48 protein-coding genes, 1 tRNA gene, 2 pseudogenes and 1 riboswitch (2 of these 52 cut by a window edge) are annotated in these 57,671 nt (G+C 39.8%); of the genes and pseudogenes, 29 read left to right on the top strand and 22 right to left on the bottom strand.

Annotated features, from left to right (window positions below; genetic code table 11):
• Both AC1M89_RS07715 and xerD read right to left on the bottom strand, forming a co-directional pair.
• On the bottom strand, positions 1-231 hold the 5' end (the start) of the coding sequence (locus AC1M89_RS07715) for a DsbC family protein (protein WP_481591490.1). Its footprint begins 585 nt before the window's first position; only the first 231 of its 816 coding nucleotides appear in the window; its start codon is at positions 229-231; its stop codon lies off the left edge, out of view.
• Between the two features lie 109 nt (positions 232-340).
• A complete protein-coding gene (gene xerD, locus AC1M89_RS07720; RefSeq protein ID WP_481591489.1) occupies positions 341-1,258 on the bottom strand; it encodes a site-specific tyrosine recombinase XerD in 918 nt (305 codons plus the stop codon).
• Between the two features lie 170 nt (positions 1,259-1,428).
• Here xerD and AC1M89_RS07725 point away from each other — a divergent pair, with 170 nt between their 5' ends.
• From AC1M89_RS07725 to ftsW, 5 genes are all read left to right on the top strand, one after another.
• Positions 1,429-1,680 carry a FeoA family protein gene (locus AC1M89_RS07725; protein WP_481591514.1) on the top strand — a complete coding sequence of 84 codons (252 nt, stop codon included), beginning with the start codon at positions 1,429-1,431 and terminating at the stop codon, positions 1,678-1,680.
• Entirely contained in the window at positions 1,677-3,533 is a 1,857-nt protein-coding gene (gene feoB / locus AC1M89_RS07730; RefSeq protein ID WP_481591488.1) for a ferrous iron transporter B, read from the top strand. The genes AC1M89_RS07725 and feoB overlap by 4 nt, the downstream gene beginning before the upstream one ends.
• A 24-nt stretch (positions 3,534-3,557) precedes the next feature.
• A complete protein-coding gene (locus AC1M89_RS07735; protein WP_481614092.1) occupies positions 3,558-3,806 on the top strand; it encodes a DUF6587 family protein in 249 nt (82 codons plus the stop codon).
• Positions 3,807-3,956: 150 nt separating this feature from the next.
• On the top strand, positions 3,957-5,312 hold the full coding sequence (gene murD / locus AC1M89_RS07740) for a UDP-N-acetylmuramoyl-L-alanine--D-glutamate ligase (RefSeq protein WP_481591487.1): 1,356 nt from the start codon (positions 3,957-3,959) through the stop codon (positions 5,310-5,312).
• Positions 5,313-5,322: 10 nt separating this feature from the next.
• On the top strand, positions 5,323-6,519 hold the full coding sequence (ftsW, locus tag AC1M89_RS07745; protein WP_035263915.1) for a putative lipid II flippase FtsW: 1,197 nt from the start codon (positions 5,323-5,325) through the stop codon (positions 6,517-6,519).
• A 16-nt stretch (positions 6,520-6,535) separates the two neighbouring features.
• Here ftsW and AC1M89_RS07750 read toward each other — a convergent pair whose 3' ends face one another.
• The 7 genes from AC1M89_RS07750 to AC1M89_RS07780 all read right to left on the bottom strand — a co-directional run bounded on the left by AC1M89_RS07750 (position 6,536) and on the right by AC1M89_RS07780 (position 13,226).
• Positions 6,536-6,790, bottom strand: a complete 255-nt coding sequence (locus tag AC1M89_RS07750; protein WP_481589171.1) for a zinc-ribbon domain-containing protein — start codon at positions 6,788-6,790, stop codon at positions 6,536-6,538.
• A gap of 79 nt (positions 6,791-6,869) precedes the next feature.
• On the bottom strand, positions 6,870-7,733 hold the full coding sequence (gene gluQRS, locus AC1M89_RS07755; RefSeq protein ID WP_481591486.1) for a tRNA glutamyl-Q(34) synthetase GluQRS: 864 nt from the start codon (positions 7,731-7,733) through the stop codon (positions 6,870-6,872).
• Positions 7,734-7,792: 59 nt separating this feature from the next.
• Positions 7,793-8,314 carry an RNA polymerase-binding protein DksA gene (dksA, locus tag AC1M89_RS07760; RefSeq protein WP_035263919.1) on the bottom strand — a complete coding sequence of 174 codons (522 nt, stop codon included), beginning with the start codon at positions 8,312-8,314 and terminating at the stop codon, positions 7,793-7,795.
• A 206-nt stretch (positions 8,315-8,520) separates the two neighbouring features.
• The gene (gene cpdA / locus AC1M89_RS07765; protein ID WP_481591485.1) at positions 8,521-9,327 is read right to left on the bottom strand and encodes a 3',5'-cyclic-AMP phosphodiesterase; all 807 of its coding nucleotides are present in this window, start codon (positions 9,325-9,327) and stop codon (positions 8,521-8,523) included.
• A gap of 3 nt (positions 9,328-9,330) precedes the next feature.
• The gene (locus tag AC1M89_RS07770) at positions 9,331-9,957 is read right to left on the bottom strand and encodes an NUDIX domain-containing protein (RefSeq protein ID WP_481591484.1); all 627 of its coding nucleotides are present in this window, start codon (positions 9,955-9,957) and stop codon (positions 9,331-9,333) included.
• A gap of 73 nt (positions 9,958-10,030) precedes the next feature.
• A complete protein-coding gene (thiC, locus tag AC1M89_RS07775) occupies positions 10,031-11,926 on the bottom strand; it encodes a phosphomethylpyrimidine synthase ThiC (RefSeq protein WP_481591483.1) in 1,896 nt (631 codons plus the stop codon).
• Positions 11,927-12,013: 87 nt separating this feature from the next.
• Positions 12,014-12,133, bottom strand: a riboswitch (TPP riboswitch).
• A gap of 40 nt (positions 12,134-12,173) precedes the next feature.
• Entirely contained in the window at positions 12,174-13,226 is a 1,053-nt protein-coding gene (locus AC1M89_RS07780; RefSeq protein WP_481591482.1) for a hypothetical protein, read from the bottom strand.
• A gap of 279 nt (positions 13,227-13,505) precedes the next feature.
• Between AC1M89_RS07780 and abuO the strand changes: the two genes are divergently transcribed.
• A complete protein-coding gene (abuO, locus tag AC1M89_RS07785) occupies positions 13,506-14,846 on the top strand; it encodes a multidrug efflux outer membrane protein AbuO (RefSeq protein WP_481591481.1) in 1,341 nt (446 codons plus the stop codon).
• A gap of 96 nt (positions 14,847-14,942) precedes the next feature.
• Positions 14,943-15,668 carry a phosphate signaling complex protein PhoU gene (gene phoU, locus AC1M89_RS07790; protein ID WP_035263928.1) on the top strand — a complete coding sequence of 242 codons (726 nt, stop codon included), beginning with the start codon at positions 14,943-14,945 and terminating at the stop codon, positions 15,666-15,668.
• A 397-nt stretch (positions 15,669-16,065) separates the two neighbouring features.
• Here the strand turns inward: phoU and AC1M89_RS07795 are convergent, their stop codons facing one another.
• The 3 genes from AC1M89_RS07795 to ompR all read right to left on the bottom strand — a co-directional run bounded on the left by AC1M89_RS07795 (position 16,066) and on the right by ompR (position 20,124).
• Positions 16,066-17,583 (bottom strand): acetyl-CoA hydrolase/transferase family protein, encoded by a 1,518-nt coding sequence (locus AC1M89_RS07795; RefSeq protein ID WP_092767310.1) that lies wholly within the window; start codon positions 17,581-17,583, stop codon positions 16,066-16,068.
• 208 nt (positions 17,584-17,791) lie between these two features.
• A complete protein-coding gene (locus AC1M89_RS07800; RefSeq protein WP_092767308.1) occupies positions 17,792-19,252 on the bottom strand; it encodes an ATP-binding protein in 1,461 nt (486 codons plus the stop codon).
• Between the two features lie 107 nt (positions 19,253-19,359).
• On the bottom strand, positions 19,360-20,124 hold the full coding sequence (ompR, locus tag AC1M89_RS07805; RefSeq protein WP_035263934.1) for an osmolarity response regulator transcription factor OmpR: 765 nt from the start codon (positions 20,122-20,124) through the stop codon (positions 19,360-19,362).
• Between the two features lie 482 nt (positions 20,125-20,606).
• On the opposite strand from ompR, the gene AC1M89_RS07810 reads away from it, so the two are divergent.
• Entirely contained in the window at positions 20,607-22,973 is a 2,367-nt protein-coding gene (locus tag AC1M89_RS07810) for a Tex family protein (protein ID WP_481591479.1), read from the top strand.
• A gap of 198 nt (positions 22,974-23,171) precedes the next feature.
• On the top strand, positions 23,172-25,367 hold the full coding sequence (locus AC1M89_RS07815) for a bifunctional SulP family inorganic anion transporter/carbonic anhydrase (protein ID WP_481614093.1): 2,196 nt from the start codon (positions 23,172-23,174) through the stop codon (positions 25,365-25,367).
• A gap of 58 nt (positions 25,368-25,425) precedes the next feature.
• Here AC1M89_RS07815 and AC1M89_RS07820 read toward each other — a convergent pair whose 3' ends face one another.
• The 4 genes from AC1M89_RS07820 to AC1M89_RS07835 all read right to left on the bottom strand — a co-directional run bounded on the left by AC1M89_RS07820 (position 25,426) and on the right by AC1M89_RS07835 (position 28,679).
• Positions 25,426-25,743, bottom strand: a complete 318-nt coding sequence (locus AC1M89_RS07820; RefSeq protein ID WP_092767300.1) for a hypothetical protein — start codon at positions 25,741-25,743, stop codon at positions 25,426-25,428.
• A gap of 113 nt (positions 25,744-25,856) precedes the next feature.
• Entirely contained in the window at positions 25,857-26,156 is a 300-nt protein-coding gene (locus AC1M89_RS07825; RefSeq protein WP_481614094.1) for a hypothetical protein, read from the bottom strand.
• 116 nt (positions 26,157-26,272) lie between these two features.
• Positions 26,273-27,160: an SDR family NAD(P)-dependent oxidoreductase gene (locus AC1M89_RS07830; protein ID WP_481614095.1), complete on the bottom strand. Its 888-nt coding sequence runs from the start codon at positions 27,158-27,160 to the stop codon at positions 26,273-26,275.
• Positions 27,161-27,401: 241 nt separating this feature from the next.
• Positions 27,402-28,679, bottom strand: a complete 1,278-nt coding sequence (locus tag AC1M89_RS07835) for an O-acetylhomoserine aminocarboxypropyltransferase/cysteine synthase family protein (RefSeq protein WP_481591475.1) — start codon at positions 28,677-28,679, stop codon at positions 27,402-27,404.
• A gap of 298 nt (positions 28,680-28,977) precedes the next feature.
• On the opposite strand from AC1M89_RS07835, the gene ettA reads away from it, so the two are divergent.
• Positions 28,978-30,639 carry an energy-dependent translational throttle protein EttA gene (ettA, locus tag AC1M89_RS07840; RefSeq protein ID WP_035263944.1) on the top strand — a complete coding sequence of 554 codons (1,662 nt, stop codon included), beginning with the start codon at positions 28,978-28,980 and terminating at the stop codon, positions 30,637-30,639.
• 52 nt (positions 30,640-30,691) lie between these two features.
• On the opposite strand, the gene AC1M89_RS07845 is transcribed toward ettA, so the two are convergent.
• The 5 genes from AC1M89_RS07845 to AC1M89_RS07865 all read right to left on the bottom strand — a co-directional run bounded on the left by AC1M89_RS07845 (position 30,692) and on the right by AC1M89_RS07865 (position 33,743).
• Positions 30,692-30,997 carry an SEL1-like repeat protein gene (locus AC1M89_RS07845; protein ID WP_051586493.1) on the bottom strand — a complete coding sequence of 102 codons (306 nt, stop codon included), beginning with the start codon at positions 30,995-30,997 and terminating at the stop codon, positions 30,692-30,694.
• A 158-nt stretch (positions 30,998-31,155) separates the two neighbouring features.
• Positions 31,156-31,497 carry a zinc-ribbon domain-containing protein gene (locus AC1M89_RS07850; protein ID WP_035263946.1) on the bottom strand — a complete coding sequence of 114 codons (342 nt, stop codon included), beginning with the start codon at positions 31,495-31,497 and terminating at the stop codon, positions 31,156-31,158.
• Between the two features lie 105 nt (positions 31,498-31,602).
• Positions 31,603-31,678 (bottom strand) — tRNA-Glu (locus AC1M89_RS07855).
• Positions 31,679-31,792: 114 nt separating this feature from the next.
• The gene (gene gltX / locus AC1M89_RS07860) at positions 31,793-33,301 is read right to left on the bottom strand and encodes a glutamate--tRNA ligase (RefSeq protein ID WP_481589160.1); all 1,509 of its coding nucleotides are present in this window, start codon (positions 33,299-33,301) and stop codon (positions 31,793-31,795) included.
• A gap of 127 nt (positions 33,302-33,428) precedes the next feature.
• The gene (locus tag AC1M89_RS07865; protein ID WP_481591474.1) at positions 33,429-33,743 is read right to left on the bottom strand and encodes a DUF4179 domain-containing protein; all 315 of its coding nucleotides are present in this window, start codon (positions 33,741-33,743) and stop codon (positions 33,429-33,431) included.
• 404 nt (positions 33,744-34,147) lie between these two features.
• Here AC1M89_RS07865 and AC1M89_RS07870 point away from each other — a divergent pair, with 404 nt between their 5' ends.
• The 9 genes from AC1M89_RS07870 to AC1M89_RS07910 all read left to right on the top strand — a co-directional run bounded on the left by AC1M89_RS07870 (position 34,148) and on the right by AC1M89_RS07910 (position 44,583).
• Positions 34,148-35,122 carry a sulfate ABC transporter substrate-binding protein gene (locus tag AC1M89_RS07870; protein ID WP_481591513.1) on the top strand — a complete coding sequence of 325 codons (975 nt, stop codon included), beginning with the start codon at positions 34,148-34,150 and terminating at the stop codon, positions 35,120-35,122.
• A gap of 239 nt (positions 35,123-35,361) precedes the next feature.
• Entirely contained in the window at positions 35,362-36,378 is a 1,017-nt protein-coding gene (locus tag AC1M89_RS07875; RefSeq protein WP_481589159.1) for a sulfate ABC transporter substrate-binding protein, read from the top strand.
• A gap of 184 nt (positions 36,379-36,562) precedes the next feature.
• Complete coding sequence (gene rsmH / locus AC1M89_RS07880; protein ID WP_481591473.1) at positions 36,563-37,486, top strand: 16S rRNA (cytosine(1402)-N(4))-methyltransferase RsmH; 924 nt, start codon at positions 36,563-36,565, stop codon at positions 37,484-37,486.
• Positions 37,486-37,830: a cell division protein FtsL gene (ftsL, locus tag AC1M89_RS07885; protein ID WP_092767285.1), complete on the top strand. Its 345-nt coding sequence runs from the start codon at positions 37,486-37,488 to the stop codon at positions 37,828-37,830. The genes rsmH and ftsL overlap by 1 nt, the downstream gene beginning before the upstream one ends.
• Positions 37,831-37,839: 9 nt before the next feature.
• Positions 37,840-39,669 (top strand): penicillin-binding protein PBP3, encoded by a 1,830-nt coding sequence (gene ftsI, locus AC1M89_RS07890; RefSeq protein WP_035263956.1) that lies wholly within the window; start codon positions 37,840-37,842, stop codon positions 39,667-39,669.
• A gap of 7 nt (positions 39,670-39,676) precedes the next feature.
• Positions 39,677-41,173, top strand: coding sequence for a UDP-N-acetylmuramoyl-L-alanyl-D-glutamate--2,6-diaminopimelate ligase (locus AC1M89_RS07895; RefSeq protein ID WP_481591472.1), 1,497 nt, complete (start codon positions 39,677-39,679; stop codon positions 41,171-41,173).
• A 9-nt stretch (positions 41,174-41,182) separates the two neighbouring features.
• A complete protein-coding gene (locus tag AC1M89_RS07900; RefSeq protein WP_035263958.1) occupies positions 41,183-42,586 on the top strand; it encodes a UDP-N-acetylmuramoyl-tripeptide--D-alanyl-D-alanine ligase in 1,404 nt (467 codons plus the stop codon).
• Positions 42,587-43,705 (top strand): phospho-N-acetylmuramoyl-pentapeptide-transferase, encoded by a 1,119-nt coding sequence (gene mraY, locus AC1M89_RS07905; RefSeq protein ID WP_092767279.1) that lies wholly within the window; start codon positions 42,587-42,589, stop codon positions 43,703-43,705.
• 71 nt (positions 43,706-43,776) lie between these two features.
• A complete protein-coding gene (locus AC1M89_RS07910) occupies positions 43,777-44,583 on the top strand; it encodes a putative RNA methyltransferase (protein WP_180028177.1) in 807 nt (268 codons plus the stop codon).
• 32 nt (positions 44,584-44,615) lie between these two features.
• On the opposite strand, the gene ponA is transcribed toward AC1M89_RS07910, so the two are convergent.
• Positions 44,616-47,141, bottom strand: coding sequence for a penicillin-binding protein PBP1a (gene ponA, locus AC1M89_RS07915; protein ID WP_481591471.1), 2,526 nt, complete (start codon positions 47,139-47,141; stop codon positions 44,616-44,618).
• 168 nt (positions 47,142-47,309) lie between these two features.
• On the opposite strand from ponA, the gene AC1M89_RS07920 reads away from it, so the two are divergent.
• The 10 genes and pseudogenes from AC1M89_RS07920 to gltB form a co-directional block, all read left to right on the top strand.
• Positions 47,310-48,368 carry a pilus assembly protein PilM gene (locus AC1M89_RS07920; RefSeq protein WP_035263966.1) on the top strand — a complete coding sequence of 353 codons (1,059 nt, stop codon included), beginning with the start codon at positions 47,310-47,312 and terminating at the stop codon, positions 48,366-48,368.
• Positions 48,368-48,994: a PilN domain-containing protein gene (locus AC1M89_RS07925; protein ID WP_035263969.1), complete on the top strand. Its 627-nt coding sequence runs from the start codon at positions 48,368-48,370 to the stop codon at positions 48,992-48,994. Before AC1M89_RS07920 ends, AC1M89_RS07925 begins: the two co-directional genes overlap by 1 nt.
• Entirely contained in the window at positions 48,991-49,719 is a 729-nt protein-coding gene (locus tag AC1M89_RS07930) for a type IV pilus inner membrane component PilO (protein WP_481591470.1), read from the top strand. Before AC1M89_RS07925 ends, AC1M89_RS07930 begins: the two co-directional genes overlap by 4 nt.
• Positions 49,719-50,246, top strand: a complete 528-nt coding sequence (locus tag AC1M89_RS07935; RefSeq protein WP_481589152.1) for a pilus assembly protein PilP — start codon at positions 49,719-49,721, stop codon at positions 50,244-50,246. Before AC1M89_RS07930 ends, AC1M89_RS07935 begins: the two co-directional genes overlap by 1 nt.
• 196 nt (positions 50,247-50,442) lie before the next feature.
• Positions 50,443-50,664 (top strand): annotated as a pseudogene (locus tag AC1M89_RS07940) (AMIN domain-containing protein); the annotation flags it as partial.
• 360 nt (positions 50,665-51,024) lie between these two features.
• Positions 51,025-52,755, top strand: a pseudogene (locus AC1M89_RS07945) (type IV pilus secretin PilQ); the annotation flags it as partial.
• Positions 52,756-52,791: 36 nt separating this feature from the next.
• Positions 52,792-53,334 carry a shikimate kinase AroK gene (gene aroK, locus AC1M89_RS07950; protein WP_035263975.1) on the top strand — a complete coding sequence of 181 codons (543 nt, stop codon included), beginning with the start codon at positions 52,792-52,794 and terminating at the stop codon, positions 53,332-53,334.
• Positions 53,335-53,359: 25 nt separating this feature from the next.
• Complete coding sequence (gene aroB, locus AC1M89_RS07955; RefSeq protein WP_481591469.1) at positions 53,360-54,439, top strand: 3-dehydroquinate synthase; 1,080 nt, start codon at positions 53,360-53,362, stop codon at positions 54,437-54,439.
• A 14-nt stretch (positions 54,440-54,453) separates the two neighbouring features.
• A complete protein-coding gene (locus AC1M89_RS07960; protein ID WP_481591468.1) occupies positions 54,454-55,299 on the top strand; it encodes a hypothetical protein in 846 nt (281 codons plus the stop codon).
• Positions 55,300-55,713: 414 nt separating this feature from the next.
• Positions 55,714-57,671 carry the 5' end (the start) of a glutamate synthase large subunit gene (gltB, locus tag AC1M89_RS07965; protein WP_171076729.1) on the top strand. It continues 2,518 nt past the right edge of the window, so 1,958 of the gene's 4,476 nt are visible here — the first part of the coding sequence; the start codon lies at positions 55,714-55,716; its stop codon lies off the right edge, out of view.

A 57,671-nucleotide genomic window follows, 5' to 3' on the forward strand; every position in this document is an offset into this window, starting at 1 on the left:
GTCTATAATTTTGGCATTGATATTTGCGGTTTTAAAATTTTTCTCTAACTTTTGAATCAAGCGTTGTTGCGCATTTCGCTCAGTTAAATTTGATGCTTGGCCGGTTGCTGGAGCAGTTGCCGTTAAAGTACCATCTGATTTTTGTGTGTCTTCAGACTTGGAGCATGCATACATAAAAAGCGTCGTTGCAAGGGTAGAAACGAATAAAATTTTCGAACGGGTAAATAACATAAACAACCCTTTTAAAGTTTTCAGCATTATTTTTACTGCGCTAAGCATAACAAAAAATATTCTCAAATCCTAAATTATAGCTCAGTGCTACAAAATTCAGATCGATGACTTAGCCACGGGGATGATGCTGAGCATGAAGTTGTTGCATGCGAATTTGTGCAACATGCGTATAAATTTGGGTTGTCGATAAATCACTATGCCCTAAGAGCATTTGTACCACTCGGAGATCTGCACCATGATTGAGCAGGTGAGTTGCAAAAGCATGTCTTAATGTATGGGGGGATAGCTCTGTAGGTATACCTGCTTGGAGGGCATAACGTTTGATGGCATACCAAAAGTTTTGACGGCTCATAATCCCGCCATGTTGGGTCAGGAATAAGTAATCTGTAGCACTTTTATGGAGTTGGGGGCGAGCTTCTGCTAAGTATTTTTCAATCCATTCCACAGCAATTTGCCCCAAAGGAACTAAACGCTCTTTATTTCCTTTGCCCAAAATTCGCAAAAAACCCTGATTGAGATTGATGTGATCTATTCTTAAATTAATCAGTTCGCTCACGCGTAAACCACAAGCATAAAGGACTTCAAACATCGTGCGATCACGCAAGCCTAACGCTGTGTTTGTATCTGGTGCTTGAATGAGTGATTCAACATCTTGCTCAGATAAATCTTTAGGTAACGCTCGTCCTAACTTGGGTGTTTTGTGCGCTGCTATAGGATTATCTGTTCTTAAATTTTGCTCTCTTAAAAATTTATAAAAAGACCGAAGTGCCGATAAAGTGCGAGCAATTGATCGAGGACTTTTCCCTTGTTTGGTGAGCTCAATCAGTACATCTGAAATATCATCATGTGACCATAAGGTCATGGGGCTGGTTAACAGAGTACTGCATTGGACTAAATCTGTGAGATAAGCATTTCGGGTGTGCGGACTAACAGACTGAGCGATTAAATAATCCCGAAATCCGTATAAGAACGAAAGTTGTTCTGGAATTTGAATGGGGGTAGGAATTCGAGGTTTCTTATTAATCATATGGATATTCGATTGAGAAATTCGATTGATTTAATTGAGATTATCTAATGTAGTGTAATTTTCTATGCATGTCGATGTGTTATAAGAAGATGCGAATCATTCTTGATGAGAGTGCGGTAATAATTCTCATTTGTATGTATACTGTTCAAAATTTTTTAGGGTTAGGTACGGTGCGTTTATCTGATTTGAAAGTCAAACAATCTGCCATCATTACGCAAGTGCATCGCACTGTAGATGGTACTTCTACAGATATGGTGGCAAGTCGTTTAGAAACGCTAGGATTTGTTGCCGGAACTAAAGTACAAGTCATTACGAAAGGACTGTTTGGTGGCGAACCAATTCTCATTCAAGTGGGTTTTACTCGCTTTGCCTTAAGAAAAAATGAAGCAGAAAAAATTGAAATAGAAGGAGTGTCGGCATGAGCGATGCGTTGCGTGTTGCCCTTGTTGGTAATCCTAACTGTGGTAAAACTTCATTATTCAATCATTTGACTGGAACACGCCAAAAAGTAGGTAACTATGCAGGTGTAACCGTTGAGCGAAAAATTGGTCATTTCACGCTAAACTCAGGTAAAGCGGTTCGTGTTTTAGACTTGCCAGGAACGTATAGTTTAGACGCAACTAGTCCAGATGAAGAAATCACCCGTGATGTTGTTTATGGGAAAATTGCGGAAGAAGGTCGTCAAGATGCATTTTTATGCGTTGTAGATGCAACCAATCTGAAGTTGCACCTTGGTTTAGTTTTGGAGTTGATCCAATTGGGTCGTCCAATGCTACTCGTGCTTAACATGATGGATGAAGCTCGCCGTCGTGGAATGCAAATCAATACTCAGAAGCTTTCTGAGCGCTTAGGCATTCCAGTTGTAGAAACGGTTGCTGTACGTCGCTCAGGTATTGAAAACCTGATGAATGCGCTAGATCATGGCAAATATGCTGTTCCTCAAACTGAGCTGACAGGTTTGAAAGGATCTGATCACGACAAAGTTGAAGCGATTGTCAAAGATGCCGTTCAATTTGTTGAATTTGATGATAAACGTTCAGTTTTTCTCGATAAAATCTTTCTGCACCCTGTATTTGGTCTATTCAGTTTAGCGGTGATGATGTTCGTCATTTTCCAAGCAGTTTTTGCTTGGGCGGCACCCTTCATGGATGGTATTGAGACGTTCTTTGGCTGGTTGGGTGAAGTTGTTGGCGAGAATATTGCCCATCCATTACTCAATAGTTTAGTGGTTGATGGAATTATCGCGGGTGCTGGTGGTGTAGTTGTCTTTTTGCCTCAGATTCTCATCTTATTCTTCTTTATCTTGGTGCTTGAAGAATCAGGTTATTTACCCCGAGCGGCATTCTTACTTGATAATTTGATGTATAAAGCAGGTCTTTCGGGACGTGCGTTTATTCCATTACTGTCGAGTTTTGCGTGTGCAATTCCTGGAATCATGGCATCAAGGACTATTAGTGATCCAAGAGACCGTTTGACCACGATCTTTGTTGCACCATTGATGACTTGTTCAGCTCGTTTACCCGTTTATGCGTTGTTGATTGCAGCTTTTGTGCCTTCTCAAACGGTTTGGGGACTATTTAACCTTCAAGGTTTAGTGCTGTTCGGTCTATATATGGCAGGGATTGTGAGTGCACTGATCGTATCGTTTGTGTTGAAGTTTTTCCAAAAAGATAAATCTCAACATATGCTATTGATGGAACTTCCAAGCTATCGTTTTCCAGATTTGAAAAATGTGTGGATTGGTTTGCTTGATCGAGCAAAAATCTTTTTAAAGCGAGTCGGTGGAATCATCTTTGCGCTTTCTATTTTATTATGGTTCTTGTGCACATTCCCACAACCACCTGAGGGTGCAACATTACCTGCGATTGATTATTCATTTGCGGGGATGTTAGGTCATTTGATGCAACCAATCTTTGCGCCATTAGGCTTTAATTGGCAGATTTGTATTGCCTTAATTCCAGCCATGGCTGCGCGTGAAGTTGTCGTTGCTGCTTTAGGCACGGTGTATGCTTTGTCTGCTGTTGATGAGGATGCGATGTCGGAAGGCTTGGCATCACTGATTAGTAGTGGTGGGGATTTGGGCTGGTCTTTAGCAACAGGATTATCACTTTTGGTCTGGTTCATTTATGCACCACATTGTTTGGCGACATTAGCGACAGTGAGACGCGAAACAGGTTCTTGGAAGACAGTTGGCTTTATGACCGTCTATTTATTTGGTTTAGCGTACTTTATGTCGTTCTTGACCTATCAAGTCGCGACCAGCGTGTTAGCTTAAATCTGAAGAGTTGAGGAGACTGAGATGATTGAAATTCTAATTATTACGGCATTGGTCCTTTGGAGTGCATTGATCGTATTCAAAAAGGTTTTTCCACAGACGTCAAATTCAGTCTTTATGAAACTATCAGATGCCACGGAAAGAAAAGGGTGGAAGGCACTATCAAAGTGGCTTAAACCCAAAATGACTGCTGGATGTGGCGGAAATTGCGCTTGTCCTGTTTCAGACAAGGAAACACCCAAGTTAAACCCTCAAGCTGTGAAATGGAAGTAGTTTACTTCAATAAAAAAACCGCCTAAATTGGCGGTTTTTTTACGCATGGACACAAAATAATGTCAAGATTATGAAATCAAAAAAAGCATTCAAAGCAGCAAAGTGCTAACATTTCGGCAGTTTCTAATTAGACTAAAATATGGGGCAGAAATGTTAATACAGCGTGGTGGATTAAAAGTTGTCGCAGGACTCGGAATTTCGGGTGTTGCTGCGGTAAATTTTCTACATGAAAAAGGCTATCACGTTGCAGTAACAGATTCGAGGACCTCTCCACCTGGACATGATCAAATTCCACCTGAAGTCCAAACTAGCTTTGGGAAATTTGACGAAGAAATGTTGTTGTCTGCTGAGGAAATTATTATCAGTCCAGGGCTTGATCCTAAACTGCCAGTGATTCAAACAGCACTTGCACAAGGCATTCCTGTTGTCAGTGAAATTCAAATTTTACGACGTGCGACTGAAAAGCCTATTGTTGCAATAACAGGTTCTAATGCAAAAAGCACAGTGACCACCTTGATCGGCTTAATGGCGAAATATGCAGGCAAGAAAGTCGCTGTAGGGGGGAATTTAGGACGTCCAGCCTTAGATTTAACCAAAGATGATCCAGAGCTATATATCTTAGAACTATCCAGTTTCCAATTAGAAACTACATCGAACTTAAATGCTGAAGTTGCTGTCGTCTTAAATATGAGCGAAGACCATCTCGATCGTCATGGCGATATGATGGGATATCACACTGCCAAACATCGTATTTTTCAAGGTGTCAAGAAAGTGGTCTTCAATCGGGATGACTCTTTGACACGTCCTTTAGTACCTGATGCAACGCCAATGCAGAGTTTTGGGCTCAATGCACCAGATATGAATCAGTATGGTGTACTCAGAGATACTGATGGCACGATGTGGTTAGCAAGGGGGCGTGAACGTTTATTGAAAAGTTCTGAGATGTATATTCAAGGGACACACAATGTCGCAAATGCACTTGCGTGTTTAGCCTTAGGTGAAGCGATAGGTCTACCATTAGAGGTCATGCTGGAAACTTTGAAAACCTTCAAGGGGTTGGAACATCGCTGCGAATTTGTCAAAGAAGTGCAAGGTGTTCGTTATTATAACGACTCAAAAGGTACAAATATTGGGGCAACCTTAGCAGCATTAGACGGCTTAGGTGCGGCGATCGCAGTACAGAAAGCTAAAGTTGCCATCATTTTAGGTGGTCAAGGTAAAGGGCAAGATTTTACTGCTTTAAGAAAATCATTAACGGAATTTGCAAAACTCGCGGTACTCATTGGTGAAGATGCGCCAGTGATTGAACAAGCAATTCAAGGCACAACCACAATTCTTCACGCTACATCATTAGAAGAAGCAGTAAAATTATGCCAAGCAAATACACAGCAACATGATGTGGTATTGCTTTCGCCGGCATGTGCAAGTTTTGATATGTTTACTGGCTATCCACAACGCGGACATCAATTTGTTGCTTGTGTGAATGCGCTGCACGAAGAACAATAAGGACGAAGATATGGCTGAGTCAGCTCAGACAACGATTGATAAAGTGAATAAAATTTACCAACGTTGGTTACCACGTATTCCAAGTGAAATTACATCAAGGAATGTTCTAATTTTTTGTGTGATTGCACTGCTCTGTATTGGAACGGTGATGGTTGGTTCAGCTTCTATGCCTTACGCAGAAAGATTGCATGAAAATCCATTCCACTATGTCATCCGCCATGCCATATCCATCGTGGTTGCGTTTGTCGCAGCAATTTTGGTTTATCGTGTTTCGTTAAATACCTGGTTTAATAACACATTTCCGTTATGGATGATGACTATGGCATTGCTTGTCGCGGTGTTATTAGTCGGTTCGGAAGTGAACGGTTCGACGCGTTGGATTCGAATCGCAGGATTTACCTTCCAGCCTACTGAAGCTGCGAAAGTGATGATGGCTATTTTTACTGCAGATTATGTTGTCCGTCGGGCAGAAGAAGTGCGGAATAATGTGAAAGGGCTGGCACGGTTAGCAACAGTAATGCTATGTACAGTTGGTTTGATTATTGCTGAACCTGACTTGGGTGCAACGGTAGTGGTTGCCTTAACGATGTTAGGGGTGTTCTTTCTTGCAGGTGCGCCACTAATCCAGTTTGGTATTGCATTGGGTGCCATTATCATGGCATTTGTAGTGCTGGTTGTGTTCGAGCCTTATCGTTTCGAGCGTTTAATGTCTTTTACCAATCCATGGGCAGATCCTTTAGGTTCTGGTTATCAGCTTTCAAATGCGCTTATGGCCTTTGGACGTGGTGAATGGTTAGGGGTAGGCTTAGGCCATAGTATTCAAAAAATGTCTTATCTCCCTGAGGCGCATACGGACTTTATGTTGGCTATTTTGGCAGAAGAGTTCGGTTTCATGGGCATTACGGTTGTTCTCGCACTGTCATTTCTTATGGTGGGTGCGTGTATTCGAATTGGGCATCGTGCCATTCAACATCAATTCTTGAGAGCGGGTTATTTGGCTTACGGGATTAGCATTATTTTTGTTCTGCAAATTATGGTAAATGCTGGCATGAATATGGGGCTGCTCCCAACAAAAGGTTTAACTTTACCATTTATTAGTTATGGTGGTTCATCTCTGATTATGTGTGCTGTCATGGTCAGTTTAATGCTGAAAATTGAAGCAACAACCCAAGAAAAGAATCAGGCTAAGGAAGTATCTAGCTTTTAAAATACACGATTGTATCTTAAGCATTCAAATCTGATGATGGTGGAGTACTATTTTGCTGCAACACCATTGTTGGCATATGTGTGCCACAGTTTAAACAGGTGACTTGACCAGATTTGGGTTTTGATAGTGGAATCAATGGAATAAAAAATAAAGAAAAATAATTGCGTTGTTGTTTAATTTCATAATTGCTATGTGTACGACAGACTGGGCATAGAAATTGCCCCTTTTCCGTTTTGATGGTTTTAGGTCCTACCCCAAAAATAAAAAACATAATGAACTCCTGATTAATCTAGCTAAATGGAATTCAAAAACATTTTCAGCTGAATAACAAGCATGATTGTGTATGGACACTATTCAAAAACACCTTGTATGGTGGTGCCAACTGGAATTTTCTTACGATCCCATTGTTGAATTGCCTGTAGAAGCATGCGATTTGGTTGATCTAGATCAACTGGATCTTGTCCTAATGCGTGAATAGCTTTGTTCAAGAGTTGGGGGGCTTGGGTGAGATCAAGTGCTACAGCTAAATTTTGCTTAGAAAGCTTTGTACCATCTTTATTCATTGCTAGGGGCAAATGCATATACTGAAGTTCAGGGTAGCCCAATAATCGCCCTAACCAAATTTGTCGTTCAGTGTTATCCAGCAAATCAGCACCACGCACAACATGAGTCATTCCTTGTAGATAATCATCCACAACCACGGCGAGCTGATAATTAATAATACCGTCGCGACGTTTAAGAACAAAATCTCCTAATTCATTGGTCAAATTAGAGCAATGCTGACCTTGTAAAAGATCCTCAAAACAAATCAACTCGTCTGATGTTTTAACCCGAATGGCTTGTTGATCGTGTGGTAGTTTTAAATCGCGGCAAGTACCGCTATAGATATGATTAGAGCCTAAGATTTTGCGTGTACATTGGCAGGCATAGGTGAGGTCACGTTGCTGAAGATCATTTAAGACAGATTCATAGATGTTTAAACGGTCTTTTTGAAAGATAATTTCGTCATCAAACTCGAAACCGAAAGCTTCAATACATGACAAGATATGTTCATCACTACCAGGATATATGCGAGGGATGTCTGTATCTTCAATTCGTACAACCCATTTGCCTGCATGAGATCTTGCTTCACAATAGCTTGCAACAGCTGTAATGAGTGATCCAAAATGAAGAGGGCCGGTTGGCGATGGCGCAAACCGACCCACATAAGCCATCCTGTTGTCCCCCTCCTTTATCAAAGGAGGGGTTAGGGAAGGATTATTAAATAACATGATTAACCGTTATTTTGTTTCTCTTTAATTTCAGCTAAAGTTTTGCAATCAATGCAAAGCGTCGCTGTTGGACGAGCCTCTAAACGACGTAAGCCAATTTCGATCCCACAGGTTTCACAGAAACCATAGTCATCATTTTTGATTGCTTCGATAGATTGTTCAATTTTGCGAATTAACTTGCGTTCACGGTCACGAGTACGAAGCTCAATCGCAAACTCTTCTTCTTGCGTTGCACGGTCATTTACATCAGGCAATGCAGTATTTTCATCTTGCATTGTATTTAATGTTCGATCCACTTCTGACATTAACTCGTCTTTCCATGCCAATAAAATTTGACGGAAATGCTCAAGTTGACCTTCAGACATGTATTCTTCATTTTTTTTCGGCTGATAAGGCTCGATGCCAAATAGACTCGCTGTAGTACCGCCTTCGGAAGTCTTTGGCTTGGTCTTACGCACGCGTTTTACTTTTTCAGCAACTACGTTGTTTTCTTCCAAGACTTGATTTTGGTTGTCATTCGCCATAAAGGGCATTCCTCATCATATGCGTGTTTGCGTACGCAAAAAATATGGTGATATGCAAGTGTTTTTATCGCTTCCGATAGATTGTTGCTATCGGGGGCGTCATCATATAGATTTTTTATCAAAGATGAAAGCTATGAATATCTGTTTTGGACTGTTCAGATTCCATTCGGACAGATAACTTAATCCAAAACACTTTAAAAGAAAAGCTAATAACCTGAAATTTCTTTATTAATATTTTGCGCAAAATTTTGTAGGCGATGAACACGTGTTTCAAAGCTACCATCAGCTTTCAATAGCAGGCTGCGATAGCCTGGTGCAAGGTCATCAAAGGCAAAATCTTCAGTCTTTGGTTTAAACTGAACAGAGGTGGAAGGCGTTGATAAAAATTGAATATTTTTCCAGACATTCAACGAATCTTGGTGCACATGTCCAAAGATCACTGCTTGAATCTGTTGATACTCTGCCATGATCTGTGTCAATTGATCTGAATTTTTTAAGATGTGTCGATCAATCCACTTGGAATTCATTTCAAGTGGGTGATGATGACACGCCAAAATGACTGGGTGCTGCTGTGTTTCCTGAAGAATCATTGATAAATGATTCAATTGTTCTGCTTTAATCCAACCATCTACTTTGTGGGGCACAGCACTATTTAATAGGACGATTTTCCACGTTTCGAAAGTTAACACGGCCGGTATAGGATCAGGCGCTGCAAAAGGAAAATATTCGGCATCATCATGATTCCCTGGAATTTGATAAAACGGAATATTCAAATTTTTCATGAAACTCAAATATCGCTGATAAGTTGCCTCATGTGGTACCTGTGCCAAGTCACCTGTATGAATAATCGCATCAATGTCTTGATAGCGATTTAAAATATCATTGATCACTGCATGAAAACTTTGTTCAGGATTTATCTGAACAAACGGCGTGTCAGGATGATCCATGAGATGAGTATCGGTAATTTGGATAATGAGCTGATCATTTTTATTCTGTTTGATTAAAGGCGTCATAAATTACCTCAGCGCTATAGAGGTAGTGGCAATGTGCTGTTTGAGCCATTGCAGAGCCATGATGACAGGTGCATTACACAATCGTTTGGATGCCAATAATGGTTCAAGATCTGAATAAGCTAAGATATGCAGTTGGATATTCTCACCTTCATCTGGCATACCATGAATACCGCCTAGCTCAGGAAGATCTGCTTCTGCAACATACAAATGAAAAACTTCATCGCACGCACCAGCAGAAGGGTAGAAGGTAAATAAATGTTCCAGATTACGAATTTCACAACCAGATTCTTCTAAACTCTCACGCTGAATGCATGTTTCAGGTGATTCATCGCCATCTAATACGCCTGCAATGATTTCTAGTTGCCATGGGGAGATAGGATCATCGATTGCACCAATTCGGAATTGTTCAATCAGTGCAAAGCGCTTGAGTGCATCATTGTAGATGAGTACACCAGCAGCTTCTTTTCGATGCACTAATTCACGATGAATTGTTGGGGTATAAGTATTCTCACCAAATAAACGATGTGTGATGCTCACTTTCTCTATACGAATGAATCCTTGATAAAGGGATTCGCGAGAATGGACCTTAAAATCTTTATTATTGTAAGTAGCTTTTTCAAGAATTTTCATTCGTATACGTTAGGACAAAAATTTATTTCATCCTAACTGAGATTGCATTAAAGAAAAACAGATTTTTTAATTTTTACAGCTTCTGATACAACTTTTGTCCTTGCTTATGATACTCATTTTTCATGGCGTTGAGACCTGATTCAATCTCTTGATTTAACTTGAGATCTAGGTTGTCAGACTGCTGATTTTGAGCGTATTCACGCACATTTTGGGTAATCTTCATTGAGCAAAATTTAGGTCCACACATCGAACAGAAATGCGCTGATTTATGTGCCTCTTTCGGCATGGTTTCATCATGCATACTACGTGCCGTATCAGGATCTAAACTTAAATTAAATTGATCTTCCCAACGAAACTCAAAACGTGCTTTTGAAAGCGCATTATCACGGACTTGAGCACCTGGGTGTCCTTTGGCGAGGTCTGCAGCATGTGCTGCAATTTTATAGGTGATAATGCCATCTTTGACGTCCTTTTTATTGGGTAGACCTAAATGCTCTTTAGGTGTTACGTAACAAAGCATCGCTGTTCCATACCAACCGATCATGGCTGCACCAATTGCTGACGTAATATGATCATAACCAGGTGCAATATCTGTTGTTAATGGTCCTAATGTATAAAAAGGTGCTTCTTTGCAAACCTCAAGTTGTAAATCCATATTTTCTTTAATCATATGCATAGGAACATGACCAGGACCTTCAATCATGACTTGCACATCGTGTTCCCAAGCTCGATGGGTTAATTCTCCTAATGTACGCAGTTCAGAAAATTGGGCTTCGTCATTGGCATCTTGAATGCACCCAGGGCGTAAACCATCACCTAAGCTGAATGAGACATCATAGGCTTTCATGATCTCGCAGATTTCATCAAAATGGGTGTATAAGAAATTTTCTTTATGATGTGCAAGACACCACTGTGCCATGATTGAACCGCCGCGTGAAACGATGCCCGTTAAGCGATTGGCTGTGAGAGGAACATAGCGTAATAAAACACCAGCATGAATCGTGAAGTAATCAACCCCTTGCTCAGCTTGTTCGATTAAAGTGTCTTTAAAAATTTCCCATGTAAGATCTTCTGCTATTCCATCCACCTTTTCTAATGCTTGATAAATCGGAACAGTTCCAATAGGTACAGGGGAGTTTCGAATAATCCACTCGCGTGTTTCGTGAATATTTTTACCCGTAGATAAATCCATGATGGTGTCAGCACCCCAACGTGTTGCCCATGTCATTTTTGCCACTTCTTCATCAATGGATGAACCCAGTGCTGAGTTGCCAATATTGGCATTGATTTTCACTAGGAAATTTCGTCCGATAATCATCGGTTCGAGTTCAGGATGATTGATATTGGCAGGAATAATGGCACGACCTGCAGCGACTTCTTGGCGTACAAATTCGGGTGTAATTTCTAATAAATTTTTTGCACCAAAGTTTTGACCAACATGTTGGCGAGTATCCACACCTTCGCGCTGTTTTTGGTTTTCTCGAATCGCAATGTATTCCATTTCAGGCGTGATAATACCCTGCTTAGCATAATGCATTTGCGTAACGTTATGTCCTGGTTTAGCTCGACGAGGTTTCTGGATATGTGCGAAACGAATGCCAGCTGTACGAATATCTTGAAGACGTTCTCGCCCAAATTTTGAGCTTAATGTCGCGAGTTGTTCTGTATCTGCGCGCTCTTCAAGCCATGTATCTCTGAGGTTTGGTAGGCCTCGATTTAAATCAATTTGAATCTCAGGGTCGGTATAAACACCTGAAGTGTCATACACCAAAATGGCAGGATTATACTCACCGCCTAAGCCCGTTGGTGTATCGGAGAGTGCAATTTCACGCATGGGTACGCGAATATCTGGACGAGAACCCTGAACATAGACTTTTTTTGACGCTGGTAAAATGCGGGTGAGATCTTGAGCATCTTGCTCATGTTGAGCAGAGAGATCTGTATTTGAAAGATTCGTTAATTGGTTCATTGCAATGATCCTTATGAATGACATCAACGAATCAAGCACGACCAAAAACGGTGGCGGAATTATCCTGAATGAATAACCTAGAACAAAGTTTTTAGATGGCTTGATTCCTACGCAGGTATTAACCTGATCAGGTTCAACGGTACTCACCATCAAAACAATGTTTTAGGTGATCTCAGCGAGTTATTACTCGCGCTCCGTCAAGCGATGCCAAAATATTAACATATAAAGTCCGATTAAAGTCATCAGACTATGATGCATAACAAATTGCGTCTTTAAAGCAATTACGACGATTTTCAAGATCAACAGTTTTTAAGTTTAAATAGTGACTTAGCTGTATAAGAACTTGCGGATTTTGATCAGTCTGATTTGAAGTTAATTTACTTTTTTGTTGTGAATCCAGTTCGATAAATTTTAAGAAAAGTCTCGCTTGATCTGCTAAACGACTATTTTTCATATTTGCGAGTTGTTCGATTTCAGCTAAAGCATCGGGTGCAATTTCAACACGTCCTTCAAAATCATGAGAAACAGGATCATGGTTGAGACCTTTAAATAATAGATTTGAATAAAAATGATAAAGGTACTCTGCATCTAAACGGAAACTGCTTTGAGGATATTTTTTTAGATAATTTTCCCAATACTGGGCACGTCTAGAAATCTCTTTTGCTTCAAGATGAAAATGAGGATCTTCAAATTGTGCTTGCTGATTTTGTTCAGCAAGTTCTTGCATAAATGCTTGTTCTGCCTCAGGGAAATAGGGGGCAAATACTCGTGCTAAATAATATGGGTTTCTTTGATAGGTTGCTTGGTGGTTAATATCGACGAGATCAATATACGCTTGACCTTTATGCCGAAGTAAATATTGATCTCGTGGATGTAATTTTTCAATTTGTGATTGTTGAATCGTCGGAAATTGCGACTGGTCATGAGCATATAAATCAAAAGCTTTTTGCTGATCAGCTGATCGATCTATACTTAAGAAATTTCTATACATGATGTCTGCCAAACCGATCAATTCTTTCTGTTCCTGAAAGGGCATTAAGGGAAGACAAAGTCGAATATCTTGATTGATTTGCTCAATGGCGAATGTAGTCCGTTGAGCAGTTATCCCGAGCATTTCTTTTTTGAGTTTTTGACAAATAAGGTTGAGATCAGGTGTGGTGTTCTGGTTTTGGGTTGGGTTTGGAGATTCAGTAGGTATTTCTTCGGAAATCGGTTTTTGACACGCAGTTAAGCCAAGACTTACGACCATAAGAGTCAATAATTGACGAATAGGCTTAAACGTGTGCAAAAATGACTTCATTGAGATATCAAAATACAGTTAAAGTGTGAAATGAGGCGCAAATAGATTTTCACTTATTTTAAAACCGTACAGTGAAATTTATTGTAGTTGCTTCGCAATCAAGCGTTAAAATAATGTATGAAAAACATACATCAATGTGCATAATTCAAAATAATTCTCCGGATTAAATGAAAAAATAATAAAATTGATACGTAAAAAGCTCGATTAAAGATTATATTTGCAACATCCTATTCTAATTACTTGTTATTCAAATGCTTAAGGTGCTGTGAAGTCATTATCATGAAAAAAACTCTACTTGCAGTCAGTTTAATTGCACTTAGCCCGATGAGCTTTGCATTGAACCTCGTTGAAGCCTATGAGCGAGCAAAGCAAACCGATCCAAATTGGCAAGCCAACGTGTTGCAGTATGAGGCTGACCAGTTAAATATAGGTTTAGCAAAAGGTAATTTGCTGCCGACAGTAACCGTTTCAGGAAATGTGACGCGTAAAAACCAAGATGTAAATCGTTCAAGTACAGAATCGAATCCTTTTTTTAATAGTTCTGACCTGTTGGCATCGACATCGACCACTCGTCAAATTGCGATTACTGCACGACAACCCATTTTCAGAATGGATGCTTGGCAGGGATATAAACAGGTAAAAACCTCAGTTCAACTGAGTGAAGTCACTTTAAAACAGCAACAGCAACAACATATATTAAATGTCTCTGAAGCTTATTTTAATGTACTACGTCAACAGTCTTTAACGCTCACTAACGCTCAAGAAGAAAAAGCATTATTCGAGCAGCTCAATATGATGAATGCCAAACTCAAAGAAGGTTTAGTTGCTGAAAGCGATGTGAGCGAAGCGAATGCACAATATCAAAATGCGCGAGCAAATCGAATTGCGACAGGTGTTCAATTAATCTTGGCACAAGAGCAACTTGCTCAGTTGATTGGACCTTACCAAGAAAAGCTCGCTGTTTTAAGTGATGATTTCGAGTATCAAAAGCCTGTACCGAATATCATGAGTGAATGGACTAAATTAGCTCAAGAACAGAATCTTGAAATTCTACAAGCGCGTTTGCAACGTCAATATGCCAATGATCAGCGACGTGTAGAGCAAGCGGCGCTTTATCCTCAAGTCGAAGCCGTAGCCACTTATGGATATAGTGAACAGTCACCACAAACAGCTATATCGAGTGATGGACAGTTCGATCAGGTGGGTGTAGAAATGAACTGGAATGCCTATACCGGTGGGCGAACTAAAATTAATATTGATAAAGCGACAAAAAATGTTAAAAAGTCGGAACGCCAATTAGAAGCTGCGATACGTAAAGCAACCACAGATGCTAAAAAATCTTACCTACAAATTGATATGGATAGTGCTACATTGCAAGCGCGCAAAGCTGCCATGGATTCTTCAGCATTAGTCGCGAAAGCATCCCAAGCTCAGTATGATGAAGGGCTTAAAAGTATGGTTGATGTGTTGCTTGCGCAAAGAAATGCTTTTGCAACGCGATTAGATTTTGTGAATGCTCAATATGATTATGTGTTGAATGTGTTGAGGTTGAAGGCTTCTGTGGGTCAATTGAATGAAAATGAGCTTCGTCAAATGAATGCATGGTTAGTTGAAAAATAGAATAAATTGATTGTTTTGTCATCAAATATTCACAATTGATATGCTTTAATATGGCAAAAATTTCAATCCATTCACGCTGTGTGGAGTAATAAGACTTTGAGCTCTAATAATCCTGTACTTAGCCACCATATTTCTTCTCAATTTAACGAAGATTTGCAAGATGTCCATACCAAATTTATGGCGATGGGTGGTTTGGTTGAGCAACAAGTTGCTAATGCCATTCATGCTCTTTTAGATACAAATGTGAATTTAGCTGTAGATGTCCAATTTCAGGATAATACGGTAAATCGCTATGAGCGTGAAATTGATGAAGGTTTGACTTTGATTTTAGTGCGTCGCCATCCTGCTGCAAGTGATCTGCGTATGGTGATTGCAATGAGCAAGGCCAATACCGATTTAGAACGTATTGGTGATGAAGCAGCTAAAATTGCACGTATAGCCCAAAATCTATGTGAAGAAGGTGAATCACCTCGTGGTTATATGGAAACACGTCATATCGGTAATCAAGTGCGAGTAATGATTCATGATGCATTGGATGCATTTGCACGTGTTGATGCAGAGCAAGCACTTAAAGTATTGTTGGCTGACGCAGATATCGATCGTGAATATCAATCTGCTACACGTACATTAATGACCTACATGATTGAGGATCCTCGTCATATTTCTCGTGTTCTGAATGTCATGTGGGTGCTGCGTTCTTTGGAGCGTATTGGTGACCATGCGCGAAATATTTCTGAACAAGTGATTTATATGGCTAAAGGCTATGACGTACGACACACCAGTGTGGAAGAGATTGAAGAAAAAGTTCAAGGTAATCATTAAAATAGAATTCATATAATACACAAAAACCTCGAATATCGAGGTTTTTTTATGCGGACACTAAACTTGAGTTCTGTAAAACATATAGACAAAAAAATTCCTAGATTTTGGGGGAAATCTAGGAAGGAAAACTGATGAAACAGTACGCTGTTATTATTATTTGTTCACTCATAATCTTGCTATGAAATAATAATATTCAAATTATGTGTAAAGTTCAGCTGCAAAAGTGTGATTTTGTGTAATTTAATATTTGTAAAATGTAAACCTTATCACACTTTAGTGTCCTATCCAATCCTGCCTATTTCATTAGTTTATGTCAACTATTATGATGATCTAAAAGTATTTTAGAATCTTTCGAAATAAAAAAAGCCCTGATATTCAGGGCTTTTTTAAGTCATACTTATGCAGATTTTGCTTCAGCAGGTGCAGATAACATATGACCTGTTTCTTCGAAATTAGAATGCCAAGAGAGCGCTTCTGTAAGTAGGTGAGGAGTTTGTCCACCTTTAGCACATGCACGATCGAAATAGTCGTTTAATGCATCTTTATACAATGGGTGAACACAGTTATCGATGATTGCACGTGCACGTTCACGCGGTGCAAGACCACGTAAATCAGCAAGACCTTGTTCAGTAACAAGAACGTCTACGTCATGACCTGTGTGATCTACGTGAGATGCCATCGGCACTACAGATGAAATGTCACCGCCTTTAGCGATTGATTTAGTAACGAAGATTGCGATATGCGCATTACGTGCGAAGTCACCTGAACCACCAATACCATTCATCATTTTTGAACCACATACGTGCGTAGAGTTCACATTGCCGTAGATGTCAAATTCAAGCGCAGTATTGATCCCGATAATCCCTAAACGGCGTACCAATTCTGGGTGGTTTGAAATTTCTTGAGGGCGTAATACAAGTTTGTCTTTGTATTGCTCAAGATTATTGAATACTTTTTCACCATAACGTGCAGAAAGTGTAATTGATGAGCCAGAAGCGAATTTCATTTTACCAGCATCAATTAATTCAAAAGTACAGTCTTGAAGTACTTCTGAGTACATGATGAGATCTTCAAAATTCGATTCTTTAAGACCCGTTAATACTGCATTCGCAATTGAACCAATACCTGCTTGTAATGGACCTAAATTTTTAGGAAGACGTTCTTCAGCCACTTCTTTTTCAAAGAATTCGATTAAGTGGTTTGCAATTGCTTGAGTCTCATCATCTGGTGCAGTGACTGTTGATGGAGAATCATGGAATTCGCTGTTAAATACGATGCCAACAATTTTAGCAGGATCGATATTAATTGCATGTGTACCAATACGCTCATCGACTTGAGTGAGTGGAATCGGCTGACGTGTCGGACGATAAGATGGGATATAAATATCGTGCAAGCCTTCGAATGCTGGGCTTAAATTTGTGTTAATTTCAACAATTACTTTTTCTGCAAAGATTGCAAAGCTTGCTGAGTTACCTACTGAAGTCGTTGGAATGATGCCACCATCTTCAGTAATTGCTACAGCTTCGATTACAGCAATATCAGGCTTTTTCAATTGTTTATTACGCATTTGTTCAACAGTTTCTGACAAATGCTGATCAATAAACATTACTTCGCCTTTATTGATCGCCTTACGCAAAGTATTATCAACTTGGAAAGGTAGACGACGAGCCAATACGCCAGCTTCAGTTAACTGTTTATCTAAGTCATTACCCAAAGACGCACCAGTGATTAAAGTGATCTTTAAAGGGTTTGTATGAGCGCGTTTTACCAATGCCAATGGAACTGCTTTAGCTTCACCAGCACGCGTGAAACCACTCATACCTACGGTCATGCCATCTTCAATAAACGTTGAAGCTTGTTCAGCTGAAATGACTTTTTCATGAAGTGACTCTAAACGAATGCGATCTAAAGACATGGTTTACTCTTCTCTTGATATTCTGGATCTGGCACCGATTGTACCGATCAAGCGAGCCATTTTGCATACCTGTTAGGCTAAGGTCTAATTTTTTCAAAAAATGCGGATATAAAGATATATTATGGTTTGTAAGATATTGTTTTTTATTTTTAATTTTCATTGTGGTGAATAATTAAACCAATTCAACCGTTCAACTATTCACCATTCATCAAAATCGTTCGGTGATGGTTTGCCTGATTTTATCTAAGGTGCTATTGGTTGAAATATCAGCAACTTGAGGTGTTGAAAGGGGCAGTAGAATGATAGCTTCAAGACCTCCTTCAGGACGATTATGAATTTTTAATTCACCTTCATGAATATCGACAATTCGTTTTACAATGGCTAAACCAAGACCACTCCCTTGGATGGTACGTGCTTCATTGCCACGTACAAAAGGTTGCATAAGGTCTGCAATTTGATCTTCTGGGATTCCATCACCGTGATCAGCAACACAAATTTTTAGATGATCTCCCTCGACTTTCGCACTTAGCTCAATGGGTTCAGCACCATAACGCTTAGAATTATTAATTAAGTTACCAATTAAGCGCTTGAGGGAAAGCGAACGAGCAGTAATCAGTGGGAGTTCTTCTGGTTCAAAGCGAATATCCAGGGGTTTAAACTGAATAACCAATTCTTGCAAAAGGGTATTGATATTGGTTTCTTTTAGGTCTTCATCTGAACCATCACGCATGTAAGAAATAAACTGATTAAGAATGGCATCCATATCATCCACATCAAAGATTAAGCCTTCTTTCAAGAAGTCATCATCTGACATCATTTCAGCACTCAGTCGAATTCGAGTGAGCGGGGTTCTTAAATCATGTGAAATACCAGCCAACATAATTTGACGATCACGTTCAGTGAGCTCCAATGTATAAATCATATGATTAAAGGCTTGGTTGACTTGGCGGATTTCCAAAGGTCCGTGGTTCGTCTCAAGGTAGGGGGCTTTTCCAGTTTTACTGTAGCTATTTGCTGCATTTTGCAGTCGGCGTAGTGGGCGATTGAGCTGTCTCACTAAAGTTAAGATAATCATGGCTGAAATCAGCGGTACGCCAAGAAACCATGCCAAAATCAATTCGGGGCTATAATTTGCATAAGTTTTTAACGGTTCTTGAACCCAATTCCCGTTCATTTCTGGGGTTTGAATCCAAATACGTGGGCTAGGTTTAAATTGGAAATAGACGGTGACCTCAGGCACGTCGAGCTCTTTGGCCAAACGTTTTTCAACTTGGTTCGTAAAGAATTCAGCAATGACTTTATCGCGCTGGTTGGGGAACGCAGCAGGGTCTGTAACGTATTCAATTCCAACACGCTGTTTTAACCATGTGTCAACATCAAGTTCAGTGTCACCATGAAAAATTCGAAGGTCGGGGTTGTTGATAATTTCGAGTTCAACCGCAAGGTAGCGTGCATGCTGTTGAATCTCTGGTAAATAGAGGGTTTTCCAAAAAAACCAAAGTGACATAAACAGACTAAAGAACACCACAAAAACAACCAAAACTGTTGTTCGCATTGCAGCGGAGCGCGGCTTGATTTTGTCAAGAAAGCGTTCCCATTTCGTTCGTTTTCGCTCTGAATACGCAACAAATTCATTAAATTTTTGTGGGTCAATAGGATCAAGTTTCACGGTCTAACCTGAGAGTTTGGGCTGAAAAAGAATAAGTGCATGTAATTGTTTAATACATAAAATAAAGACCCCGACATCATTGATGGCGGAGTCCATTGTTTAAAAAATTATTCTGCACCATCTGGTACGAATACGTATCCCACACCCCACACCGTTTGAATATAGCGTGCACGAGCCGGATTTTCCTCGATTAAACGACGTAAACGAGAGACTTGAACATCGATAGAGCGTTCCATTGCTCCCCATTCACGACCACGTGCCAAATTCATTAATTTATCACGTGTCAACGGTTCACGAGGATGTTGCACCAATGCTTTGAGTACTGCGAATTCACCAGTAGTTAAGGTCACCACTTGACCCTCACGAGTCAATGTTCGAGTCGATAGATCGAGTGACCAAGGACCAAATGAAACCACTTCAACATTCTGGCTTGGTGCCCCAGGAACCTCACGCACTTGTCGACGTAGTACAGCTCGGATACGAGCTAACAATTCATTTGGGTTGAATGGTTTTGGTAGATAGTCATCAGCACCTGCTTCAAGCCCTGCAATACGATCAGAGTCGCTACCACGTGCAGTGAGCATAATAATAGGCGTGTCAATGTTAGACTGCCTTAAACGACGACAAATGCTCAAACCATCTTCTACAGGAAGCATAAAATCTAAAACGATGAGCGAGAAAAGTTCACGTTGTAATAACCGATCCATTTGCGTGGCATCATGTGCGGTTTTAACCACAAAACCTTTATCTTCTAAAAACCGTTGTAAAAGGGTACGAAGACGCACATCATCGTCGACGACCAGAATGCGTTCAACTCTGTCAGTGTCATTGTGTACTACATCAGTATTTTCAGCAGGTACAACTAAACTCATGATGCACTCCCTTAAAAGTTGTATTTATAAATAGTCATTTGTCTCAGTATAATGCCTAAGTTCTTGTTAAGACTATGTATCAAATTGCTCAAAATTACAATTTTAAGTGTGTTCTGAAACCAAATCACAACATGTATTGACCTGTTTTTAAGCAAATAATTTAAAATAAAATCGCTATTCAATATGAAGCTAATTTGAAGTGGTATTGAAAGCAAAAAATTTACATCAAAATCAGAAAAATAAAGTGATTATAAAGAGTTAAATGTTTTAGTTCATTGTCAAAGTGATGACACAATGACGCATTACACTCAAATAATTGATCAGAGATCTCACTAGAAGCTTTTTCTCTGGGAGATAAAACTAGAAAAATTGAGACTTTTATTTAAAATTTCATTGCAAATATTCAAAACAATTGTGGATTTTATAGTCTCGGTCTTTATAATCACTAACTTTTAGTCCTTATCCTTGTGGAATTTAACACGATGACTGACTTAGTTCAGCAGTTGGCAAGTGAACTTGCCGTACGTCCAAACCAAGTAGAAGCTGCCATTAAGCTGATTGATGAAGGTTCTAGTGTTCCATTTATTGCACGTTACCGTAAAGAAGTAACTCAAGGCTTAGACGATACGCAGTTACGTCAACTGGATACCCGATTAACTTACCTTCGTGATTTATTTGAACGCCGTGAAAAGGTCATTGAATCACTGAAAGAACAAAATAAACTCACGGATGATTTGTTAGCTCGCGTCAATGCCGTTGAAACAAAAAATGCATTAGAAGAAATTTACGCACCGTATCGTCCAAAACGTACAAGTAAATCATTTAAAGCAAAAGAGGCTGGTTTAGGCCCAATCGCTGAAAAAATCTATAATGAAAATGTTGAACCTGCAGAAGCTTTAGCAGGATTTAATCATGAAGATTATCCTGATTTAGAGAGTCAATTAGACGCTGTTCAGCATATTCTCATTGATGACTGGGCACAAAATATTGCACTCACGACAGAGCTTAAAGCGATGTTTGCAAAAACAGCAGTGTTAAAAAGCTTAGTTGCTAGTGAAGAGAAAAAAGAAGTTGGTAAAAAATTCCGTGACTACTTCGATTTTTCTGAAAATTTAAACAAAGTTCCATCACATCGCTTATTGGCAATGTTACGTGGACGTCAAGAGAATGTACTCGGTCTAAAAGTTGATGGTGAAAATGATGCTCCTTTGGCGCGCATTGAAACTGAATACAATCTTGATCAAGTTCAACCTCAAGCCCGTCAAGATTTTCTGAAGCAGACTGCAAAATTATTCTGGCTCGGCAAAGTCCGCCCTACAATTGAGCATTCACTTCTGACAGAAAAGCGTTTGGCTGCTGAAGCAGAAGCAATGCAAGTATTTGCAGAAAATTTACGTCATTTACTTTTATCTGCACCAGCAGGTTCACGTACTACTTTAGGTGTGGATCCTGGTATCCGTACGGGTGTGAAATTGGCTGTCGTGAATGCATCTGGAGATGTACTGGCACACAGCACGATTTATCCATTCGCACCTAAAGAAGATAAAGAAGGCTCAATCAATGAATTGGCACGTTTATGCCGTGAATTCAATGTTGAGCTAATTGCTATTGGTAACGGTACCGCGAGTCGTGAAACAGAAGCCGTTGTTGCGGAAATGATGGCTGCTCATGCTGATCTTAAATTAACGCGCGTGTCTGTATCTGAAGCAGGTGCTTCAGTATATTCAGCATCTGAATTGGCTTCACAAGAATTACCAGATTTAGACGTATCGATTCGTGGTGCAGTATCTATTGCGCGTCGTTTACAAGATCCATTGGCTGAACTTGTGAAGATTGATCCTAAATCAATTGGTGTAGGTCAATATCAACACGATGTGAATCAAACAGGCTTGGCAAAAACGCTTGAAGCTGTAGTGGAAGACTGTGTGAACTCAGTTGGTGTAGATGTGAATACAGCATCTTCAGCGATTTTGGGTTACATCGCAGGATTAAACAAATCTATAGCACAGCAAATTGTAGACTACCGTAAAGAGAATGGTCGTTTTGATAATCGTCAAGATTTGAAAAAAGTACCACGCTTAGGTGAGCGTACTTTTGAGCAAGCTGCAGGTTTCTTACGTATTCAAGATGGTTCAGAACCATTGGATGCATCAGCAGTTCATCCTGAGTCTTATGGTTTAGTCAACAAGATTGTTGAAGCGAAAGCGACCACTGTAAAAGATATTATTGGCAATACTGAAATCATTCGTCAGGTTAAACCTGAAGAGTTTGTTGATGACAAATTTGGTTTACCAACGATCCAAGATGTTTTGGCGGAGCTTGAAAAACCAGGTCGTGATCCACGTCCGGAGTTCCGTACAGCGAAGTTCCGTGATGACATTACTGAGGTTTCACAACTGACTGAAGGCTTAGAGCTTGAAGGTGTAGTGACCAATGTAACGAACTTTGGTGCATTTGTTGATGTTGGTGTTCATCAAGATGGTTTAGTTCATATTTCAGAACTAGCGAATGAATTTATTTCTGATCCACATAAGTTTGTGAAACCAGGGCAAATTGTTCAAGTGCGTGTGTTACAAGTTGATGTGGAACGTAATCGTGTGAATTTATCGATGCGTCCTGCAGGATCTGAAGTACCTGCGAAGGCGCCGCGCCAGCCACGTCGTGAAACTCAAGGCCAGCAAGAGCAACGTGGTGAGCGTAAACCACACGCGAAGCGTCCTCAGCAAGCACGTCCACACGGTGATCGCCCACAACATGCGAAAAAACCTCAGCAGCAGAAACCACAAGAACAGAAGATTGGTGGTTTAGGTGCATTATTATTACAAGCAGGGGTTAAAGGTTCGAAGTAATCTTTAATCAGGTAAAAAACCTCCCATATGGGAGGTTTTTTTATGCTTATGTTTTTAAATAAATGAAGAACATCAAGGTGATTTATTTTAAATGTAAACTTTAAGATGGTATAAAACAACAAGAAAAACTTAATAATCAATTCATCACTTCAAAATTATTTTTAACTTTATAAGTCATATAATTAAGAGAAATTAAACATGAGTATATCTCAAAATAACGAGCTGAAACCTCAATTTTATAGTCGTGATTTGCTCTCAGGTCTGGTTGTTTTCCTTGTTGCACTTCCGCTTTGTTTGGGCATAGCTCATGCATCAGGTGCACCACTCATTTCAGGCATTATTGCTGGCGTGATTGGTGGAATCGTTGTTGGTTTTTTTAGTGGCTCACATATCAGTGTATCTGGTCCCGCTGCAGGCTTAGTGGCGATTGTATTGACCCAAATTGAATTACTACAAGGTAATTATCAAGCCTTTTTGTTCACATTGTTTTTAGCTGGAATTTTACAAATATTATTTGGTATTTTTAGGTTAGGTGTTTTCTCAAATTTCGTACCCACCAATGTGATTTTGGGATTGCTTGCCGCGATTGGTCTGTTACTGATTATCAGTCAATTACCTAAATTGATTGGTTTGGACGTCAAAGGATTTGCTTTGATTGATCAATGGTCAATTCAATCTGTACTGAGTCATATTGATATTGGCTCAGGATTAATTGGTCTAAGTTGTATTGCGTTAACTCTACTGTGGGATAGTAGTAAATTAAAAAAACTGCCGCTGCCTTCAGCCTTGATTGCGGTGATATTTGCTGGACTTCTTAACTTTATCATGTTGAAAATCGGCTCTCCATATGCAGTAAACCCTCAACAATTGATTAATCTTCCGAATATCTTTTCTGGTTCAGAAACGATTTTCCAGTTTCCAGATTTTTCGTATTGGAATGATAGTTTAATTTATACGGGTGCAATTACATTAGCGGTGGTAGCTTCTCTTGAAACACTATTGAATTTAGAAGCTGCCGATAAGATGGATCCACAAAAGCGCTCATCACCACCCAATCGTGAATTATTTGCACAGGGTGTTGGAAACTCTATGTCAGGATTGATCGGTGGTATGCCGATTACCTCAGTCATTGTTCGTAGTTCAGTGAATGCAACCAGTGGAGCTAAAACCAAATTTTCTGCAATCTTTCATGGTTTTTTACTGATTGTTGCAGTGGTGGCGCTCACTCCATTAATCAATGCGATACCGCTATCTTCATTGGCAGCAATCTTAATCTTGACTGGATTTAAATTGGCAACACCAAGCCTATTTAAACGGATTTATGCGCAAGGTTGGAAACAATTTTTACCTTTTATTGTCACGGTAGTTGCAATCATTGCAACTGATTTACTGAAAGGCATCATGATTGGTCTAGTGATCAGTTTATTGATTATCTTACAGAGTCATTTACACCGTGGTGTACGTGTGATCCATGAAAAACACTTGCATGGTTCACTTACCCGTATTGAATTAGCACCGAATTTAAGTTTTTTAAATCGTGCCGCACTCGTCACCGCTTTAGAAAAAGTTAAACCGCATGAAAATGTGCTAATCGATGCATCCAATACCTATTATATTGATCCAGATATCTATCAAATTATTAAGGACTTTCAAAGTGAAGTGGCGGTAAAGCAGGGGATAAAAGTTAATTTACAAGGTTTTAAAGCACATTATCCTGAAATAAAAGAGGACGAGCTCGATCTTGATGTGAGTACGCAAGAACTCCAAAAACAGCTCAGTCCTGATCAAGTTTTACAGATGCTAAAAGACGGGAACTTGCGTTTTATTAATCATCAGCGTTTACACCATAATATTGCTCGCCAAATTCAAGTTACGTCAAATGCAGGGCAACATCCTATTGCTGCAGTGTTGGGTTGTATGGATTCTAGAGCACCGACAGAGCGCATTTTTGATGTAGGAATCGGTGATTTATTCAGTTTGCGTATTGCTGGAAATATTGCTGGTCAAAAAGTCGTGGGCTCTTTAGAGTTTGCATGTAAAACCAAAGGTGCAAAACTGATCGTGGTATTGGGGCATACGGACTGTGGTGCGGTAGGATCTGCTTGTCATTTATTTGAGCAAAAGGTGGATTTGAGTCAACTAAAAGATACACCGAACGTTCAGCATTTTTTGAAGCCGATTATGCAGGCGGCGGAAACAGTCAAAAATGATATGAGTAATTATCAACTTACAACCAATTTTATTGATGCCGTAACTGTGTTAAATGTGCGAAATAATATTAATTATATTATTAAAAATAGTGACACGTTAAGAGACATGATTGAGCGTAAAGAGATTGGGATTGTTGGCGCAATCTATGATGTGAAATATGGTCAAGTCAACTTTTTATCTTAAATGATCTCATTTCATCAGTAAGTGATATTAAAAACCTCCCAAATGGGAGGTTTTTAATTTATCCATTAATCATGGGGACAATCCAGCTGGTTAAGATCAATAAAATCCCGAGATGACCTAATTTTCGTGAAATTTTTACGAATTTTGGAACTGATTGTTCGATCTTTTGTGCATAGTCTTGTAGGTTGGCAGCTTTAGTTTGGCGGCTATGCCACAAGAATACGGCAAGATCGATACAGATGAGAATAGTTCCTACATCTGCGACTACGTCTAAAACTTTAAATTCTTGAGTATAAAAACCGAGAGTAACTTGATAAATGAGGAATATCGCAAATGCGATGGCTGCACATTGCAGCACTAAAGCTAAACCACGCATAAGTACAAAGCATAAAATCAATAAGATGCAAGGTTTATAACATAACTCTGCCGCCTAACGAATGATCTCAAAATTTTTTTTAGGCCTAGATTTGAACTCAATCATGATTAGCACTAAATAAGATTCGGCAAGATCAAGCTGAATGCAATGGTGCCTAACCCTATTTTTGACAAATGATATGCATAAGACTTTGGTGCTTTGGCATGATTCATCTGCTGTTGATCCAATTTAGTTTTATTTTGAGCATCGGCTGATGTTATGTTGAATCCCAGCTCAAGCAAAATTAAAAATAAACCTAGCTGTAATAAGGTGTCGAATGAGTAATGTTGCTGAATAATCATGCTCATGATTTGAGTAAAAATCAAAACAGCAACTGCTAGAAAAAATAATCTAAAAAAATAAATTTGAGCCATGACAAACTCCTATTTTATGTTTTGATCATGGCATTTAATTCTTAAAGAATAATTAAAATCACACAGTGAAAATGTAACAAGATCATCTCACAAAGTACTTAAATTAACTTGTTCCATCACCAATGTTCGCCAGGAAATAGTCGGGCATATGCACGCTGTACAATGTTTAATTTCTCTTGGCGACCGACAGAAGCAGTAGAGCTTGGAAATAAATTAAATCCAATCGACATCAATTTATTATTAATATCAGGTGCAATTGCATAAGTAATTGATGCAAGTTTTCCAAGACCAGTCGCTACCTTTTTTGGACGGTTCACAATAGCACCAGCGATTAAATCTGCAGCTTGATTCGGTGAAAGTGCTGGCACGTATTTATATATTTTAGTTGGAGCGATCATCGGTGTTCTGACCAAAGGCATGTAGACCGAGGTGATAGCGATATTATGCGCATGTACTTCAGCTGCTAGGCAACGGCTAAATGCATCCAATGCAGCTTTTGAAGCGACATATGCAGAGAAGCGTGTAGCATTGGCTAATACACCAATTGAGCTAATATTAATAATATGTCCACGTTCACGGTCTATCATATGTGGAAGGACATTTAAAATGAGGCGAACAGCACCAAAATAGTTGAGTTGCATCGTGCGTTCAAAATCATGAAAACGGTCGATGGACTCATGGACTGCACGGCGAATCGAACGACCTGCGTTATTAATTAGAATATCAATATGTGTGACGCTATTGAAGATTTGTTGCGTTACAGCATCGATTGAACTCATATCATTCAAATCACAAGGAAAAATGTCAGCTTTTCCCCCTTTTTGCTCAATCTCATATTTTACTTGTTGTAAAGTTTCCTCAGTTCGTGCCACCAATAATACATGCGCACCTGCCGCAGCCAATTGATGTGCAACAGTTAAACCGATACCACTGGACGCGCCTGTAATCAGAATATTTTTTCCATGGACACGTTTTTTAAAACGCTGTTCTAATTTTTTATTCACTTCATTCTCCCTGTAAATGCAATGAATTGTGGAACACGTATTTTTAAACGTGTCATACAAATTAGCATAGTGGAAAAATGAAAATAAACCATGGCATAAGTTTATGAATTTATTGTAAAAATTAGAGTAAATGCTCTAATTTTTTATTGTGGTAATACGAATAAAATAATTGAAAAAGACGATAGGGTAAATGAGGATAAAGCCCCAGTCATGAGGCTTTATTTCTAATGTATTACCAAGATTAAACTTGAGCGAGCGCTTGTTCTAGGTCGGCGATTAAATCGTCAGGATGTTCGATTCCAATAGATAAGCGAACCATATCCGTAGAAACGCCAGCAGCTTTTAACTCTTCTTCATTCAGTTGGCGATGCGTTGTAGTTGCTGGGTGACATGCTAAGCTTTTTGCATCACCGATATTCACCAATCGTGTGAATAATTGTAGGGCATCTATAAAGCGAGTTCCGCCTGCTAAGCCATCCTGTACACCAAATGAAAGAATTGCTGAAGGTTTGCCCTTAACGTATTTCTGAGCTAAAGCATGTTGCGGGTGATCAGGTAGTCCTGCGTAATTTACCCATTTTACTTTTGGATGAGCTTGTAAATATTGAGCAACTTTTAAAGCATTTTCAGTATGACGTTCCATACGTAAACTTAATGTTTCTAAACCTTGCAGGATTAAGAAAACATTTTGTGGGCTAATCGCTGCACCTGTGTTGCGTAATGGCACGACACGAGCACGTGCAATATAAGCTGCTTCACCAAGCGCTTCGACATAGTTCACGCCGTGATAGCTTGGATCGGGCGTATTTAACGCTTTAAAACGATCTGGATATTTACCCCAAGGGAATTTACCGCTGTCAACAATGATACCGCCGATCGAATTACCATGTCCGCCGATGTACTTGGTTAGAGAGTGAACAACAATATCTGCACCAAATTCAAAAGATTTTTGAAGCACTGGTGTAGCAACTGTATTGTCCACAATTACAGGAATGCCAAGTTCATGTGCAAGCTTAGAAATCGCTTCTAAATCAATAATATTGCCGAGTGGATTACCAATAGACTCAACGAAGACTAATTTAGTTTTTTCATCAACAAGTGCTCGCAAACTTTCTGGATTTTGATAATCGAAGAAGCGCACTTCGATCCCTTGTTTTGGTAGCGTATGTGCAAATAAATTATATGTACCACCATAAAGTGTAGATACAGAAGCGATATTGTCCCCAGCTTCAGCAATGGTTTGAATGGCATAGGTAATGGCTGCCATACCTGATGCAAGTGCTAATGCGCCGATCCCACCTTCGAGTGCTGCAATACGTTGTTCAAGCACAGCAGTCGTTGGGTTCATAATCCGTGTATAAATATTCCCAGAGACCTTTAAATCGAATAGGTCTGCGCCATGTTGCGTATTATCAAATGAGTAAGACGTCGTTTGATAAATGGGTACCGCAACTGCTTTAGTCGTTGGTTCAGGTGAGTATCCAGCATGGATGGCGAGGGTTTCGTCCTTATATGTCATTTTGAGATCTTCTTGTGGTTTAAAAATTGTTCAATGAGAATATAGCACCCTAATCATATTATAAAATTTATAAAATATTGAAAAAGTTATCTAAAATTCTCATATGTTGCTCATTTAAAAGCCATATTCTTGTGCACTTTGAATGGTAAGTTTGATGAAAAAATAAACTTGTAACATTCCTTGCAAGTTCGGGCGTATGGCTTATGTTTTTATCGTATTCATCGTATAATGCTCCCTAATTATTTGTCCGCGATTTGTATTTACAGCGGATTTTGTTTTTTTTATAGAGGAGTCCTACGTGGCCCAATATATTTACACGATGAACCGTGTGTCTAAGATGGTTCCGCCTAAGCGCGAAATCCTTAAAGACATCTCTTTATCATTTTTCCCGGGCGCTAAAATTGGTGTTCTTGGTTTAAACGGTGCAGGTAAATCTACCTTGCTTCGTATTATGGCTGGCGTAGATAAAGATTTCTCTGGTGAAGCTCGTGCACAACCAGGTATCAAGATCGGCTACCTTGAGCAAGAGCCGCCATTAGATGAAACAAAAGACGTTCGTGGCAACGTTGAAGATGGCGTTCGTGAAGCACTTGATGCATTAGCTCGTCTTGATGAAGTTTTCGCTGAATATGCAGCTGAAGATGCCGACTTTGATGCACTTGCAAAAGAGCAAGAAAAGCTTGAAGCAATTATTCAAACTTGGGATGCGCATAACTTAAATAACCAGCTTGAACAAGCAGCGGCAGCGTTAAACTTGCCAGCTTGGGATGCTGATGTCACTAAATTGTCAGGTGGTGAGCGCCGTCGTGTGGCACTTTGCCGTTTGCTCTTGTCTAAACCAGACATGTTGCTTCTTGACGAACCGACGAACCATTTGGATGCATCATCTGTTTCATGGTTGGAACGTTTCTTAAAAGATTTCCCTGGTACAATCGTTGCGATTACGCATGACCGTTATTTCTTGGATAACGTTGCTGAGTGGATTCTTGAGCTTGACCGTGGTATGGGTATCCCTTATCAAGGTAATTATTCTTCTTGGTTAGAGCAGAAAAATGCCCGCTTAGAGCAAGAACAGAAGCAAGAAGAATCTTTTGCTAAAGCATTGAAAAAAGAACTTGAATGGGTTCGTTCTAATGCAAAAGGTCAGCAAAAGAAAAATAAAGCACGTATGGAACGCTTTGAAGAGCTTAACTCTCGTGAATTCCAACAACGTAACGAAACGTCTGAAATCTACATTCCACCTGGTCCACGTCTAGGGAACAAGGTTGTGGAAGTTGAAGGTATCAGCAAATCGTTTGGTGATCGTACGCTTTACAAAGATTTATCTTTTGTTGTTCCACCTTGTGCGATCGTGGGTATCGTGGGTGAGAACGGTGCGGGTAAAACCACACTATTCCGTATGATGACAGGTGAATTACAACCTGATACAGGTACGGTAACGCTAGGTGAGTCAGTTAAAGTGGCTTACGTGGGTCAGATTCGTGACACCTTAGATAACAATAAAACGGTTTGGGAAGAAGTTTCTGGCGGTTTAGATATCTTACGTATTGGTGAATATGAAATCGCATCACGTGCATATATTGGTCGTTTTAACTTTAAAGGCCAAGATCAGCAGAAGCGTGTAGGTCAATTGTCAGGTGGTGAGCGTAACCGTTTACAACTTGCGAAAATTCTACAAATGGGCGCAAACGTTATCCTTCTCGATGAACCATCGAACGACTTGGATATCGAAACTTTACGTGCGCTTGAGGATGCAATTTTAGTATTCCCAGGTACTGTAATGGTCATCTCGCATGACCGTTGGTTCCTAGACCGTATTGCAACGCACATCTTGTCATTCGAAGGTGAAACACCAGAATTCTTCACAGGAAACTATGCTGAGTTCGAAGAATACCGTCGTAAACGCGATGGCGATGATCTAGTGGCTAAGCGCCAAAAATATCGCAAAATTGGTGGTTAATTCCATCTAATAAAAAAACCAGCCTTCAGGCTGGTTTTTTTATGAATTAATTTTATGAAAATGCTAAAAGACTATAAGCTTGAAGTAGAGTTCTTTTTGCATTTTCATTTCCAGCATTCGCTGATTGGTTCAGCCATTTTTCAGCAATTTGATAATTTCGATCCAAACCTAGTTCACCATTTAAGTAACTCAGACCTAATTGATATTGTGCTTCAGCATTCCCACGTAATGCATCACGTAGGTATAACCACATTTGATTTCGAGGGTTTAAGGATGTGGATGGCTCGAGATTGGATAAATTAGCCGTTCGAGTACGTTTTAGATCAAAGAATAGTGATTGAAATAGTTTTATTATCATTATGGTTCTCCTTGCTTATCCATGCAAAAATGAGATCTATTTCATTAAATTATGCTCTTTTGAAGGTTTTGTCTACTACTCATATATAAAATTTAAATTTATTTAATTTTAAGTCCTAAAAGCTCAAATGAGCTTTTAGGACTGATGAAAATAAACAATTAATTTTCCCATTCGTGATTACATTCACGGCATTTCCATTTCTTTTGAGATTGCATGAAGGCTTGCATCGAAATTTTGAAATCTGGTAAATCTTTCCAGAACATCACACCCGCTATCACTGCAATTAAAAATACGATCACAGTTGCAATTTGAAGTGTCTCGCCAGCACCATTACTAAAAATCATCAGTACAACGCTAATAATCACCAATAATAGGAGTAAAAATAGAGTGGGTACGAGGATGATTAAGCTTTTAGGAACATTTGGTCGTACAGCAGGTGCATTGGCACTTGCTAAAGGAAGAATTTTACGACTTTGACATTTAGGGCATTGGTACTGCATGAGCGCTCCGTATTTCTTTTGCTTAATTCTATAACATCGAAACTAAAATCAAAAATGTATAGATGAAAAAAAACCACTGATCGAGGTCAGTGGTTTTTTAGAATTTGGCGTCCCTACGGGGATTCGAACCCCGGTTACCGCCGTGAAAGGGCGATGTCCTAGGCCTCTAGACGATAGGGACTTATGAGGCAACACAGTTAATGCTATAAAAGCAATCTAGGTATCAAGCTAAGTGCTCAATCTGTGTGAGCGCTATATTAGGGATATAACACTCATGCGTCAATAAAAAATTTAATTAAGCTTCATCAACTGCATCATTTTTCGGCAATTTTAAGCTTTCATTCAATTTTTCCCATACTTTAAGCTCTTTTTTACTTGGACCGCCAACGATTTCGAGTGCATGACGCAGGCGAGCAAAAGTCAAATCAGGACCAATGGTCACCATGGTTTGCATCACTGGCGTTGAAGCAGTAGAACCCGCAATGGCAATAAAGAACGCAGGCATAAAGTCACGTAATTTAATTTCCATTTGTGCAGCTAAATCCATTAGCGTTTGGCTAACAGTGTCATTATTCCAAGTAAATAAGCTTTCTAAGCGCCAAATTGCAAATTGTAGGCTTTGACGAACTTGCTCTTCAGATAACTTTTTACTTTCGAATTGTGCTTTAGACAGTGTAGGGAAGTGATTAAAATAATGTGCTGACCAATTCACTGCTTCAGACAATAGGTTAATACGTGGTTGAATTGCCGCTGCAATTTCTTCTAACTTGGCACGATCTGCCTTCCACGCCAATAAAGTATCTAAAAGCTCAGCAGGGCTAAGTGCTTTGATCCATTGCCCGTTTAACCAATTGAGTTTTTCTACATCGAAAATTGGACCCCCAAGCGATACACGTTGGATGTCAAAATTCTCGATCATCTCAGCCAAATTGAACTTTTCGCGTTCATCTGGCATTGACCAACCCATACGACCCAAATAGTTTAATAATGCTTCTGGTAATACACCGATATCTTTGTAGTAATTGATTGAAGTTGGGTTTTTACGTTTAGATAGTTTTGATTTATCAGGGTTACGTAAAAGTGGCATGTGGCAAAGCACAGGCATTTCCCAACCAAAATATTGATAAAGCAATTGGTGTTTAGGAGCAGATGGAATCCATTCTTCACCACGAATCACGTGAGTGATTTCCATTAAATGGTCATCAACAACGTTTGCTAAGTGGTAAGTTGGTAGGCCATCGGTTTTCAGCAGAATTTGCATATCAACTTGTGCCCATGGGATTTCTACTTCACCACGCAGTAAGTCATTAAATTTACAAATCCCTTCTTCAGGTACTTTCATGCGAATAACATGCGGTTCGCCAGCCGCTAAACGTCTTTCAACTTCTTCTGGCGTATGTTTTAGACCACGACCATCATAACGAGGAGATTCACCACGTGCTTGTTGTTCTGCACGCATTTGATCTAATTCTTCAGCAGTGGCAAAACAATAGAATGCATGACCTTTTTCAACCAGTTCTAACGCATATTTTTTATAAATATCCATACGTTCAGATTGACGATATGGCGCATGAGGGCCACCCACATCTGGACCTTCTGACCAATTTAAACCTAACCAGCGCAATGAATCGAGAATCATTTTTTCTGATTCAGGTGTTGAACGGAGTTGGTCTGTATCTTCAATACGTAAAATAAATTCACCGCCATGCTGTTGAGCAAAGCATAGGTTAAATAATGCGATATAAGCAGTACCTACATGGGGGAAACCTGTAGGAGATGGTGCAATACGAGTACGAACTGTCATAGCCAGAAAAAGTTATCAAATAAAAATTGGTTTTATTATAGCAAAAAGCCCAGTGGCTTAATGATTAATTCATTAAATCGGACTGGGCTAAATTTGGCTCAATTGGGGAGATTGAGAAAAATGGTGCTTAAGATGTGTGCTGAGGAAATAAACTTTGTAAAAAACGCGAAAACTGTTGGTGTTGCGATGCTAGAAAGTTTTGCGTTGGAGCATTCTTAATAGAGGTGATCACTTTAATCTGATCCATCTCTGAAGAAGGTTTGTTCTCAGCACGTTCACGTTTTTGTTGAGTCAATGCGCGTTCGATAGGGGTTAAAGACTTTTCAGCAACACTAGAGTTTTGTAGTGATTTAGCAGGGTTTTGTAACGCTGCTGCATGTGTCTGGCTCATACCAAAAACACATAAAGTTAAGCTTAACGCTTGTAAATAGTACAAATTCATTTCAATTTTCCCCTATTTTGAATTTATTGTAAGAGTAATTAGGTTTACATTTTAAACATAAAATTCACAAAAGTACAAATGCATCACACTTTCTTACAATTTTTATTCAACAATCCTTAAGTTACTCAACCTGTAGCTGAAATAAATTTTGCCTCTTTTTATCAATAAAATATGGAGATTCGGTGGAGATATGATGTTATGCGGTAAATTTTAAAGAAAATTTAAGTGATAAAAATGCAATTCTTATGAAGAAAATATATATTAAATTTAGATATTTACAATGATTTAATTCGTCTATTGAATACATTGTGACTGAAGTAAATAAAAAATATAGTGCAATTCATAAATGTAATAAAAAAGAGATTTTAATGAATAAGCACTTTTTCAATAAATTATTGGGCACAATGAGTATTGGGGCATTGTTGTTCAGTATGACTGCACAGGCGAATACATCATTTTTAAATGTTTCTTATGATCCCACTCGCGAATTTTATCAAGAATATAACCAAAGTTTCGGTGAGTTTTGGAAAAAACGTACTGGTCAAGACGTGCAATTTAAGCAATCTCATGGTGGATCTGGGAAACAAGCACGTGCTGTAGCAACAGGATTACAAGCAGATGTTGTGACCTTGGCACTTGCAAATGATATTGAAGAAATTGTAAAAGCAGGTTATATCAATAAAAATTGGCAAAAAGAATTTCCCAATAATTCAGCACCCTATACATCTACCATTGTTTTTTTAGTAAAAAAGGGCAATCCAAAAAATATCAAAGACTGGAATGATTTAGTCAAACCAGGTGTTGAGATCATTACCCCGAACCCAAAAACAGGTGGTGCGCCACGATGGATTTATTTATCTGCATGGGGCTATGCACTTAAACAGCCTGCCGGAAATGATGCCAAAGCTCGTGAGTTAGTCAAACGATTATACAAAAATGTCAAAGTGTTAGATTCAGGAGCCCGTGGATCACTCACGACTTTTGCTGAACGTGGAATTGGTGATGTTTTACTGTCTTGGGAAAATGAAGCGCTCTTAGCGACGCAAGGTTTGGGGCAAGATAAATTTGAAATTATTTATCCATCCATTTCAATTCTAGCTGAGCCTTCTGTTGCCATCGTAGATAAAACCGTAGATAGAAATGGGAATCGTAATCTCGCAAAAGGATATCTTAACTATCTGTATTCACCTTTGGGGCAGGAATTAGCTGCTAAACATAATTTTCGACCACGTAATGAAAAAATCGCAGCTAAATACAGTACTAAATTTCCAAAGGTACAATTATTTACCATCGATAAAGTATTTGGTGGTTGGGCGAAAGCGCAGCAAACGCACTTTGTAAATGGCGCGATTTACGACCAAATTTCAGCAGAAAAATAATCTATTTTTAGAACTTATGTGAATGGATAGCGATATGCTATCCATTTTTAATTATAAGAAATCCATAAAATACTATATATTTGAATATAGACTGTATTTAAGATGATTTATGAATTAATTCATAATCTTGAAAGAAAAATGGTAGCAATATAACGTAAATCACATGTCCAAATTAAATTGATGAATATGATTTTATTTCATATATTTAGATTAATTATGTATATCTAGATTTTTTGACTATGAAAACTCAATTTAAAGCCTTGCTTACAGCGGGCTTACTCGCAACAGGTTTATCGTTCAGCGTATCTTCTCAAGCAGCACAACGTGATTTCCTGAATGTATCTTATGATGCGACTCGTGAATTTTATGATGAGTTTAATCAGTCATTTGGTCAATATTGGCAGTCAAGAACTGGAGTGAAAGTCAACTTTAAACAATCTCATGGTGGCTCAGGTAAACAAGCACGCTCTGTGGTTGATGGCTTGAAAGGCGACGTTGTCACTTTGGCTTTGGCAAATGATATTGAAGAGATCGTGAAATCGGGTCAAATCAATAAAGGATGGCAAAAAGAGTTCCCTTATAACTCTGCACCTTATACATCAACCATTGTTTTTATGGTGCGTAAAGGTAACCCTAAAAAAATTCAGGATTGGCAAGATCTTGTTAAGCCGGGTGTAGAAATCATCACACCAAACCCTAAAACAGGTGGACTACCACGCTGGGTATATTTATCAGCTTGGGGTTATGCACTCAAACAACCAGGTGGTAATGAAGCGAAAGCAAAAGACTTTGTTGGCAAGATGTACCATAACGTCAAAGTGATGGACTCTGCGGCGCGCGCTTCTATGACGACATTTGCTGAGCGTAAAATTGGCGATGTGTTGCTCACTTGGGAAAATGAAGCACTGGTCACTCAAAAAGCCTTGGGCAAAGATCAGTTTGATATTGTTTATCCATCTATTTCTATTTTGACAGAGCCTTCTGTTGCCATCGTTGATCGTACTGTAGATAAAAATGGCAATAAATGGTTGGCAACTGGCTATATCAACTATTTATATTCACCATTAGGTCAGGAGATGGCTGCTAAGCATTTCTATCGTCCGCGTAATGCTGAAGTGTTAGCAAAATACTCAAAACAATTTCCTAAGTTAAAAACATTCACCATTGATGAGGTTTTCGGTGGTTGGGCAAAAGCACAACAAGCACATTTTGTGAATGGTGCGATTTTTGATCAGATTTATAACAGTCGTCGTTAATATACTGAAGTAATTGAAAATTAATAAAAAAGCCTCCAAGTGAGGCTTTTTTATTTGAACATTCCAGTGAATGAAACGGTTTTGCCTATAGAAAGTAAAATTTACCTACAAAAAGTCGTTTGGAGCTTTATTAAAACAAGGTAATAATGTGCAGTTAAATTTTTAGATGTTCTGAAACGTTATTATGTCGCATATTTCTGTATTACTTCATGAAACTGTAGATGCTCTATTGGGTGGGCGTAATACAGGGATTTATGTAGATGGCACCTTTGGTCGAGGAGGTCATACTCGGCTTCTCTTGTCTAAATTAGATGAACATTCTCGTGTCTATGCATTTGATAAAGATCCGCAGGCTTTGGCTGTGGCTGCTCAGTTAGAACAAGAAGATCCAAGATTTACCATTATTCATGCAAGTTTTGCAGATATTAAAACAGCCTTAAATCAACGCGGTGTTGAAACTGTCGATGGTGTTATGGCAGATTTAGGTGTGTCATCACCACAACTTGATCAGGCCGAACGTGGTTTCAGCTTTATGAAAGACGGTCCACTGGATATGCGAATGGACAACTCTCAAGGCTTAACTGCAGCGCAATGGTTGGTTGAAGTTGATGAAGAGCATTTAGCGAATATTATTTTTCAGTATGGTGAAGAACGATATAGCCGCCGCATTGCGAAAGCGATTAAAGCAGCAGGTTATATTGAGACTACAGGTCAATTGGCTGAAATTGTAAAAGTTGCCCATCCGAAATGGGAAAAAAATAAGCATGCTGCGACACGTACATTCCAAGCAATTCGAATTGAAATCAATAAAGAATTAGAAGATGTGCATGCTTTTTTACCTGAAGCACTGGATATGCTTCATAATGGAGGTCGATTAGCGGTCATCAGTTTCCATTCCTTAGAAGATCGAATTATTAAACAATTTATTCAAAAAGAGTCGACTTTAGCTGAGGATGATGGTTGGGGCTTACCTCAGAAACCTAAAGAAACTCGTCGTTTGAAAAAAATTGATCGCGTACGTGCAAGTGAAGAAGAAGTGAAACAAAATCCGCGTTCTAGAAGTGCTTGGTTGCGAGTTGCAGAGCGAATAAATTTTAAAGGCGAATAATGAAAAAGGAAAAAGACGTAGAACAACAGGAACTGGTAGCAACGACCTTGGTGCGTAAAAAAATACTGATCTATAGCGTTTTAACCGCTATGGTCATGGTGAGCGCATTTATGGTGGTCTATCAGGTCTATTCTTATCGTCAAGATTTTCGTGAATTCAATACGCATATGCGTGAGCTTGAAGACATAAATGCTGAATGGGGTCGTCTACTTATTGAGCAACAGACATTTGGAGCGACTGCACAAATTGGGACACGTGCAGTGACACAATTACGTATGTATTCACCACCAACATCACAGACTGTGGTGATTTCACTTCCTGCTGAAACCGCGAAAAATCAATAGGCACGCTGAATGGTTGATAAAAGCAAAACAAAACAAACACGTAAAAAACAGCAGCCCATTACACAGAAAAGAACCGTTGCTGTAGATATGTGGCGTTTCTATTTAATGTGGGGCTTAGTCCTGACATTTTTTGTAGTATTGGTTGCACGTGCCTTTTATGTTCAAATTGTGAACAAAGACTTTTTGCAAAATAAAGCCAATGCCAAAATTTTACGTACTGAAAAATTAAGCGCGATGCGAGGGGTTATTAGCGACCGTAATGGCGTTCCCTTGGCTATTAGTACACCAATTATGAAGGTGGTGATTGATCCTCAACATTATTTTGAAACTAAAGCAACTTTTGATGAAATCACTGAAGAGTTAAAAAAGAATCCAACCAGCCGTAAATTAAAAAATCAGTTACCACAGGAAAACCTGAATTTAGATGAGCTAGCAGATGCAGTTGGGTTGGATCGAGCTGACCTCAAAAAGCGTGTTCAAGATCGAGCTCGTTCACGTTATTTAGTATTGAAAAAAGAAGTACCACCTGCTCAAGCGGCTCTGTTAGCACAACGTAATTTTGCTGGCGTATATTCTGAAAAATCATATAAACGTTATTACCCACAACCACAACCCAACTCTCAAATCATTGGTTTAACCAATACCGAGGGAACAGGGATTGAAGGTTTGGAGATGCAGCTGAATAAGCGGCTTGCAGGGGTCAATGGCGAACAGAAAATTGTACGTGATAAGCATGGTAACCGTGTTCAAGTTCCAGAAGTTATTAAAGAAGTTGAAGCTGGGGAAAATATTACACTGAGTATTGATTCTCGATTGCAATACATTATGTATCGAGAGCTTACCGCGGTAGGCGTGGCAAATAATGCACGTTCTGCTACAGCAATTGCGGTCGATGTCAAAACCGGTGAAATTCTAGCGATGACCAGTTGGCCGTCGTATAACCCGAATGATAAAAAAAGTTTATCCAATAAAGATGCAATGCGAAATCGCGGTGCAGTTGATTCGTTTGAACCAGGTTCGACGATGAAACCATTAACGGTGGCGATGGCGCTTGAAAGTGGTAAGTACACTGCAAACTCAGTCGTTAATACCACGCCAGGGTCGATGCGTGTCGGTAATCATACGATTCGTGATACACATAATTATGGAGCGCTTACTTTAGGTGGCATTATTCAAAAATCCTCCAACGTAGGTGTAGCGAAAATTGCCTTATCTTTGCCTTATCCGACTTTACCAACGTTCTATAAGCGTCTTGGTTTTGGACAGCGTTCGGCTGTCAAATTCCCTGGTGAAAGTCCAGGTCTGATCTTACCGCCAAGTAAATGGAATATTTCAGAAGTTGCAACCATGTCCTATGGATATGGTCTTAATGCCACGGTACTACAATTGGCAGACGCTTATGCCATGTTGGCAAACAAAGGGAAGAAAGTTCCTTTAAGTTTGTACAAGTTGGATGAAGCTCCTCAAGGTGAACAAATGATTGATCCTAAAATTGCGGATCAAGTCTTGTTAATGATGGAGACAGCAACATTACCAGGCGGTACAGCGACTCGTGCTCAAATACCAGGTTATCGCGTTGCAGGTAAAACGGGTACAGCACACAAATTACGTGCTGACCGTAAAGGGTATTCGACCAATGAATATCGAGCTTTATTTGCAGGTGTTGCACCTGTAAGTGATCCACGTTTGGCGATGGTCGTCGTGGTCGAAAATCCAAAAGGCACATATTACGGTGGTACTGTATCAGCACCTGTTTTCGCAAAAGTAATGCAGGAGTCGCTGAGACTGTTAAACGTACCATTGGATAAACCCTTAGATACTCCAAAATCCATTCCATAGGTGATGAATGTCGATTACATTTCAACAAATCTACGCTGTAGATCATCCAGCAGAATGGATGCAACAAGCATTTAATGGCTTCCAATTAGATAGTCGTAAAGTTGAAGCGGGACAAGTGTTTATTGCTTTGACCAGTCTTTCTCAACCTGAAAAAACTGCAGAATATGCACAGAAGGCTTTGGATCTTGGTGCTTTGGCTATTATTTCAGAACAAGATCTAGGTTTAACGCCAAGTTTGATCGTTCCGAATGTGCGTATGCTTATGGGACAATGGCAGAAAGATTATTTGCAACAGACACAGCCAGTAAATCCACTTCGAGTATTGGCTGTCACGGGAACCAATGGTAAAACGACCATTTCAAGGCTTGTTGCAGAGCTACTGATGTTAAGTAAGTACCCATGTGCTGTGATGGGAACGACAGGGAATGGGATTTTACCTCACCTTGAAGCATCTACACATACCACGTTAGATGCATTGCATATGCAAAATCAATTGCATGCTTATGCTCAGCAGGGGGCTAAGTTTGCTGCTATTGAAGCCAGCTCCCATGGTCTTGAACAGGGGCGTCTCAATGGAACGCCAATTGAAGTTGCAGCTTACAGTAATTTAAGTCGCGATCATTTGGATTATCACAAGACTTTAGAGGCCTATGCTGAGGCAAAATCACGCTTATTTCAGTTTGAGAGTCTTAAAGTTGCAATTATCAATATCGATGATGCTTACGCAAATATCATGCTCAAAGCGGCGGAGCAAAATCCAGCAAAACCTAAAATTTTAACTTATTCCACCACTCAGCCCGCGGATTACCGTGTTGAAGAGATTCAATATAGTTTAGATGGTGTTCATTTTAAATTGGTGACCAAGTCCCAAAGCTATTTAGTGCATAGTCCGTTATTGGGTCATTTTAATATTGAAAATGTAGTTGCGAGCTTAATCTCTGTTGAACAGGCGGGTTTAGATTTATCTCAGTTAGTCGCTTTAGTTCCTCAGCTAAAAGGCGCGCCAGGGCGTATGCAAGTGTTGCGTGATCAAGATCGTTTGTTTGTCGTGGATTATGCCCACACTCCTGATGCATTAATTCAGGTTCTTCAAACATTAAAACGTCATGTTTCACAACAATTATGGGCCGTGTTTGGGTGTGGTGGTGATCGTGATCGCGGTAAACGACCTTTAATGACACAGGCTGCTCTAGATCATGCAGATGTTGTATTGCTCACCTCAGATAATCCACGTACTGAAAACCCAGAACAAATTTTTGCTGACATGAAGGCTGGAATTGAATTTTTGGACAGAGAGGTTCATGAAATTCATGATCGTCGTGAAGCGATTAAGTTTGTAGTGAAAACAGCAAAAGCAGGTGACATTGTTGTGATTGCAGGCAAAGGCCACGAAAATTATCAAGAGATTGATGGTGTTCGTCATTGGTTTGATGATGTGGTAGAAGTCCAAGCAGCCATTAAGGGTCAGCATGCGACTAAGCCAGCATCTTATCCAGCAGACTAAGGAATCATTATGCACACATCTACTACAAGTACTGCGACACTTGTCCCATGGACTTTGTCTGATCTTGTTGCTGCTACTCAAGGGTATTGGTTGAATGATAAAAAACCGACTGGAGAAGTAAAGCGTATTTTGACAGACTCACGTCATGCGGAGTCGGGGGATGCTTTTTTAGCCCTGAAAGGTGAGCGTTTTGATGCGCATGAGTTTGTTCAACAAGTGGCTGAAAGAGGCTGTCAGATTGCGATTGTTGAGCGGCCTTTAGACATTGATATTTGTCAGTTGGTGGTAACAGATACGAGATTAGCATTAGGTATGCTTGGTGCATTTCGTCGCGCTCAACATGCGCAATTAAAAGTTATCGCACTGACTGGTAGTAGCGGCAAAACCACGACTAAAGAAATGCTTGGTAGTATTCTTGCTCGCAAAGCACCGACATTGATCACGCGAGGTAATCTCAATAATGATCTGGGTGTGCCTATGATGCTATTAGAGCTTCGACCAGATCATGAATATGCAGTGATGGAGCTTGGAGCAAGTCATCAAGGAGAAATTGACTATACCTCGAAGCTCGTTCAACCTCATGTTGCGGGTATTATTAATATTGGTACGGCTCATCTTGGTGAATTCGGTGGGCGTGACGGAATTTGTAAAGCTAAATCTGAAATCTATGGTCATGTTTCAGAAACTTCGATCGTGCCAGCAGCTGATGATTATATAGACCAGATCCGTCAAAGTGTAAAAACAACAAAAACCTTAAGTTTTGGAGAAGGTGGCGATGTCTATGCTTCAGATATTCAGCTGAATCCACAGAGTGCTCAATTTAAATTACATACGCCTGTAGGTGTCCAACCCGTGGATTTACCTTTTGCTGGTGAGCATAATGTTCAAAATGCTTTGGCTGCTGCTGCTTTTGCATTGTCATTAAATATCAGCTTGGATGATATTGTCACGGGTTTAGAACAAGCTGTGGGTGCAAAGGGACGTTTGAATTTTATTCAAAAAAATGATTTTTTATTTATCGATGATACATACAATGCCAATCCCACTTCGATGCGTGCAGCGGGTGAAGTGCTTGCACAGCAAGAAGGTATTCGTGTCATGGTGATTGGGGATATTGGTGAGTTAGGTCCGACTGCTGCTCAACAACATTATTTACTCGGGCGAGATTTGGTTTCGATTCGCGGACTCAACTTTGTCGTTGCTGTTGGTGAGTTTGCACCAGCAACACAGGAAGGCGCACGTAGTACTCAGTACGGGAAAAAGTTACAAGCTTTCCTCAATCAAGAGCAAGCTCTACCATTTTTAATTAGTCTAATCGAAACACATCAACCGCAAAAAATGAGTTTCTTATTCAAAGGTTCTCGTTATACCCATATGGAAACGTTGATGGCAGATTTGATGGAGAAACTCTAAATGCTGTTATGGTTATTTGAACAACTTTCCGGCTATCACAGCTCGTTCCAAGTGGTTCGTTATTTAACATTACGTGCGCTGCTCAGTGTCTTGACAGCACTCACGATAGGCCTAGTTCTTGGTCCTGTTATGATCCGTAAGTTACAAGCTTTAAAATATGGCCAAGCGGTAAGTTCTTTCGCTCCGGAAAACCATGCCAAAAAAATGGGAACACCAACCATGGGTGGTCTCCTTATTTTGCTTTCTATTGGGATTTCAACTTTACTTTGGGCAGATCTTTCAAACCCTTATGTTTGGATTGTGCTTGGCGTGATGGTGATATTTGGCGCCGTAGGTTGGGCGGATGACTGGATTAAAATCCGTTATAAAGACAATGCAGGTTTGCCAGCGCGTAAGAAGTTTTTTTGGACATCTGTCGCTTCTTTGGGTGCAGGGATATCACTCTACGTAATTGCGACTCAGCAAACTAATCCTGTACACACTGCGAATATGTTGGATTTGCTGATCCCTTTCTTTAAAGATCTTACAATTCCTTTATCGGTAATACCTTTAGGGATCGGTTTTATCATATTCACTTATTTAGTGATTAACGGTGCGTCGAATGCTGTTAACCTGACTGACGGTTTAGATGGTCTTGCAATTATGCCAATTGTATTGGTTGCGGCGGGCCTAGGGGTGTTTGCTTATTTGGCGGGTGATGTTCGTTTTGCAAATTATTTACATATTCCCTATGTGAAATATTCATCTGAACTCGTTGTTATTTGTGCTGCAATGATAGGTGCAGGTTTAGCATTCCTTTGGTATAACGCGCATCCTGCACAAGTATTTATGGGTGATGTTGGTGCCTTGTCGCTTGGAGCGATGCTGGGAACTATTGCGGTGATGGTACGTCAGGAAATTGTATTTGCAATTATGGCGGGTGTATTTGTAGTCGAAGCAGTCTCTGTATTCTTACAAATCGGTTCGCTTCGTATGCGAAATAAACGTGTTTTCCTTATGGCGCCGTTACATCATCACTATGAAAAGAAAGGATGGCGTGAAACACAGGTGGTCATCCGTTTCTGGATTATCACAATTATGCTAGTAGTTTTAGGTCTAATGACCTTAAAATTGCGCTAAGCAAGAATCAAATGAGATCAAGTCGGCTTATGCCGACTTTTTTTCATCGCTAAAATTTTTTGGAGAAAATGATGAATCTGTTGATGTGTCCTGTTTGTCGCGAGGCATTGGCGCTTGAGGGGAAAACATGGCGCTGCAAGAGTAATCATAGTTACGATATTGCAAAGCAAGGTTATGTGAATTTGCATGTCGTACAGCATAAACATAGTAAAAATCCAGGGGATACCCCTGAGTCTGTTCAAGCTAGACGGTCGTTTTTATCAGCGGGATTTTATGCGCCATTACAGCAAGCTGTCGTTGCTAAAATCCGAGAATTACGTATAGAAAATCTTTTAGATATTGGTTGCGGTGAAGGATATTACACCAATGCAATGGAAGCTGAAGCGATACAAGTTGTGGGGGTGGATATTGCTAAAACTGCAGTTCAGGTAGCAGCAAAATTAAATCAAAATGTCACTTGGGTTGTGGGTACGGGGGCTGTGTTGCCTGTTTTAAGCGAGACCATCGATTTATGTACCAGTTTATTTAGTCCTATTCCCGAGGCGGAAATATTACGTGTATTAAAATCATCGGGGTATTTAATGGTTGTTACCCCAGGTCCACAACATTTATATAAAATGCGAGAAGCACTATTTGAAGAAGTTAAGGCACATGAGCCACATAAATTTGTAGCACAGTTGAGCGAGCACTTTGAGTTAATTGATGAAAGCTTAATTCAGGCACCATTGGTGTTGAACCAAAATGACCTAAAGTGTCTTATCGCAATGACGCCATATGCTTATAAGGCCAAACCTGAACGGCGTGAGCAATTAGAGCAAGTTGAAAAATTTGAACTGAGTGCAGAGTTTCAGATCTATATTTTAAAAAAGAAAAGTTAAAAGAAGCCCTCTTTTAGAGGGCTTTATTTTGGTTATTGAACTTGATTAATCAAATTTTCGATTGAATCTCGTTTAACTTGTGGTGTTGAATTCATATCCGGTGGTGTCGACGACGTCGGTGTTAACGGTTGATCGTTATCTGGTAGATCATCAAAATCGCGATCATTCGTTGGTGCTACCACTGGAGCAGGGCGATAAATTGGACGAGCTAAAGGTGGAGTTTTATCTTTTTGCTCATGGTTTAATGTATGTACACGACCACGTTGTTCTCGAGTTAAAGGAGCTTTTGCATTTTTATCTAAACTTACCCAAGCATATGGTGTATTGGCAAGCGACTTCTCCATAAAGTCACTCCAAATTGGAAGAGCAGCGATACCCCCATATTCACGACGACCTAGCGTAGTCGGTTGGTCGAAACCTACCCATGAAACTGCGACTAGATTGCCGTTAAAGCCAGCGAACCAAGCATCTTTTGCATCATTGGTTGTTCCTGTTTTACCTCCTAAATCACCACGACCAATTTTTAATGCTGCGCGACCAGTACCATGCTGAATTACGTCTCGTAAAATATTCGCCATATCAAATGCTGAACTGGATTTTAAAATTCGATGTGCTTGACGATATTGGCTACGCTCTTCATCGGTTAAAGTGGGTTGCTTATCCTCTAAAGACTGATTGGTAACTTCAATAATTTCGTCGTCTGGTGTTGTTGCTTCAGCAGAGGTTGTATCTTGCTTCTGAGATTTAATACATGAAATACATGCGTATTCAGGATTGGCTTGATAAATCACTTTGCCGTAAGCATCCTCAATACGGCTAATGAAGTGAGGTTGCACGCGGAAACCGCCATTGGCAATTGCGGCATAGCCTGTTGCCATTTGCACAGGGAGTACTTGAGGTGTTCCTAATGCAATCGTGTAGTTACGTGGAATCTGATCATCCTGCAAACCAAAATCCATAAACAATTGGCGAGTACGTTCTAGACCGACTGTTTGTAAAAGGCGAACAGAGACAGTATTACGTGACAAATATAAAGCGCGACGTAATGGAATCATCCCCAAATAGCGCCCATCAGAATTGCGTGGTGACCATTTACCAATGGTAATGGGATTATCACTAACCATGGTATGCGGCGTCATACCTCGTTCAAGTGCAAGCGAGTAGACAAATGGTTTGATAATAGAGCCAGGTTGACGCCAACCTTGCAGTGCACGGTTAAATTTCGATTGATAAAAATTATATCCACCAACGATCGCGACAATTGAGCCATCATTTGGGTTAAGTGCAATTAACTGACCTTGTACACGAGGCACCTGTACCAAGGACCACATACTGCGATTTTGATTTGGACGTAGACGAACAATATCTTTGACTTTTACAATTTGTGAAGCATTGCTAGGTGCACCACCCACACTATTGGCATTGCGATAGCGTCTCGCCCAAGACATGCCAGACCAAGGAACAGTGACTGATGAACCATCTTGTAAAGTTGCTTCAAAAGAATTGCTTAAAACTTTAGTGACTTCAGCAGGGTAGGTGTTTGCAAATGGTACAAAGTCTTTTAAGGGTTTGTCATGGGCTTCTGGGCCACGCCATCCATGACGACGGTCATAACTTTCTAAACCAACACGAACTGCTTCTTCGGCAAAGGCTTGACGATTGTAATCAATAGTGGTGTAAACCTTATATCCTGAATCGATCGCGAGATCGCCAAATTTTTTGACGAGTTCAGAACGAACCATTTCACCGACATAAGGGAATTTATTGTTAATACCGCGATCAGGCATGTCCAAAGCGATAGGCTCTGATACAGCATCTTCATATTCAATTTGACTGATATAACCCAATTGAAGCATACGACCTAAAATCCAATTGCGACGTTCTAACGCACGTTCAGGATTGGCCACAGGATTATACTTAGAGGGTGCTTTAGGTAATCCTGCAATCATTGCCATTTGGGCAATTGAAAGATCGTTTAAATTCTTGTTGTAATAAATTTTTGCTGCTGCAGCTATGCCATAAGCATTTTTACCGAGGAAAATTTTATTGACGTAGAGTGTAAGAATCTCTTCTTTAGATAATTTTTGTTCAATTTTACGTGCTAAGAAAATTTCGGTGAGTTTGCGCTTGAGAGTTCGTTCTGGTGTTAAATAATAGTTTTTAGCCACCTGCATGGTAATTGTAGAACCACCAGTTTGAATGTCAGAACCCGTGATCGATTCACTGACTGCACGTCCTAAACTTTTAAAACTAATACCGCTATGCTCAAAAAAAGAAGAGTCTTCTGCAGCTAAAAAAGCATGAATAAAATCTTGTGGGATTTGCTCATAATCAACTGGAACAGAAAGTTTGCCACCATATTCTGCGATTAATTGGTTATCTGCTGTATAAACTTGCAGCGGTTTTAATAATGGAGCCTTCTTAAAAGCAGTCATCTCTGGCAAAGATGGTGCAATATAGAGATACATTCCATAAAAGCCCATTGGAATTGTGACTAAGATAATGATAATCAGCAAAAAAAAAGGGTGAATCTGTCCACAACAAGATAGCTTTTTCATAACAAGTAAGTTTTAATAGGTGCTAAAGGCAAACTAATAGAAGGTCAGTATAGCTTCTCATTTAACAGAATGTTAGTTGAGTTATTATATCCGCAAAAAAATTAGACCAAGTGTAGTTAGTTTGTATTGTGCTGTTGTTGGGGACAAAAAAATAATAGGAATTGCATTGTGCTTAGACTATATCGTAAGCCAAATAAGGGGTTAGTGGGGGTAGATGTTAGTTCGACCTCTGTTAAGCTATTAGAGCTATCAGTTAAAAACGGTCGCTATTGGGTTGAAAGTTACGGGTTAAGTCCATTGGTTGATGGGAGTGTTGTTGAAAAAAACATCCTCAATCAGGATAACGTGGCTGATGCTTTAGAGCGCGCGATTAATATTGCAAATCCGCAATCGACGAATGCTGCTTTTGCGGTACCTACATCTATGGTGATTCACAAGGTCATCGAGATGGATGCCGACATGAGCGATGATGAGCGTGAAGTTCAGATTCGTATGGATGCTGAGCAATATATCCCATTCCCACTTGACGAAGTCAGTTTAGACTTTGAAGTGCTTCCTGAGCGATTAAACAATCCAAACAGAGTGAACGTTCTACTCGTTGCGACACGTACTGAAAACGTGGACTCTCGTATTGAAGTATTGGATTTGGTCGGCCTTACCCCAAAAGTTGCCGATGTTGAAAGCTATGCACTGGAACGTAGTTTTGAAGTCTTTGCAGATACATTGCCGATTGGTGCAAATCTTGTTGGCGTTCTTGATATTGGTCATACCATGACGACTTTATCAGTCATGCAAAATGGCAAAATTATTTACACGCGCGAACAAGTGTTTGGCGGTAAGCAATTGACTCAAGATGTGCAAAATCGTTATGGCTTATCTTATGATGAAGCTGGGCGTGCTAAAAAAGACAACACCTTACCAGATGACTTTGAAACAGAAGTTTTAATGCCATTCCTTGATGCAGTGATTCAACAAGCAGCGCGTTCATTACAGTTCTTTTTCTCTTCTTCTCAATTTAACGAGATTGATCATATTTTATTGGCGGGTGGTAATGCCAATATCCCAGGTCTTGCAAAAATGATGCAACAAAAATTGGGATATCGTGTCACTATTGCTAATCCATTTTTACAAATGGGCTTTTCTCCTCAAATCGACCTGAAAAAAATAGAAAATGATGCACCATCATTATTGGTGGCGTGTGGCTTGGCATTGAGGAGTTTTGATTAATGGCTAAAATTAATTTACTCCCTTGGCGCGAAGAGCTAAGAGAACAGCGAAAAAAGCAATTTGTTTATATCTGTATCGCAGTGGTATTACTTGCGATTTTATCGGTTTTAGCAGCTTGGTTCTTCTTGAATCATAAATTGCAAGACCAAGAACAAGCAAACCAACTTATTGTAAGCACCAATCAAAGTTTAGACGTTCAATTAAAATCCTTGGAAGGATTGCAAGAACGTCGAAATGCAGTGATTGAGCGGATGAAACTGATTCAAGGTCTTGAAGGTCAACGACCTGTTACTGTGCGTTTAGTAGATGAATTGGTACGTGTTGTTCCTGAAACGGTGTATCTGACGAAATTTACCCGTACTGGTAATAAATTTACCATCGAAGGTAAAGCAGAAAGTCCGAATGCGGTAGCAGAGTTATTACGTGGTTTAGAAGCTTCCCAGTGGTACCGAAATGCATTTATGAATTCATTCTTGGCTGCGCCAGAAGTGAAGGAAAAAGCACCAAGTTCGGTAATCCCTCGAGTTGAAGAGTCATACGGTACATTTATCGTGACTGTCGACTTGGGTGCAATTGCTCAACCGACATCAGAGATGGACGCGAATAATGTGGGAGGTGCACCATGAGTCGTAATGATTTAAATGACTTTGATTCAGATGTCACTGCACCAAAAAAGAAGTCCATGACTGTTGAAAAGTTCTTTCAGCAATTTAATACTTTGGACTCCAATAACTACGGTAGTTGGCCACTGTCTGTAAAAATGACCTGTTGGATTTTTATTTTCCTATTTGTTTGTGCTATTGGTTACTTTTTGGTGATTAAACCAAAACTTGAATCCATTGATCTTGCTAAAGCACAAGAGGCAAATTTACTGACAGAGTTTAAAGAAAAGGATTCTAAGCTCCGTAATTTGCAGCAATACCAAGCACAGTTGCAACAAATGGAAATGAATTTCAATGAGCAATTACAACAATTGCCAAAAGAAACAGAAATTCCAAGTTTAGTTGAGGACATCAACTTAACAGGTGTGAATTCAGGGCTCAAATTTAAAAATATCCGTCTCGAAAATGAAGTGGCTCAAGAATTCTTTATTGAGCAGCCAATTTCGATAGAAACGACAGGTGATTATCATTCATTTGGGCGTTTTGTGAGTGGAATTGCGTCTTTACCGCGTATCGTGACCTTACATGATTTTGTGATTACAGCGACGCCAAGTACAGATAAAAAATCTGATATTCCACTGATCAATTATTCATTAAAAGCCAAAACATATCGTTATGTTGCATCGACTGAAGATACGGTAGGTTCAGCGGTTGTTCCACCAGCTGATATGCCAGCAGGAGGACAATAATGAAATCATTTAAGCTTTTGTGCGGATTAATTATTGCAACGACTTTGGTGGGATGTGATTCGCGTATTGATGCGGTCAATCAAGAAATGGCGAATATTCGTAGCCAGCCGCCTTTACCCATAGAACCGGCACCTGTATTTAATCCAGTTCCAAATTTTCTTTACTCGGCACATCAACTTCGAAGTCCATTCTTGCCAAACTCATTGGCAACAGAGCTAAGAATCATGTCGGGTAAACGTGTTTATCCTAATTTTAATCGTCAACCACAGCCTTTAGAAAGCTATGCATTGGAAACGTTAAACTTCAAAGGAAGTTTAAAACGTAACAATGGCCAGATTCTCGCTTTGATTCAAACCCCTGATGGTGAGATTGAGCGTGTGCAACGTGGTAATTACATGGGGATGAACCAAGGGCGCATCGTGAAGATAACGCCGACTCAAATCGATCTGATTGAAATTGTTTCAGATGGTCGAGATGGTTATATCGAAAGACCAAGAAGCTTAGTGTTGCTTGGGCCTGTTGGTTAAGACGAGTTAAGGAATAACAATGAAAAAGAGTATGCAAAATTTTTGGGGTGGGGATCGACAGTATATGAACCGTTTTCTTCGTCAATTCGCTATGACCACTGTTTCTATAGCTGTTATGCAGGCAGCGGCGGCTAAAACTACGATGACCAATATTGTGCCTTTGCAGGTGCCAGGTCAAGGAACAGAAATCCGTGTCATGTTTAACGGATTACCTCCACAGCCACAGTCATATCAATTGGAAAATCCATCTCGATTGGTTTTGGATTTTATGCAGGCAGGTCAAACACTGGCCAATACTAAAATACCTGTGTCGACCACTGAAGCAAACTCAGTTGAAGTCATTTCTAATGATCAGCGTTCACGGTTAACTGTCAATTTAACGCAGAAAGGTAGCTACACGACACGTGTTGAAGGCAATACCTTTATTTTAAAAATAAATAACCCGAACTCTGCGAAAGTGGCAACACCAGCGGCGCCAGTGGTTACACAAGCCAAAGCAGTAGAACCAGCGACTAAACCAAGTGTTTTAAAGCCAGTCATACGTCCTAATCTGACGAATAACATTACACCTGTTGCGGCTACAGCTGTGGCAGAGACACCAGTAACGCCAACACCTGTGTTTCCTGTTGCAGCACAGCAGGTATTGAAACCAACTGCACCAACGCCTACGGTTTTAAGACCTGCCGCTCCACCTGCACCAGTGGTTCGTCAGCAAGTTGCAGCACCTGTACCACCTCCAGTAGCTCCTGTTTATCAGCAGCCTGTTGCGTATACACCGCCAGCACCTGTCGCTTATCAAGCAGTAGAACAAGGACTACAAGATATTGGTTTTGAGCGCGGTAGTGCAGGTGAGGGACAAGTTGTACTGAATTTAAAAACAGCAGATACACCAGTGGATGTACAACAGCAAGGTAGCAAAGTTGTGGTGCGTTTCCTTGGTAACAAAATTCCATCGCATTTGGTGCGCCGTTTAAACGTTAATGATTTTGCGACGCCTGTCTCTACAGTAGACGCTTATAATGATAAGTCAAATGGTGTAATTTCCATTCAGTCGAGTGGTAGCTTTGAATATATGGCTTATCAAACAGATGGTAAGTTAACGATCAGTCTAAAACGCCCAGAAGAGAAAAAAGGCTTAAGCAGCCAAAATCGTACACCGAAATATACAGGTAATAAGATTTCTCTCGACTTCCAAGACATTGAAGTGCGCCGCGTATTACAATTGTTGGCTGATTTTACCGGCATTAATATGGTGACTTCGGATTCAGTTCAGGGGAATATTACATTACGCTTAAAAGATGTGCCTTGGGATCAAGCGCTTGATATTGTAATGAAAACCAAGAACTTGGATAAGCGTCGCAACGGAAACGTGATTTGGATTGCACCTGTTCCAGAATTGATTAAAGCTGAAGAAGAAGAGGCGAAAGCCATTGCACAAAGTGTGAAATTGGCACCATTACAAACCGAATATATTCAATTGAGCTATGCCAAAGTTGAAGATATTGAAAAGTTGATTACTGAAGGTCGTAACAGCCGTTCATCTAATGGTAATAATACAAACTCAACAACTGACCCATTGGGGGACAGTGTCGGGTCATTATTAAGTCCACGTGGTACAGTTTCAATTGATCCACGCACCAATACATTGATCATTAATGATACAGTTCAAAAAATTGATCAAATACGCAAGATGATTGATTTACTGGATGTTTCTGTAAAACAAGTCATGATCGAAGCTCGTATTGTACGCGCGACAACAGATTTCACCAAAGAAATGGGTGTGAAATGGGGTGTAGTATCGAAAGGTGTTGCAACCAATAATGATCTTTTGGTTGGTGGTAGTGATCAAACGCTGTGGGATTTAAAATCACCAAGTGAGGATGGTCGTTATAATATTCAACGTCCTGATAACTTAAATGTGGATTTAGGTGTGGCTGGGGCTGCAGGTAAAATTGCATTTGGTTTAATCAATATGTCTGATTTTATGCTGGATCTTGAGTTGTCGGCACTACAAGCTGATGGCTACGGTGAAGTTATTTCTACACCAAAAGTTCTCACTGCTGATAAGCAACAAGCGAAAGTTGCTTCGGGTCAAGAAATCCCTTACCAAACCACTGAAACTGCAGGTGGTGCTGCAACGGCGACGACTTCCTTTAAAGAAGCATTGTTAAGCTTAGAGGTAACACCAAGTATTACGCCTGATGGTAAAATTCAAATGAAATTGAACATTACCAGTGATTCACCAGCAGGTTATGCACAGAATGGGGAAATCATTTTGAATAAAAATCAAATTGATACCAATGTGCTTGTGAACAACGGTGAAACTGTGGTGCTAGGTGGTATTTTCGAGCAAGAAACGATTTTTAACCAAACCAAGGTGCCTTTCTTTGGTGATATTCCTGCTGTTGGTCGTCTATTCCGTAAAGACAGTAAAACAGAGAATAAGCGTGAGTTATTAATCTTTGTGACACCAAGAATTGTTAATGACAGGCAAACTAGAAACAATTAATATAGTTTCAATGAAAGCAATTCAATAGGTGACTCCTTGCCAAGCAAAGAGTTTGAAACCCTACCGAATATTTATTTGGTAGGGCCCATGGGAGCTGGTAAAACAACCGTTGGTCGACATCTTGCAGATTTACTTCATCGAGAGTTTCTTGATAGTGATCATGAGATAGAAAGAAAAACTGGGGCGACCATCCCATGGATTTTTGAGAAAGAGGGTGAACAGGGATTCAGACATCGTGAATCACTGGTAATTGATGATTTAACATCAAAACAAAATTTAGTTGTTGCGACGGGTGGCGGTGCAGTTACTCAGTCGATTAATCGATCTTATCTAAAAGATCGAGGTATTGTGATTTATCTTTATACTCCCGTAGAAATACAACTTCAAAGAACCTACCGTGATAAAAATCGACCTTTATTACAAGTCGAAAATCCTGAACAGAAATTACGTGAATTATTGAATATTCGTGATCCGCTGTATCGTGAAGTTGCACATCATATTATTGAAACGAATCAAGGTGCTGCGCGTGATTTGGCACAACGTATTCTTAATGTGATTGTCGCAAAAGAATTGAATTAAATTTGTTTTATTGGCTTATAACATCATGCAAACCTTATTCGTTGAACTCGGTGAACGCCGTTATCCTATTTTCATTGGTAGTGATTTAGATCCGCAACAATTACTTGAACCCTATATTCATGGGCAACAGGTCATGATTGTCACCAATGAAACGGTTAAACCGTTGTATTTAAATCACTATGTATCAGCTGTGGAAGGTTTAGGTAAAAAAGTTGAGACATGTGTTCTACCTGATGGTGAATGTTATAAAAATATTGAACATTTGAATTTAATTTTTGATGCCTTGCTTGAGGCAGGATTTAACCGCGATTGTACAGTGCTTGCCTTGGGTGGAGGGGTGATTGGTGACATGGCTGGATTTGCATCATCTTGTTTCCAACGCGGAGTGTATTTTATTCAAGTCCCGACTACGCTGCTATCGCAAGTCGATTCGAGCGTTGGCGGTAAAACTGGAATCAACCACTCATTAGGCAAAAACATGATTGGCGCATTCCAGCAGCCACAGGTCGTACTTGCGGATATGGCGCAACTTAAAACATTGCCTGAGCGTGAGTTATCAGCAGGTTTGGCTGAAGTCATTAAGTATGCCCTATTAGGAGATGTTGATTTTCTTGCATGGCTTGAGGAAAACATGGATGGTCTGGTTGCACAACATCCAGAATTACTTGCTGAAGCAGTGTACCGCTCTTGTGCACACAAAGCGCGAATTGTGGCCAATGACGAGAAAGAACAGGGTGAGCGTGCATTACTGAATTTAGGTCATACCTTTGGACATGCGATTGAATCTTATCTGGGATATGGTGAGTGGTTACATGGTGAGGCTGTGGCGACGGGAATGGTGATGGCGGCAGATTTATCTTATTTAATGGGGTGGATCACAGAAGCTGACCTTGAACGTACAAAAATTATCATTCAACGTGCGAAATTACCGATAAAATGTCCTCAAATTCCACTTGATGAATTTTTGGCATATATGTCTCATGACAAAAAAGTCCTGAATGGTCAATTACGTTTAGTGCTCTTGAAGTCGCTAGGGCAAGCAGTAATTACCAAAGAGTTTGATGTGGAATTAATGAAACAAGCGATTTTACGTAATCAAGCATAATCTTAGGTTTTCTCATGACGGTACGCCACTCATCCCCACGCACAGCGCAACAATATATTTGGTTGATCGGTGGCATACTGTTTTTAGTCGCATCTTTTGTATTCTGGATTTTGACTGATAGCAAAGAGTTGGTTACTCAGTCTAAGCAAATTGAAGAAACTCAAGTCCAGATTCAACCTGAAAAGGTGGCAGCAACAAATTATTTGGGCGGGCTGACTGATCAAGTGCGACCTTTGGAATTAACTGCGCGTAAAGTGGCTTCAGGAAACCATTTGCCTGAATTTAGAGGCACAAAGTTTATTCAAGACAATAAAAATAATTATTATATCGAACTATTTCGCGTTACTAATGAAGATGTAATTAAAAGTTTTCTTAATAAGCAAACTGATCGTAAACCATACATTTATTTTCGTTTGAGTGGTGAAGATCAAGTTGAACAGTACATTTTGGGTTATGGGCTGTTTATGGGGGAAGGTGCTGCCAAGACAACTTTAAATGGATTGGATTTAAAGTTACCACCTTCTGTATCGCCTAAAGTTGCTGGCTTTAATCAGTTTGTGGGTCAAGTTAATGACATGGGTTCTGAAGAACTAACAACTGCAAAATTATACGAAATTAAATTACGACCTGCAGCTGTACCATTGATTGATGAGTCCTTGCTGGTTCGTCCTAAGCCAACCCCTATGGTTGATCCTGCTAAGGCAACAACCAATGTGACTATTACAAGAAAAGATCAGTCAGGAAATGTGGTTGATGTGAGACGTTCGCAATCGAATGTTGACCCTATTTCGAGCGATAACTCAAAGAATAATACGGATAAGCGGAATCAAGAGGCTCAAATTAGTGATCCATTTAATTAAAATGGTATAAAATGGCGCAAAATTAAACGAAAGCATAATAAATTTGCACATCATTGGTGCGATAAAGTGGTTCTAATTTGGTGCCTTTTCGGTTAATAATGACAAAATAATTGAAATAAAACGCTTGCACGGAATAAATAAATATTGGCATAGATTTTGCTTTTATTGGTGCGCTGATTAAGTAAATTGTCCCTATTTTGGCGCGAAGACCTTAATTTAGTGTGCGATTTAGTCAAATTGATCTGCTTTAAATGGGTGCAAATCGTCTCGTACATTTGTGAAATTAAATCAGAAAAGACGTTCAATAACGAAAGACATACAGAATCATGTCTTTGTTTTATAAAGAAATCGTATTTGAAGAATAGATAAGTTTTGCCCAATGAGGGCCATGTTGAAGAAGGGTACGCTATGCACATGCCATCGCCTAATACTGTAGCTCCCGCTAAAGGTCTATACCAACCGGATGAGTTTAAAGATAACTGTGGTTTCGGATTAATCGCCCATATGCAAGGTGATGCGAGTCATGACTTGGTCAAGACCGCGATTCATAGTTTAAGTTGTATGACGCACCGCGGTGGTATTGCTGCAGATGGTAAGACGGGTGATGGATGTGGTCTACTGTTGGCTATGCCTAAGCAATTCTTCCGTGAAGAAGCAAAACGTTTAAGTGATATTACACTCAGTGAAATTTTTGCAGTAGGTACAGTTTTTCTTAGCCTAGATCCTGCAATTGCTGCACATGCAAAACAAGTGCTGACTAAAGAAATCGAATCAGAAGGTTTGCGTGTAATTGCATGGCGCTTAGTGCCAACCAATAATGAAGCATTAGGCTCAATTGCGATGCAGTCTTTGCCAGCTTTTGAACAAGTAATTGTTAACTGTCCAATGGGTGTTGAAGAAGTTGAGTTTAATCGTAAGTTATTCTTGGCTCGACGTCGTGCTGAACAAAAATTAAGTCAAGATAGTTCATTCTACGTTACAACACTTTGTTCAACTGTGATCTCTTATAAAGGCTTAATGATGCCTGAAGCGATTGCAGATTTTTATACAGATTTAGCTGATCCACGTTTGGAATCACACATTGTAGTGTTCCATCAGCGTTTCTCAACCAATACATTGCCACGTTGGCCATTGGCACAACCTTTCCGTTACTTAGCGCACAATGGTGAAATTAATACCATTACAGCAAACCGTAACTGGGCGATGGCACGTACACCAAAGTTTGAAAACCCGCTCTTGCCTGGTTTAACTGAGCTCAACCCAATCGTAAACCGTACTGGCTCTGACTCTTCAAGTTTAGACAACATGCTCGAGATCTTGGTTGGTGGAGGTATGGATTTATTCCGTGCACTACGTATGCTCGTTCCACCAGCATGGCAAAACGTTGAAACTTTAGATGCTGATTTACGTGCATTCTATGAGTTTAACTCTAAACATATGGAAGCATGGGACGGGCCAGCAGGTCTTGTGATTCAAGATGGTCGTCATGCGATTTGTATGCTTGACCGTAATGGCTTACGTCCTGCACGTTGGGTAATTACTAAGAATGGTTACATCACACTTGCATCAGAAATTGGTGTCTGGGGTTATGAACCAGAAGACGTAGTATCTAAAGGTCGTGTTGGACCAGGTCAGATCTTAGTCATTGACACTTTCACTGGCAAATTGCTGGATACTAAAGACGTCAGTAATCATCTGAAAAAAATGCGTCCTTATCGTCAATGGTTGCGTGAAAATTCAGTGCGTATCCAAGGTAGTCCAGAGTTAGAAGAATATCTATGTGATCAAGGCTTAAAAGGCGATGCTTTAAAAGCGGCACAAAAAATGTTTATGGTGACATTTGAAGAGCGAGATCAGTTATTACGTCCAATCGCTGAAAGTGGTCAAGAAGCGGTAGGTTCGATGGGCGATGATACGCCGATGGCAGTATTGTCTCGTCAAGTACGCCATGTAACAGATTACTTCCGTCAACAATTTGCTCAGGTAACTAACCCACCAATCGATCCATTACGTGAATCGATCGTAATGTCTTTAGAAACATGTTTGGGTCGTGAACAAAATGTATTTGAACAAGGTCCAGAGCATGCGGATCGATTAATTATTTCAAGTCCTGTACTGTCAAACTCTAAAATGCATCAAATTCGCACTTTAGGTCGTAAGGGCTACGAGATTGCAGATATTGATCTAAACTATGCAGAGACTGAAGGTCTAGAAGCCGCGATTACACGTATTTGTGAAGAAGCAGCGCAAGCAATTCGTGATGGCAAAACCCTATTGGTGATTTCTGATAAGAAAATCCGTGAAGGGTTCTTACCAGCTAATGCAGCGATGGTAACGGGTGCTATCCACCATTACCTCATCCATGCAGGTTT

The organism is Acinetobacter sp. ANC_7635, assembly GCF_056779945.1.

What these genes read in the sequence shown, in the direction of transcription:
- xerD (WP_481591489.1), bottom strand. Translation starts at nt 1,258, where the DNA reads ATGATTAATAAGAAACCTCGAATTCCTACCCCCATTCAAATTCCAGAA.
- feoB (WP_481591488.1), top strand. Translation starts at nt 1,677, where the DNA reads ATGAGCGATGCGTTGCGTGTTGCCCTTGTTGGTAATCCTAACTGTGGT.
- AC1M89_RS07735 (WP_481614092.1), top strand. Translation starts at nt 3,558, where the DNA reads ATGATTGAAATTCTAATTATTACGGCATTGGTCCTTTGGAGTGCATTG.
- murD (WP_481591487.1), top strand. Translation starts at nt 3,957, where the DNA reads ATGTTAATACAGCGTGGTGGATTAAAAGTTGTCGCAGGACTCGGAATT.
- ftsW (WP_035263915.1), top strand. Translation starts at nt 5,323, where the DNA reads ATGGCTGAGTCAGCTCAGACAACGATTGATAAAGTGAATAAAATTTAC.
- AC1M89_RS07750 (WP_481589171.1), bottom strand. Translation starts at nt 6,790, where the DNA reads ATGTTTTTTATTTTTGGGGTAGGACCTAAAACCATCAAAACGGAAAAG.
- gluQRS (WP_481591486.1), bottom strand. Translation starts at nt 7,733, where the DNA reads ATGGCTTATGTGGGTCGGTTTGCGCCATCGCCAACCGGCCCTCTTCAT.
- dksA (WP_035263919.1), bottom strand. Translation starts at nt 8,314, where the DNA reads ATGGCGAATGACAACCAAAATCAAGTCTTGGAAGAAAACAACGTAGTT.
- cpdA (WP_481591485.1), bottom strand. Translation starts at nt 9,327, where the DNA reads ATGACGCCTTTAATCAAACAGAATAAAAATGATCAGCTCATTATCCAA.
- AC1M89_RS07770 (WP_481591484.1), bottom strand. Translation starts at nt 9,957, where the DNA reads ATGAAAATTCTTGAAAAAGCTACTTACAATAATAAAGATTTTAAGGTC.
- thiC (WP_481591483.1), bottom strand. Translation starts at nt 11,926, where the DNA reads ATGAACCAATTAACGAATCTTTCAAATACAGATCTCTCTGCTCAACAT.
- AC1M89_RS07780 (WP_481591482.1), bottom strand. Translation starts at nt 13,226, where the DNA reads ATGAAGTCATTTTTGCACACGTTTAAGCCTATTCGTCAATTATTGACT.
- abuO (WP_481591481.1), top strand. Translation starts at nt 13,506, where the DNA reads ATGAAAAAAACTCTACTTGCAGTCAGTTTAATTGCACTTAGCCCGATG.
- AC1M89_RS07795 (WP_092767310.1), bottom strand. Translation starts at nt 17,583, where the DNA reads ATGTCTTTAGATCGCATTCGTTTAGAGTCACTTCATGAAAAAGTCATT.
- ompR (WP_035263934.1), bottom strand. Translation starts at nt 20,124, where the DNA reads ATGAGTTTAGTTGTACCTGCTGAAAATACTGATGTAGTACACAATGAC.
- AC1M89_RS07810 (WP_481591479.1), top strand. Translation starts at nt 20,607, where the DNA reads ATGACTGACTTAGTTCAGCAGTTGGCAAGTGAACTTGCCGTACGTCCA.
- AC1M89_RS07815 (WP_481614093.1), top strand. Translation starts at nt 23,172, where the DNA reads ATGAGTATATCTCAAAATAACGAGCTGAAACCTCAATTTTATAGTCGT.
- AC1M89_RS07820 (WP_092767300.1), bottom strand. Translation starts at nt 25,743, where the DNA reads ATGCGTGGTTTAGCTTTAGTGCTGCAATGTGCAGCCATCGCATTTGCG.
- AC1M89_RS07825 (WP_481614094.1), bottom strand. Translation starts at nt 26,156, where the DNA reads ATGGCTCAAATTTATTTTTTTAGATTATTTTTTCTAGCAGTTGCTGTT.
- AC1M89_RS07835 (WP_481591475.1), bottom strand. Translation starts at nt 28,679, where the DNA reads ATGACATATAAGGACGAAACCCTCGCCATCCATGCTGGATACTCACCT.
- AC1M89_RS07845 (WP_051586493.1), bottom strand. Translation starts at nt 30,997, where the DNA reads ATGATAATAAAACTATTTCAATCACTATTCTTTGATCTAAAACGTACT.
- AC1M89_RS07850 (WP_035263946.1), bottom strand. Translation starts at nt 31,497, where the DNA reads ATGCAGTACCAATGCCCTAAATGTCAAAGTCGTAAAATTCTTCCTTTA.
- gltX (WP_481589160.1), bottom strand. Translation starts at nt 33,301, where the DNA reads ATGACAGTTCGTACTCGTATTGCACCATCTCCTACAGGTTTCCCCCAT.
- AC1M89_RS07865 (WP_481591474.1), bottom strand. Translation starts at nt 33,743, where the DNA reads ATGAATTTGTACTATTTACAAGCGTTAAGCTTAACTTTATGTGTTTTT.
- AC1M89_RS07870 (WP_481591513.1), top strand. Translation starts at nt 34,148, where the DNA reads ATGAGTATTGGGGCATTGTTGTTCAGTATGACTGCACAGGCGAATACA.
- AC1M89_RS07875 (WP_481589159.1), top strand. Translation starts at nt 35,362, where the DNA reads ATGAAAACTCAATTTAAAGCCTTGCTTACAGCGGGCTTACTCGCAACA.
- rsmH (WP_481591473.1), top strand. Translation starts at nt 36,563, where the DNA reads ATGTCGCATATTTCTGTATTACTTCATGAAACTGTAGATGCTCTATTG.
- ftsL (WP_092767285.1), top strand. Translation starts at nt 37,486, where the DNA reads ATGAAAAAGGAAAAAGACGTAGAACAACAGGAACTGGTAGCAACGACC.
- ftsI (WP_035263956.1), top strand. Translation starts at nt 37,840, where the DNA reads ATGGTTGATAAAAGCAAAACAAAACAAACACGTAAAAAACAGCAGCCC.
- AC1M89_RS07895 (WP_481591472.1), top strand. Translation starts at nt 39,677, where the DNA reads ATGTCGATTACATTTCAACAAATCTACGCTGTAGATCATCCAGCAGAA.
- AC1M89_RS07900 (WP_035263958.1), top strand. Translation starts at nt 41,183, where the DNA reads ATGCACACATCTACTACAAGTACTGCGACACTTGTCCCATGGACTTTG.
- mraY (WP_092767279.1), top strand. Translation starts at nt 42,587, where the DNA reads ATGCTGTTATGGTTATTTGAACAACTTTCCGGCTATCACAGCTCGTTC.
- AC1M89_RS07910 (WP_180028177.1), top strand. Translation starts at nt 43,777, where the DNA reads ATGAATCTGTTGATGTGTCCTGTTTGTCGCGAGGCATTGGCGCTTGAG.
- ponA (WP_481591471.1), bottom strand. Translation starts at nt 47,141, where the DNA reads ATGAAAAAGCTATCTTGTTGTGGACAGATTCACCCTTTTTTTTTGCTG.
- AC1M89_RS07925 (WP_035263969.1), top strand. Translation starts at nt 48,368, where the DNA reads ATGGCTAAAATTAATTTACTCCCTTGGCGCGAAGAGCTAAGAGAACAG.
- AC1M89_RS07930 (WP_481591470.1), top strand. Translation starts at nt 48,991, where the DNA reads ATGAGTCGTAATGATTTAAATGACTTTGATTCAGATGTCACTGCACCA.
- AC1M89_RS07935 (WP_481589152.1), top strand. Translation starts at nt 49,719, where the DNA reads ATGAAATCATTTAAGCTTTTGTGCGGATTAATTATTGCAACGACTTTG.
- aroB (WP_481591469.1), top strand. Translation starts at nt 53,360, where the DNA reads ATGCAAACCTTATTCGTTGAACTCGGTGAACGCCGTTATCCTATTTTC.
- AC1M89_RS07960 (WP_481591468.1), top strand. Translation starts at nt 54,454, where the DNA reads ATGACGGTACGCCACTCATCCCCACGCACAGCGCAACAATATATTTGG.